The organism is Verrucomicrobiia bacterium, assembly GCA_019634625.1.
Lineage (GTDB): Bacteria > Verrucomicrobiota > Verrucomicrobiia > Limisphaerales > CAIMTB01 > CAIMTB01.
The window spans coordinates 57,672-114,199 of sequence record JAHCBA010000020.1; the positions used below are offsets into that span (position 1 = coordinate 57,672).

Sequence of the window (56,528 nt, forward strand, 5' to 3'; positions counted from 1 at the left end):
TGCCCCAGCAGATAGTGACTCTCACTCGTCGGCCGCGGCAGTGACACCGCCTGCCGCAATGGCCCCATCGCGTCTTCAGCCTGCCCCAGGTCCATCAGCGCCCGCCCCATCCGGTTCAGCAATTCGGCGTTCGCCGGACCCCGATTCAGCGCCTGCCGGCAAAGTTCAAGGGTCTCCTCCAGATTCCCCTGCTCATAGGCCATCCGCGCCAGTATCTCGTACGCATCCACCAGTCCCGGATTCAGTTCGAGACACCGGCGCAAGTGCTTCCCGGCTTCCTCGGTCCGACCCAGATTGTAACAGGCCGACCCAAGCACGGCGTGAGCCAGCGCATCCTCCGGATACGCAGCCGCCAGCGCCGTCGCCACCGCCACCGCTTCTCCTTTGAGGGCCGCCGCCTCCGCCAGGGGCTCTGGTATGGGTTCCTCCACCCGGCTCCCCAATCCGGGCAAAACCGGCCCCTTCGAGACCATCTCCCCAACGGCGCCATCGAGGCGCCCTGCCGGCTCCGGGGAGGATCTCCGGTTGACGAACCACGTGGTCACCCCCACCGCCACCAGGATCAACGCCGCAAGCCCGACCCATTGGGCCAATGCGCCTGCCCGTCCGGCTCCCCCGCCGCGTCGCATGAGCCCGTCCCGGAGCCCGTCCCGGACCTTCCCGGGATCTCGTTGGGCGCCACGGTTGCGATTTCGGTTGGAAGGCCGGCTCACGGGATCTCCAAGCGTAGAAACCGCGCTGGACAGCGGCAAGCCGGGAAGTCGGGCACGGCAGAGATTCCGGTGGATCGCGGAGTTGTGGGTGGGGAGACAGCGAATCGGAGGGACGAGCTCCGCGAGTCCTCAACCCAACGCTCCACACCATGGCGGCCTCGTGGAACTCGGCCCTCCGAAGAGCCGCTTGGCGGAGTTCGCTCCTCTCTCCACAACTCCGGAATGCACGGCACAAATTCGGACAAAACCGCGCTGCATCGGAGAATACGCAACCAAAGTGTCCTCGGAACGGCCCGAGTACCACTTGCTCGTTGACTTCGTCGGCTCGCCAATCGAAGCGTCCCCCAATCCCTAGAAGTGATTGAGAATCTCCGCACCGGTCGTGCGTGAGAAACGACAGTCTCATCGGGAATATTCAGTACTGCATTGAATTGACCGCAACGACACAACCCTGACCCAAACGATGATCCGATCCCCCAAACCCCCGACCAGCCTCCGCCGATGGGCGAGCCTGGCCCTGGTCCTGCCCTTGCTGGGCGCCACGGCCCACGCCCAATCGACCGGCATCTCCGCGGGCCTGAAGGCCTACTGGAACTTTGATCAAAACAACTTCCAGGATTCCGTGGGTGAGTTCCACGGGACCGAGAACGGCACCGAGACCATCGCCTTCGTGAACGGCAAGCCGGGCTTCGGACGCGCCATCAGCCTCGATGGCGAGGATCAGTTCGTGGAAATCACCGGGGGCGAACCCGACGATCTGGCCTTCGAGGGCGGAAGCATTTCGATCGCCGGCTGGTTCAAGGTGGATGCCTTCGACACCTCCTGGCAGGCGCTGGTCGCCAAGGGCGAGGGCAGCAACTGGCGCGTCGCCCGCCGCGGCGAAGAACAGGGCATTGCCTATGCCGGCGGCCTGACGGACACCCCGACGGGAAGCAGTGTCAACGACGGCGAATGGCACCATTTCGTGGCCATCAGCGATGCCGATGGCGCCGAATTCGGCACCGCCCTCTACATCAATGGCGTTCGCGATGCCATCATCGAAGGGGCCGCCGTGCTCGCCGCCAACGGCCTCCGCATGCGCATCGGCGATAATCCCGGCGCCCCAGGCCGCGAATGGGAAGGGCAGATCGATGACCTCGCCATCTGGGACCGCGTCCTCACCGAGACCGAGATCGCCCTCCTCTACAACAACGGCACCGGCACCCCGCTCAACGAATTGCTCGGACTCATGGAGGTCGATACCGACGGCGACGGCATGCCGGACTGGTGGGAGATTCTACACGGGCTCAATCCCAACGACCCAAGCGACGCCCATCTCGACTGCGACGGCGACGGGGCCACCAACCTCGAGGAGTATCTCGCCGGCACCGATCCCTGCGACACCACGCCCCCCACGCTCGCCTCGGTCACGGCCACCCCCAGCTTCAACAACGTGATCATCACCTTCTCCGAGGAGGTGGACCCGGTGACCGCCTCCGATCCGGCCAATTACTCGATCACCCCCGCCCTCGCGGTGACCGCTGTCTCCCATGACCGCCGTACCGTGACTCTCACCACCGCTCCGCAAACTCCGGGCGCCACAGCCTACACGCTGGCGGTCCAGAACGTCCTGGATCACTCCAAGAATGCGATCGCACCCAACACCACCGCGGTCTTCTATTCCTATCTCCTCGTCAATACCGGCGTCCTCAAATTCTCCTTCTGGGGCGGCATCCCCGGAACGCCCGTCGACAGCCTGCTCGCGGACGAACGCTACCCGGATTCCCCGGACTGGATCGGACCCGTATTCTCCTTCAACAGCCGTGACATCCTGCCCACCGACGTCAATGACAACTACGGCGCCACCATCGAAGGCTGGATCACCCCCGAGGAATCGGGCGATTACTACTTCTTCCTCCGCAGCGATGATGCCTCCCGGCTGGAAATCAGCACCGACGCCTCGCCGGCCAATCTCGTCTGGCAGGCCGAGGAGTACGGTTGCTGCTCGGCGTTCCTCGAACCCCTCGATTCCGCCAAGCCGGACGTGACGACTCCAGTCCCCCTCTCCCTCGTGGCGGGCCAGCGGTACTTTATCCGGGTCACCTACAAGGAGGGCGGCGGCGGTGACTTCGCCCAGGTGGCCTGGCGCCGCGAAGGCGATCCCACCCCCGCAGGGTCGCTCCTCCCGATCCCCGGCCGCTACCTCTCCTCCGCCGTGGACCTGCCGGCTCCGCCCGAAGGTGCCTTCCTCACCCAAACCCCGGGCCCGAACGCCACGGGCGTCTCCCCGTTCGCAGGCATCACCATCCGTCACCGCGACGGCGCCAGCGAATGGACCGCCCAGAATGTCAGCCTCAAGCTCAATGGCGTCGATGTCACCCCCACCTTCACCAAGGAGGGCAACGTCGCCGTCATCACCTACCAGCCGGCGGATTCCTTCGCCAGTCTCTCCAGCCACACCGTCACCCTCGGCTACCCGGATGCCGGCGGGAACCCCGCGACACTGGACTGGTCCTTCACAGTCTCCGAGTACAAGGGCCCCGTCCGGGACAAGGTCAGCGGATTCCCTGCCCTGCTGTTCGGCGCCGCCGACCTGACCGCGGACCAGGGAGGGCGCACGGGTCAACCGGGCGATCTCGCCCTCGACACCGGGGTCTCCACCGGGGTGGGCTTCATCGCCGACGCCTCCTTCCTGAATGCCGCCACGGCGGATGACACCCTGACCATCGCCTACTTCCAGAAGCTGCGATCCGTCCGGGCATCCTCGGGCTTCTGGGCCAATTCGCCCGGCAGCAACAACGGCACCCGCGGATTCCAGGCCCATACGCCCTGGAGTGACTCGACCATCTACTACGACACCGCCGGCTGCTGCGAGCCCGAGATCCAGCGGATCAGCCTCAACATCGCCAACTTCCCCGGCTACAGCGGAGACAACACCTGGTGGGAGGAATGGCGCCACTTCGTCTTCATCAAGGATCGCGACCAGAAACACATCTACATCGATGGCCAATGGTTCCACTCGGGCGCAGGCGACCCCCTGCCGACCGACTTCACCTCCCTCGTCCTCGGAGGCGGCCCCAGCCTCACGGAAAACCGCATGGACGGCTGGCTCGACGACTTCGTGATCTACAGCGGCGCCCTCACCGAAACCCAGGTCGCCTCCCTCGCCGGCGGCGCGGCTCCCAGCTCGATCGCCGGTCTGCTCGCCCACTGGGACTTCAATGAAGCCCCGGCCGCCAGCGTGCGAATCATGGCGGCCCGCGCCGGCAACCAGGTCACGGTGACCTCCGAACCCGCCGCCCTCCCCGCCGGCTGGGTCCTCCAGACCGCCCCGAACGTCAACGGCCCGTGGACGACCCAGGCCGGTGCCACCACGCCGTTCACCATCACGATCGGCAACGACAACGCGTTCCTGCGCGCCGCCCAACCCTGACCCGCAGCGTCAGGCCAACGCGCCTCCGGTTCCACCGCGAGGCGCCCTTTCCAAGGGGGACCGGATTCGTCCGGTCCCCTTCTTCTTTGCCCTGGTGCATCCCCAGGTTGTCGGTACCGAGGCAGCGAACCGGCGGGACGAGCTCTGCGAGTCCTCAACCCAACGCTCCACACCGGTGCGGCCTCGTGGAACTCGGCCCTCCGAAGCGCCGCTTGGCCGAGTTCGCACCTCTGCCCACAACGCCGGGATGCACGGCCATGGCCCCGGCCCTTCGGTAGAGGTTTGCTTCCCGGTCCGCCTTCGGAGAGGCTCCCGCCCATGAACCGGTCTCGTCCGACCTCGCGCCGCAGCTTTCTCAAATGGGGCGGTGGCGGCATCCTCGTCGCGCCCTTCGTCACCCGCAATCTCCTCGCCAATCCCCCTTCGGGCCGCGTCCGCCACGCCAGCTTCGGCGCCTCCGGCATGGCCTTCGCCGATGCCACCGCCCTCGCCGCCCATCCCCAGACGGAGATCGTCGCGGTGGCCGACGTGGATGCCGGCCGCATGGCCGGGTTCAAAAGCCGCTTCCCGGAAGCCCGCGTGTACGAGGACTTCCGGGTGCTCCTCGAAAAGGAGAAGGACCTCGACTCGGTCAATGTCTCCACCCCCGACCACATGCATGGCCCGATGGCCATGGCGGCCCTGAACCACGGGCTCCATGTGTACGGCCAGAAACCCCTCACCCACGACATCTACGAAACCCGCCGCCTCACCGAGGTCGCCCGGGAACGGAACCGGATCACCCAGATGGGCATCCAGATCCATTCCAACCGCGAATACCGCATGGCCGTCCACCTCGTGCGCGAGGGACGCATCGGCAAAATCCGCGAAGTCCATACCTGGAGCAGCAAGGAATGGGGCGACAACGGCCCCATGCCCCAGGCCGCCGACCCCGTCCCTACCGGCCTGAACTGGGACCTCTGGGTCGGTGTCTGCGCCGAACGCCCCTTCATCGGCAATGGCTGGTATCACCCGGGCAACTGGCGCAAACGCCTCGACTTCGGCACCGGCACCTTCGGAGACATGGGCTGCCACATCTTCGATCCGGTCTTCAAGGCGCTCGCCCTGACCGCCCCGCTCTCCGTCCGCTCCGAGGGCGCCGCCCCCAACGACCATTCCTGGGCCACCAATGCCATCGTGCATTACCGGTTCCCCGCCACCCCCTACACCACCCCGGGCAGCATCCCCATCACCTGGTACGACGGCCACCAGCGGCCTCCCGCCGCCATCCGCGCCCTCCTCGGGGATCACCCCTTCCCCGATCAGGGCTCCATCCTCCTCGGCACCGACGGCGTCATGGTCATCCCCCACATCGCCCTCCCAGCCCTGCTCCCGGAAGAAAAGTTCGCCGACTTCGAACCGCCCGCCATCGAGGGCGGTGACCACTGGAAGGAGTTCATCGACGCCATCCGTGGCGTGGGCCGCACCTCGACGCCCTTCGATTACTCGGGCCCCCTCACCGAGTCCATCCTGCTCGGCAGCGTCGCCAGCCGCTTCCCCAACGCCACCCTCGACTGGGATGGCCCAGGCCTCCGCTTCACCAACGTCCCCGAAGCCAATGCCTACGTCCGGCGCCCCTATCGCGCCGGCTGGGACATCGCCGGGCTGTAATCCGGAAAGATCAAGCCGGCGCCCCCGACCTTGTTGCAGGGCTGCGGCTCAGATCTGGAAGTCCACCGCCGGTAGCAGCCGCTCCCGCTTCGCCTTCACCGTCATCCTTCCGTCCTCGTAAATCACCAGCGAGTCCCTCGGCACGCTGTGGATCAGAAACACATTGCCCCCGATCGTGCTTCGCTCCCCAATCACCGTCTCCCCTCCCACGATCGTTGCCCCCGCATAAATCGTGACGTGATCCTCCACCGTCGGATGCCGCCGCGTTCCCTTCAAACTCTGTCCCCCGGCCAGCGACCGCGCCACCAGTCCCACCCCCTGGTACATCTTCACGTGCGACCCAATCACCGCCGTCTCCCCCACCACCGTCCCCGTGCAGTGGTCCACAAAGAAGTGTGACCCGATCGTCGCCCCGGGATGCAGATCCATCCCGCTCCGCGTATGCGCCCACTCCGTCATGATCCGCGGTATCAACGGGATGCCCTGCAGGTACAACTCATGCGCCAACCGCTGCACCGCAATGGCCTCGATGAAGGGATAGGCCACGATGACCTCCTCCTTGCTGAGCGCCGCCGGATCCCCCTGGTACGCCGCCTCCACATCCGTCTGAAGCAGCTCCCGCAGGCACGGCAGCTTGCCCAAAAACTCCAGCGTCATCGCCCCCGCCAATCGCGGCACCTCCGCCCGGGACACCCCGTCCGGCGTCGCATACCCAAGGCTCTTCCGGATCTCGTCCTCCAATCGGTCCCGCACCGCCGCCAACAGCAATGTCGTCTCCAGCTTCAACTCCGACGAAAGCAGCGGCCGGTCATCGAAGAATCCCGGAAACACCAGCCGCAGCAGATCGTGCGTGATGCTCGCCACCCCCGACTTCGAGGGGAGATTCGGCCCGTCCACATGGTTGATCCCCCCCACCGCCGCATACGATTCCAACAATCGATCCGCCAGTTGAGGCACCGTCGCGTCCACACCCCCATCCTCCCCCGCCCTCCCGCCCCTGAGAAGCGAGAACGCATCCGCCGCGGTGCATCCCCAAGTTGTCGATACCGAGCCAGCGAATCGGAGGGACGAGCTCCGCGAGTCCTCTTCCCAACGCACCACGTCGTTGCGGCCTCGTGGAACTCGGCCCTCCGAAGCGACGCTTCGCGAAGTTCGCACCTCTACCGACGACTCCGGGATGCACTGCATCCGGCGCGATCCCACCCTTTCGACTGGAGCCCCGCCGCGCCAACCCTATCCTCCCCCCATGTTTCCATCCGACCCCGGCGCCCTCGGCGTGAACCGCCGAACCTTCCTGCGTCGTACCGGCTTCTCCCTGGGCTCGGCCGCCCTCGCCTCACTTCTCGGCCGTTCCCTTCCCTCCGCCGCCTCGACCGCCGAAGCCGACCGCTGGCGCGGCATCCTCGCCGCCCCCCATCACCCCCCCAAGGTCAAACGGGTCATCTACCTCTACATGGCCGGCGGGCCCTCCCACCTCGAACTGTTCGACCACAAGCCCGTCCTCGCCCGCCACCACGGCGAACCCATGCCCGAAAGCTTCACCAAGGGCCAGCCCATCGCCCAGCTCCAGGGCCAGGCACTCAAATGCTTCGGACCCCAGCACGGATTCAAACGCTGCGGCACCTCCGGCCAGGAAATCGGCGAGATCCTTCCCCACCTCGGCCAGGTCGCCGACGACCTCTGCATCGTCCGGTCGATGCACACCAACGCCATCAATCACGACCCCGCCCACACCTTCATGAACACCGGCACGCTCATCAGCGGCCGGCCCTGCATGGGCTCCTGGATCACCTACGGCCTCGGCACCGAATCCGACGACCTCCCCGGCTTCGTCGTCCTCATGTCCACCGGCGCCTACGGTCAGGCCCAGCCCATCTCCGCCCGCCAGTGGCACGCCGGCTTCCTCCCCAGCCGCTTCCAGGGCGTCCCCTTCCGCTCCCAGGGCGATGCCGTCCTCTACGTCAATCGTCCCCCAGGCGTCTCCCCGCGCCGTCAGCGCGATGTCATCGACGCCGTCGCCCGGCTCAACCGCGTCCATCACACCGCCAGCGACGACCCCGAAGTCCTCACCCGGATCGCCCAGTACGAAATGGCCTTCCGCATGCAGACCTCCGTCCCCGAACTCATGGACGTCTCGAACGAACCCCGCCATGTCCTCGACCTCTACGGCGCCCAGCCCGGCGACGGTTCCTTCGCCTCCAACTGCCTCCTCGCCCGCCGCCTCGCCGAACGCGGCGTCCGCTTCATCCAGCTCTACCACCGCGATTGGGACCACCATGGCGGCATCAAACGCGACATCGCCGGCACCGCCCGCGAAGTGGACCAGGCCTGCGCCGCCCTCCTCCAGGACCTCAGACAACGCGGCCTCCTCGACGACACCCTCGTCATCTGGGGCGGCGAATTCGGCCGCACCCCCATGGCCCAGGGCGACGGACGCGATCACCACATGAAGGCCTTCTCCATCTGGCTCGCCGGCGGCGGGGTCCGCGGCGGCATCACCTACGGCGCCACCGACGAGTTCGGTTACAACCCCGTCGAGAATCCCGTCGATGTCCACGACCTCCACGCCACCATGCTCCACCTCCTCGGCATCGATCATCAACGCCTCACCTTCCGCTTCCAGGGTCGCGACATGCGCCTCACCGATGTCTTCGGCAAGGTCGTCCACGATGTCCTCGCCTGACCCTTCCGGCCCCCGTGAAACCCCTCGCTGACTGTCGCCTCTACGCCTTCGTTGACGCCGCTTATCTCCACGACCGCGATCCCGCCTGGCTCGCCGCCCAACTCGCCCAGGGCGGCGCCGATCTCATCCAGCTCCGCGCCAAATCCTGGTCCCCCGACCGCATCGAAGCCACCGCCGCCCGCCTCGTCCCCGTCTGTCGCGACCACGGTGTCCGCCTGGTGATCAACGACCACCCCGACATCGCCGCCCGCGTCGGCGCACCCCTCGTCCACCTCGGCCAGGAAGACTTCTTCGGGCCCCATCCCGACCACCCCGCCGCCTCCGCCCCGTCCATCCCCGACACACTCGGCCTCGGATTCAGCACCCACGCCCCCGACCAGGCCCGACGCGCCCTTGCCGCCGGCCCCGCCTACATTGCCATCGGCCCGGTCTTTCCCACTCCCACCAAACCCGGCCGTCCCGCCGTCACCCCGGACTACGTCCGCTGGGCCGCGACCCACCTCTCCTCCATCCCCTGGTTCGCCATCGGCGGCATCCATCCCGGCAACCTCCACACCGTCCTCGAAGCCGGCGCCACCCGCATCTGCGTCGTCTCCGCCATCCTCAACGCCCCCGACCCCGCCGCCGCCTGCCGCCAGTTCCGCACCCTCCTGCCCCCCTGACCCACGTCGCTCGGTGTCCACGCTTCAGCGTCTGGAGATTGGCCATTTCTCGGGAGAAACCCGGAGGGTTTCCAGAGATTAGCCGGGGGTCGAACCCGGCTTCGCGGGTTCGACCCCCGGGCAGAAGTCCCACCCCGCTCACGACCCCGCCAGGGGTCGCAGAACCCATCCCTCCGGGCCCAGCAGCCTGTGTTGCTTCGGCAAGCGTGTGTGGGCGGCGCATTTTTTTGGCGCGAGGGCGGGCGACGGAGGCGGTTTCGGCGGATCCGGGGGCGGGGACGCCGGATGGAACCCGGGGGAAGTCCGGCGGAGCCGGGGGTCGAGGCGGAGGCCGTCCTCAACTGCTGTCGGCAGGGAGGGTTCCCCGGTAGGTCCAGGGGAGCCATGCCTCGGGTCGGGCGGCGACTTCCTTAGAGTGTCGAGCCACGGCGAGGAGGTAGTCGAACGGATTCTCGTCGTTGAGCCGGCAGGTGTGGATCAAGCCCATGAACAGGTCACCTACCTCGGCACCCTTAGTCGTCTTGTACGACAAGGAGTTCTTCCGGTGAAGGATGGCCATCTTCAAGGCCCGTTCCAAAACGTTATTGTCGATGGGAGCGCCGGCAACGCGCAAGAACAGGGTCAGGGGTTGCCAGTGGTTGAGCAGGTATCCGATGGCGCCGCCCAGACCGGAGTTGGGCTCGACGAGCTTCTTATCGAGGCGTTCGTTCAGCCACCGATGGAGATCGTCGAGGATGGGCTGGCTGTGTTCCCGGTGGAACCGCAGGCGTTGGTCCGGATCGAGATTGCGTTCGCGGGCCAGGGCGTCGTGATGGAAGACGTCGCGCAGGCTTTCGAGGATCCGTTTGGTCTCTGAGGGGAAGCTGGGGGCCACATCGACCACCTGGCGGCGTCCGTGCGCAAGGCAGTTGGCCAGGGCGGTGACGATGTCGGAGGGGATGTTGCGGGCCAGCGCGTCGCACATCTGGATCGGGGCCGGGAGGCCGGGATCGCGGTGACGGAGAAGATCCTGGAGGTTTTCCCCGGCGTGTTGGCGCCCGGTGAAGAACAGGGCGATGGGAGGCCCGGCTCCGGCGGTGAGGATACCGGTGGTGAAGATCCCGGTTCGCGCTCGCTTGGCGGCGTCCTCCTCGGAGGGCGGGGTCGCTTCCCGGCGCAGAGCGGCGACGCGCATGGGGGTGTCGTCGTTGTGGATCACGTCGCGCTGGGCGGCTTCTCGGATCAGGCAGTCCTGGATGGGATGGGCGACCTTGGCCAGGTCGGAGGCCAGTTCCCACTGGACCGAGGCGGGAAGCGGAACGCCCAGGTTGGATTGGAACCCGGCCAACCGGTACATGGGCATGCCGGCGCCGTAACGCAGGAGGGCGGCAGCGACCCCTACCGATTCGTCGTACTTGCCCGGGCCCGCCTCCGGGGGGGCGGGAGCGGTGAAGACGACACCGCAGCCCGCGCAGCGCAGCCGTTCCAATTCGAAACAGGTCGCCGCAACGGGCGCTTGTCCGACCAGACGCAGGATGAGGGAAGGTGGCTGGGGATGGAGTTTGGCCTGGCGGCAGTCCGGACACAGATCGCCGGGGTGCAGATTGGGATGGGCCACCGGCACCTTTCGCGCGCCGCGATACCGGCGGGCCCCGTTGCGGCCATGGCCCTTGCGTTTGACCTTCGGCGGTGGGGTGAGCGGAGGTGGAGCGTTGGGCCCGCCCGCCGGTGGGTCCGAACACACCTTGGCGGTCTTTTCGGTGCGGTCTCCGAAGAGCGCCTTGCACAGGCGCCGCAAGCTCATGGTCTTTCGCTCGATCAGGGCCACCAGTTCGGACACTCCGATCACGATGCCTCGGAGGAGGCGATAATCGTCCTCGGTGACGACCTGGCCGGGGCGCAGACGTTCCAGCAGGGCATCGCGTTCCTCGACCGAGATGTCCAACACCTTGAAGGCTGGGGTCTCAGCCATGGTGGACAGTGAGTCGGGCGCGGAAGTCCGACCGCAAGGGGTACACCCAGAGTTCCTTGATCGAACGGTTGGGCCTGGTGCTGGTGGAACGGGGACCGCGACCGGTGGAGTATCCGAGGTGCAACCAGTTCGCCGCGCGGTAGCAGGAGCCGCGGAAGCGCCCCGGATCGATGAACGTCTCCAGCAGTTCGATCGAGTGGCGATAGAGATTGCACCAATCGGTCGAGATCGCCCGGGCGACTCTGGCCAGCACATGGCTGGCAAGGCCGGGCACGCGGACCCAGGGCAGCACCATGAATCGCGTGTTATAGGCGATGAGGTGAAGGCCGCGAAGGCGCTCCTCCCGGGTCCAGCCGATGAAGGTGTCGCGCGGGGCCAGATGGCGTGGGGCCGATGACCACGCCAGACAGGCCACCGGACGATCCCCCGCAAGGACCAGGTACTTGAGGTGCTCGCCGACGGGCCGGGTGTATCCGAGGTAATGGTGGTTGGCCAGGAGTTGGTCGAAGAGGCCTTCGCCCTCCTGGCGGCGCACCTGGCGCAGGGTCAGCGGGCCAAGTTCGCGCAGCGTTCCGACGATGGGTTCCTGGCCCAGTGGCAGCTCCCGCGCCGGACGCCGGTGCGCCACGACGTTGTTCGGAACCTTGACCTTCGGTGGGGGCAGTTCGATATGCCCGCCGCGGTGAAGGGCTAGCATCAGCCCCCGGCATACCATGTCGCACGGGATGCCGTTGGGTTGAACCCAGTTCCATGCTTCGCAGAGCCGGGCGGACAGCCGGCGACGGCTCAAACGTGGGTGGTCCGCGATGAGTTGCCGGATGAACGCCACATCCGCCGTGTCCACGGAGCGACTTCGATATCGAAGGACAGCCGTTGCCGACATGGCCTCCAGCATGGGGGACGGGATATGGAACGCAAGGAGATTTTTAACAAATCCGCTGGCCAGATCGCCATTGCGCCATTGGCGTTACCCCGACGTCCCCACCGCCCGCCACATGGGCGCCACCACGGCCCGCGAAGGATCGCCATTCCATAGCAACAGGTGCAGTTCGTGAGGGTCGACGCGCACCCCACCGGAGTTCTGGTCCGAGGGCCACCACTCAAACCGGCCCGTCGACAGACGCTTCTGGCAAATCCAAAAACCCTGTCCGTCGTACATGAGCAACTTCAGCGCCTTACAACTCCGGCTCCGAAACACGAACAATGCACCGGCCAAGGGATCGGCATCCAAGCGGGCCCGACAAACGGCCGCCAGTCCGTCGGTGCCTTTCCTGAAATCTACCGGCTCGACTGCCAGGAGGATCCGCATCTGCGGGGCGATCTGGATCACGGGACGCGCCTCCAGAAGGCCTCGGCCAGGGCGACCACCGCCGCGGAGTCATGGCCCAGGGCGATCGTCATCCGGGCGCCATGGGCACCCGATAGTTCGATCCGAAACGGGCCACCGTCGTGATGAACCGCCCCCCGGAGGTGAAGTTCCACAAAACCCGGCAGGCCTTCGGCCCTCGGTGTGATGGCTGGAGGCGAGGAGCATCGGCGACGCAGCTTGTGGAAATCCAGGCCAAGAGCATGCGAAACCCGGCTCACGCCCAGGCTCGAGGACAGAGCGGCCGCGGCGGTCCAGACCTCCTCGGGAAGGCGGGGCCGCCCTCGTTGACGATGTCGCCATGCGACCAGTTGGCGTTGCAGGTCGGCAAGGTCTGTGCGGGAAAACTCGGGTTCGTTCATTGGTTGCTCCACGTTGGATCTGTGGAGCAAAGCCTACGCCGCCCAATGCCCACCCATCACGCACGCTTGCCGAAGGAACACCATCCAGCTCCGCGCCAAATCCTGGTCCCCCGACCGCATCGAAGCCACCGCCGCCCGCCTCGTCCCCGTCTGTCGCGACCACGGTGTCCGCCTGGTGATCAACGACCACCCCGACATCGCCGCCCGCGTCGGCGCACCCCTCGTCCACCTCGGCCAGGAAGACTTCTTCGGGCCCCATCCCGACCACCCCGCCGCCTCCGCCCCGTCCATCCCCGACACACTCGGCCTCGGATTCAGCACCCACGCCCCCGACCAGGCCCGACGCGCCCTTGCCGCCGGCCCCGCCTACATTGCCATCGGCCCGGTCTTTCCCACTCCCACCAAACCCGGCCGTCCCGCCGTCACCCCCGACTACGTCCGCTGGGCCGCGACCCACCTCTCCTCCATCCCCTGGTTCGCCATCGGCGGCATCCATCCCGGCAACCTCCACACCGTCCTCGAAGCCGGCGCCACCCGCATCTGCGTCGTCTCCGCCATCCTCAACGCCCCCGACCCCGCCGCCGCCTGCCGCCAGTTCCGCACCCTCCTGCCCCCCTGACCCACCTCGCTCGGTGTCCACGCTTCAGCGTGTCCCCCCACCCTCCCCATTCCCCCTCCCCATCCTCGTACTCAGCCCGAAGGGCGGTACTCGTCCTCGTCCTCGAACCCGCAGACACACCCCTTCGAGCATCCCCTCAAGGCTGACCCGATGGCTTCGATCTTGAGCTTGTTCGGACCTCCCATTTCGCATGCGAACTGGGCAGGGCGATTTTGAGTACGAATACGAGTACCGGGCTTGCTGCAAGAAGCCCGGAGGGTTTTCAGAGATTAGCCGGGGGTCGAACCCGGCTCCGCGGGTTCGACCCCCGGGCAGAAGTCCCACCCCGCTCACGACCCCGCCAGGGGTCGCAGAACCCATCCCTCCGGGCCCAGCAGCCTCGACGGTCCCGCTTCACGCCGCTCGCCCACCCGAAGACGTGTCCAGCTCACCCCCCGAAGGGCCCATCCGGCAGACCAACGTTCCTGCAACCCGCCCAAGCCATCCCCCTCCTCGCGACTCGTACTCAGCCCGAGAGGCGGTACTCGTCCTCGAAACCCAGGAACCCAACCAAGACGCAGCAGAGCCGACGGAAACCACCCCCGTCGATCACGAGTACGAGTACGAGTACGACGGAATGCCTCAACCCGGACTCAATGCGGAACATCCCCACCCAACGCCTCGCCGCCCCCCAATCGTTGGGTGTCCACGCTTCAGCGTGTCCCCCCACCCAAATCCACCCTCCCCGTTCCCCATCCCACTGGCCCCATCCCGTTGATGCTTCCGCACGAACCCCGGGAACCGCTGGACATCAACGCTCCACCCATGCAGCCGCTCCGGAGAAAGCGGCACGCGCTGACCCCACCACAACCGCTGCAACCACGCCGGATCCTCGTACCCCCTCCGACCCTCACCCCCACCCTTTCCCCCGTCCCGTCCTTCATTCGATCGTTCCTCCATGAATCACCCCTTTTGCAGCCTATCTACCCAACCCAATCCATCGTTGACAACCACAAATCCTTTCTACCAACCTCTAGGCAGTCCAATCAACGCTCGCCGGACGGTCACGATGAGTCACCCGCGTTTCCGGCACAGCCGCCACGCGACGACCGTGAGGAACCGTGTATGCCGCGAACATCGTCAGGAGACCCACTACCGTCACAGTGGATGCTTCCCCTCTCCCATCCTCCTGAGGCCGGGTTCCCCACAGGCGACACCCGGGTCCCGAACCCACGTCTCCCAGCCGGTATCATGCGGAATTCCCTCTTGATCCCGTCTCGCGGTCAGGTGTTGGGTCACCGCCGAGCCAGTCGGTCGTGCGAACCGGCTTCCCGGCGGTGTGATTTCGATCCCGGATTCGAGAGGGTCATCCTCCGTTCCTCATCGACGCCCGCTCCCGCCGGTCGCACACCTCGACGCTCGCCGGACGGTCACGATGAGTCACCCGCGTCCTGGCACAGCCGCCACCCGACGCCCGTGAGGTACCGTGTATGCCGCGAACATCGTCAGGCGACCCACGACGGTCACAGTGGATGCTTCCCCGCTCCCAGCCTCCTGAGGCCCGGTTCCCCACCGGCGACACCCGGCTCCCTGGCCCACGTCTCCCAGCCGGTATCATGCGGAATTCCCTCTTGATCCCGTATCGCGGTCGGGTGTTGGGTCACCGCCGAGCCAGTCGGTCGTGCGAACCGGCTTCCCGGCGGTGCGATTCCGATCCCGGATTCGAGAGGGTCATCGTCCGTTCCCCATCGACGCCCGCCCCCGCCGGTCGCACACCTCGACGCTCGCCGGACGGTCACGATGAGTCACCCGCGTCCTGGCACAGCCGCCACGCGACGACCGTGAGGTACCGTGTATGCCGCGAACATCGTCAGGAGACCCTCTACGGTCACAATGGATGCTTCCCCTCTCCCATCCTCCTGACGCCCGGTTCCCCACCGGCGACACCCGGGTCCCGGGCCCACGTCTCCCAGCCGGTATCGTGCGTATTCCCTCTTGATCCCGACTCGCGGTCGGGTGTTGGGTCACCGCCGAGCCAGTCGGTCGTGCGAACCGGCTTCCCGGCGTTGCGATTTCGATCCCGGATTCGAGAGGGTCATCCTCCGTTCCTCATCGACGCCCGCCCCCCGCCGGTCGCACACCTCGACGTTCGGACAATCACGTACAACCTTCGGGTGTACTTCCCTGGGCTTCCCTATTCTATCTATGACAAATCCAGAACTCGAGGCCGCAGAGGCACGCTTGAGAAGCGAGGAGCGCCAAGACCGCCTTCTCGACAAAAGAGAAGACGATCAGACAAAGTTGGAGACGGCAGCATACACCGGCTACATCAGATCTTCAGACATGGTGGAGGTTTTGGCCCGCGAATGTCTGCGACTACGGATGGAGATCGCCGAGCTTCGCAAGATGGTGCGCGATCCGGTCGACTAAGCGCACAAGTCCGAACCAGTCGGTCGAGGGAACCGGTGCCCGCTGCGTGGCTTGGCCGTAGATTCGAGAGGGTTGAGTGTTGATTCGTGGTTGGCGTCGTCTCCCGGCACCGTTCCCTCACCTCGGCGCTCGCCGGACGGTCACGATGAGTCACCCGCGTTTCCGGCACAGCCGCCACCCGACGACCGTGAGGGACCGTGTATGCCGCGAACATCGTCAGGAGACCCACTACGCTCACAGTGGATGCTTCCCCTCTCCCAGCCTCCTGACGCCCGGTTTCCCACAGGCGACACCCGGGTCCCGGACCATCGTTTCCCAGCCGGTATCATGCGGAATTCCCTCTTGATCCCGACTCGCGGTCGGGTGTTGGGTCACCGCCGAGCCAGTCGGTCGTGCGAACCGGCTTCCCGGCGGTGCGATTCCGATCCCGGATTCGAGAGGGTCATCCTCCGTTCCCAATCGATGCCCGCCCCCGCCGGTCGCACACCTCGACGTTGGGCGGAATCAGATCAATGGCGAAAGTCTACACAAAAGAGATAGCCGAGTTCTGGCCAACCATTATGCAGGCTTGGCACGATCACGCGGACAAGTGTCCGGTCATCGAGTGCGACATAGTCAAGCGGCAGGTCAGGGCATACGCCTCATCCGAATACATCGACGGACTTTCAGAGCGGACACGAGTGGCGACGCGTCGGCAATTCAAACATGTAGCGGCCATCGGCGGCGTGATGGTCTTCATCCGCGACAGCACCAATCGCGTCATGCAATCGCATGTTTTCACGCCTGACGACCTACCCTAAAGGAACGCCCAACCAGTCGGCGCACCGAACCGCGGGATCGCACCTGGTGTCCAAGGTAGGCTCAGCGGCCCGCGGTCGGTGGCCTCGTCGCTCGCCGGACGATTGCCATGAGTCACCCGCCTCCTGGCACAGCCGCCACGCGACGACCGTGAGGCACCGTGTATGCCGCGAACATCGTCAGGATACCCACCACGGTCACAGTGGATCCTTCCCCTCTCCCAGCCTCCTGACGCCCGGTTCCCCACCGGCGACACCCGGGTCCCGGGCCCACGTCTCCCAGCCGGTATCATGAGGAATTCCCTCTTGATCCCGTCTCGCGGTCGGGTGTTGGGTCACCGCCGAGCCAGTCGGTCGTGCGAACCGGCTTCCCGGCGGTCCGATTTCGATCCCGGATTCGAGAGGGTCATCCTCCGTTCCTCATCGACGCCCGCCCCCGCCGGTCGCACACCTCGACGTTGGGCGATGGGACGCCGCACGCCGCGCGAGGGTGTGACCAGCGCAATGCTTGCCCACGCTATACAACCTGCCCCATAATGCCCCCATGAGCGTTCAGGAGCTTAAAGACCAGATTGCTGCTCTTCCGCTTGAGGCGCAGAACGAGTTGATGGCGTTCATGTTCCACATTCGACATCGGGAAGGCAGTCGATACGCATCAGAGGTGGCCAAGCGGATCGAGGACAAGGACTCTGCTCACTGGTTCACCCCGGATGAGTTTGAAGATCGCTTGGACGGCAAGGCCTGATGCCAGATGGACCCATTTTCCGTCTACATACACATCGAGCTGTTGCAGGCCGTACCGTCGCGAGGCGACCAGAGGCGTTTGATTATGCGGTTCATCCGATCGTTGGCGCAGACACCGGATACCCCAGGTGATTTCGTTGACAGGGATGAGACTCTGAGGGCCCGGCAGGTCAAGATCGTCGGACAATATGCCATCACTTACCGGCTGGACGCACCTGTCCGCGCGGTGATGGTAGTAGATATTCGGCGGGCCGATGGATGACAGATTGCCCAACCATTGCGCTCCACCGAACCGCCGCCCCGCACAGCCTCGGGCAACTCGGACACGCAGGAAGGGCGGCGGTCGGTGAGCTGATCGCTCGCCGGACGGTCACGATGAGTCACCCGCGTTCCCGGCACAGCCGCCACGCGACGACCGTTAGGAACCGTGTATGCCGCGAACATCGTCAGGAGGCCCACTACGCTCACAGTGGGTGCCTCCCCGCTCCCAGCAGCCGGGCGCCCGGTTCCCCACAGGCGACACCCGGGTCCCGGGCCGTCGTTTCCCAGCCGGTATCATGCGGAATTCCCTCTTGATCCCGACTCGCGGTCGGGTGTTGGGTCACCGCCGAGCCAGTCGGTCGTGCGAACCGGCTTCCCGGCGCTGCGATTTCGATCCCGGATTCGAGAGTGTCATCCTCCGTTCCCTATCGACGCCCGCCCCCGCCGGTCGCACACCTCGACGTTCCCCCAAAAACCAGTGGCGCGTCCGCTCGAGTCCAGGCATGCTCCGGTTTCATGAAGTTGGAAGAGATCGCTGCTGAGGCGTATAAGCTCCCAGAGGAGGAAAGAGCTTCGCTTGCATCACGGCTCCTGCATAGCTTGGAATCACCAGTGTACGAGGTCACGGACGAGGAAGTCGCGCATCGCATGCGGGAGGCGGACGAGGATCCGACCGTTCTTATCACCTTTGATGAGTTGGTGGCAGGACTGAAGCGCGGTGGAAGCCAGATTTCATAGGCGCGTTCAGTCAGACCTGAACGGGATTATCAAACGATACGATGCTGTGTCCACGCAGCTCGGTGACGATTTTTTCGCAGAATTTCAGGTTGGTCTGAAAAGGGTTTTGAAAGAGCCGAGGCACTTCCACTTCGATTCGAGCGGTCTGCGGCGATACAACCTTGAGCGCTTTCCCTATCATCTCCTCTACGATATTCGAAGTGATTACGTCAGAGTATGGGTGCTTCGGCATCATCGCCGACACCCAAGTTTTGGCGTGACGAGATTCCATCAGTAGAGGAATGGCGAACCAGTCGGTCGAGGGAACCGGTGCCCGGCGCGTGGTTTGGCCGCTGCTTCGAGAGGGTAGAGCTTGGATTCCAAGCATGACATCGGCTCCCGGCATCGGTCCCTCACCTCGACGCTCGCCGGACGGTCACGATGAGTCACCCGCGTTCCCGGCACAGCCGCCACGCGACGACCGTGAGCAACCGTGTATGCCGCGAACATCGTCAGGCGACCCACCAAGGTCACAGTGGATACTTCCCCGCTCCCAGCAGGCTGCCGCCCGGTTCCCCACCGGCGACACCCGGGTCCCGGGCCCACGTCTCCCAGCCGGTATCGTGTGGAATTCCCTCTTGATCCCGACTCGCGGTCGGGTGTTGGGTCACCGCCGAGCCAGTCGGTCGTGCGAACCGGCTTCCCGGCGCTGCGATTTCGATCCCGGATTCGAGAGGGTCATCCTCCGTTCCCCATCGACGCCCGCCCCCCGCCGGTCGCACACCTCGACGTTGGGCGATTGCAGGCAGGGCAACCGCCAGTTACCATCCCGTCATGATCAGAACGATCGAGGCGATAATCGATCCTAGCGGCGCCGTGCAAGTGCTTGAACATGTGACGCTTGTAGGCGCGCGCAGGGCGTTGGTGACCATCCTTGATGAAGAGCCTGGCACCGTGCCAATCGAAGGATCCCTATTGAGCGAGCCGGCGCTTGCTCGGGATTGGAGCCGACCGGAGGAGGATGCCGCATGGTCGCACCTGCAAGAGGTTCAGTAGTCCTCATCCCATTTCCTTTCTCGGATCTCTCGCAATCCAAGCTGCGGCCAGCGGTTGTCCTCGCGCCTGCAGATCATGATGACTGGATTTTGTGTCAGGTCACCAGTAACCCTTACGGAGATATTCGGGCGGTGGAGATAGGCAACCACGACTTCAAGACAGGAGGTCTGCGTAGAGACAGCTTCGCTCGACCAGGGAAGCTTTTTACGGCTCACAAGAGCCTGTTTCGAACAGAGCCAGGTCGCCTACACGAGGCGTCATTTGCACGAATTCGTGACGCCGTGCTCGCCATACTCAGATGAGCGCCCAACCATGCGCTCATCCGAACGCCGGGAAACGACCTGCTTGAGCGGACTGGCCGTCATGCCCGGCGTCGGATAACTTGTCGTTGGGCTGAAAGCAATTTATGACCGGATCGGTTAATCTCCGGTGTCCCGAGTGCGGAGCCCCTGTTCCCGAGGGCGGATCATGCAAGGACCATTTCCATGAGTTGCTTGCATTGGAGTGGCGCCTCCCGGACGGACCCAATCCAATGGCCCATTTCTACGCTGTCAGCAGCTACAATCTCCAGCATCCGACCGGCACAGGTTTGACGGAGGACGCGCTTGAGGGACTGCGTGCCGCAGTCGAAGAAGTTCTCGATGGAGCCATCACACTGGAGGAGGTGCGAAGGAGGGGCCGTCGAACAGCCAAAGCGGCAGGGCGTGTCACACGACGCGGCGGCGATGCGGTAGTCAATTGGGGCATTAGAGACTGGCCGATTACAGTGAAAGATGTTTGCGAAGCCGGGTTGGTGGACTATGCGGATCAAGTAGAGCGATGGGCACGATCCATTCAGGAGGTTCTTTCCGCCAGAAAGAGATGATCGGAACGCCCTACCATCGAGTCGAGTGAACATGCACCTGCCACTTCGATTTTTTGACGCTGACGAACAATATGGATATTGATTTCAAGAGCCGTGAGTGCACGGTCGGTGCATGTCACTCACTCGGGCCGCTGGACCCATCAGCATGCGTCTGCGTTGTACAGGTTCGCAATGCCGAGTGGACCAGCACTGATGCGGCATTGGCATATCCCTGCGACATGAAAGTGTCTCCGTCACTCGTGCTACTCGTCGGAGCGCACATACTTCTGGCCAGCTTCCCGGTGCAGGCGGCGGATCCCCTTGGCAACTGGTCACAGCGTGTGACCGGGCGCCACATTCAAGACGTGGCCTTTGGGAACGGCGTTTTTGTCACCGTTGGCTTTCGTGGAATACTCACTTCGCGCGACGGCGTGGGTTGGTCTTTTTCCCCTACTTGGCATGACCTCCTAGGAATCATATACGACAACGAGAATGAAAGATTCATTGGCGTCGGATCCTGGCCTGTTCACCTCGGAGCTTATGGTTCGGCGGGTATTTCCAAGGATGGCGAAGTATGGACAGTGGATCCAGTTTGGAGCGTCGGCCTTGAGGGACTAACGGGCGCCGCATACGGCAATGGAACCCTGGTGGCGGTGCAGCAGCGCAGACTGCTCATCTCAACTACTGATTTTCTGAATTGGACGCCAGCTTTTATCTCCCCCGTCTACAACGTCGCGTTTGGAAACAATCATTTCGTCGCGGTCGGAAGCAACGGCTTGATCCAGACATCAGCCGATGGTGTAGACTGGGCTGTGGTTGACTCCGGGGTGACGAACTCGCTGGCGGACATCGTGTACGCCAATGACAAATTCGTGGCAGTGGGCCACAGAGGGACGATTCTGCGATCGTCAGACGGCAGCACATGGGACCTGTGCGCCCCTCCCGCGACGAACATCTGGCGTTCCGTTGCATTTGGTGCGGGCGTGTTCGTGGCTGCGGGAAAGCCTGTCAGCAGCCTAATCAGCTCGACCGATGGAGAATCGTGGCAACTGCACGCAACAGACCTGCCCCTTCCGCCAATCGAGGACTCGAGGACCTTCCTGGCGCTAACCTACGGCAATGGAACATTCGCTGGCGTGATCAGCACGTACCACTCCCAACAGTATTACTCCACTGTTGATCTGTATCAGTCGGCCAGTGTAATCGTTAAACTCAATGGCAGCATCAGCTCTGACCTCAGCAGCATTCAGCTCACCGGCCAAGGGGGTCTGGACCGAGCCTACCTGCTGCAAGAAAGCACGAACCTGACGGATTGGACCGACCTGCTGGTGTTCACAAACTCCGCCCCCACAAATGTCATAATAAATTCGCCTTTTGCGACCGCATCTCAACGATTCTTCCGTTCCAGCACATTGGCCAGACACTCTCACGGCACTGAGTCACAGACAGCAAGGTCCAACAATAAAGGGCGCACCAAACCGCGGGATCGCACCTGGTGTCCAAGGTAGGCTCAGCGGCCCGCGGTCGGTGGCCTTGGCGTTGGGCATCAACCGTGACTCTATGATTGCGTCAATTCAGTCGGAGCGACTTGACTTGATTGCCATGAGTCCAGCATTCCTGCGCGCTTCACTGGCGCGTGACATCCACAAAGCAGAACAGGAGATTCGATTGGCTTTGCCTGCGGGATGGCCCGGAGAAAGCGACGGAATGTTGTCCCTCCGGCTCAAGCAACTGGAAGCCGATCAATCGCTTGAGCCGTGGCTGATCCGTGCAATGGCTCTTCGGCGGAGGGGTGTCATGGTTGGTCACATCGGCTTCCACACGGCTCCGGGCGCGGATTATCTCCGATCGTACTCTCCGGGCGCTGTCGAGTTTGGTTTCACGGTGTTCCCTCCTTTTCGTCGCCAGGGATACGCCCGCGAGGCTTCCCTTGCGCTCATGCGTTGGGCGGGCCAGAATCATGGCGTGAGGAAGTTTGTCCTTTCGATCCGGCCGGATAATGTGGCCTCACAGGCGCTGGCTGCGCAGCTTGGATTCGTTCGGATTGGATCCCATCTCGACGATGTGGATGGGCTTGAGGACGTGCTGGAATGCAAAGTTTCGGATGATGAAAGTGCCGAACAGGCGCTGCACGCAACAGCCGCCGCGCCGGGCAGTTGACCGGTTCATGAAGCTCGAACATCATCCCTGCAATTCACATCCCGCTCCGGCGGCTGTGCGTGAGCTTGGGCGTTCGGCGGCTGGATGGTACCCGCCTTGGCATTCGACACGACGGGCGACAACCGTGTAGAAACCCCTGCAAATGAAGATCGAGATCGAGAGGGAGGAGGATGGGAGATGGTTCGCCGAGATTCCGGATCTCCCAGGGGTCCTTGCCTATGGCGCGTTTGGAAGCCGGGCTTCGGAACCCTTGGATACCTGGTAGCAAGGTTGTTCAGTCGACGGATCCAGCAACTCAACCTGCCGCATGGATCCAACCGTGAAATCATCTTCAATAGTGAATTGATACAACTTTGCGATCAAGATGGCCGCATTCAATATACAATCTGGCACAGATCCATAGGAGACACCGGTGAAGTGGTGTTTTTTGGCATTTACTCCACATGCCGCATTCCATCAGGAGAAGCCTGTGTGAAGGTTACTTTTCCACTTCCCTGCGGAAGCGCGACCGTCATCTTTCGACCACAAAGTGACCCGCAAGGAGGTCTCCTGCTGGTTTCATCGGGCGAGAGTGATGGCGATCCTGGATTCTACTTTCTTGTGCAGGACAGACAGGGATGCGTCTGGAAACACTATTTGTCGGGCTTTCGTGAAGGCATTGTGGTCCGCGAGGCCCGCGATGGAAGCCTGACTGCCGAGCACACCTTGCGTTTATGGTCTCTGTGCGTCTACAGCATGAAATACAGCATGGAAGATATGACATCTGGCACTGCAGAATAGATGCAAGTATTCACCTACCACCTGGCGCGTGCTGATGTCAGAAGCACGTTGTTGGCACTCTACCGTCCACCCACAAGGGATCGCGTGCCGGGATTGATTCATGCGGAGTGTATGGCCGGGATGGAATTGGGCGCGCCTGTTGTCTCCCCCTCACGCGTGCAGCTGAACAATCTCACGATGTTTGCAGCTTGGGAGAGCGCTGGAGCCATCGATGGCTTCCTGGCCAACACGAAGCTTGGGCAGTGCCTCACCGCTGGATGGCACGTTCGCATGGCGTTCCTGCGGCGGTGGGGCACTGTCAAGGAATTCGACAGCCTTCCTGAGTGTGATGCTCCGTCTGACCAGGAAGCTCCGGTGGTGGCAGTAACGCTGGCGCGCATGAAGCTCCCCCAGATTCCCCGTTTCATACGCTGGGGAAGGCCGGTCGAGGAGCTTGTGCGGGATCATCCTAAAGCCACTCTTGCCCTGGCTTCGATGCGGCTTCCTCGCACCGTGTCCACATTTTCCATCTGGACTACTCAGAGGGATATGGCCGACATGGTTCACGGGCACAGTCAGGCAAGCCGTCCGGAACGTCATGCAGACGCCATGAAAGAGCGCAACCGAAAGGACTTCCATTTCGAATTTACGACTCTCCGGTTCAAGCCCCTTGAGGAAAGCGGAATTTGGAAGGGTCGTTCAAACTTCGTTCCAGTCTGAGCTGGGCCTCCTAAACCTTCGGATAATACGGCAGCGTCCACGGCGCCCGGTAGTCCACACCGACCAACCGGTCCGCTTCGGCGTCGTCCCGTACCCGCTCCGCCCCGGCATCCCAGTACACTTTGCGTCCGGCCCGCTGCGCCACATTGCCAAGGTGCGCCACGGTCGAGACATGATGCCCCACTTCGACGTCCTGGTCCGGAGCCTTCCGGGATTTCACGCAGTCGAGGAAGTTCCGCACATGCGCCGGCCGGGCGTCGCCACTGCCCGGGAACCGCTTCGGTTCGTCCGCCGCCTTGCGCCGCTCACTCAGCACCTCGAACCCGGCGTCCGTGAGGAAGAGCGTCCCTTCGGTCCCGGTGAAGGACATCCCCCACGGCCGCCCGTTGAGGCCGATGCCCACACCGTTCTTGTGTTCCCACACCAGCATGTAGTCGGGGAACTCGTAGATCGCCATCTGGGCATCCGGGGTTTCCCATGCCTCGTCGGCATTCAGGTTGCCCCCGCTGGACATCACCGAGGTCGGCGGCTGCGGTCCCATCGCCCACAACAGCACGTTGATCAGGTGCACCCCCCAGTCGGTCATCAGGCCGCCCGCGTAATCCCAGTACCAACGGAAGTTGAAATGGAACCGGTTCGGATTGAAGGCCCGCTTCGGCGCCGGCCCCAGCCACATGTCGTAATCCACCCCGTCCGGCACCGGTCCGTCCGGCCGCTTCGGACAGGCCGGCAGCCAGTCGTGATACGCCCAACCCCGGACCAGGCTGACCTTGCCCAGCTGCCCCGAGTGCACGCAGGCCACCGCCTCCGCGAAATGCCGGCCGCTCCGCCACTGCGTCCCCATCTGCACCACCCGCCGGTGCTCGCGCGCGGCCGTCACCATGGCGCGGCCCTCCCGAATGCTCGTGGCCAGCGGCTTTTCCACATACACGTCCTTGCCCGCCTGACAGGCCAGCACCGTGGGCAGAGCGTGCCAGTGATCCGGCGTCGCCACGATCACCGCATCCACGTCGGGACGTTCCAGCACCCGGCGGAAATCCCGTGTTGTCGCGGGACGCGTTCCCCGGCGCCGTTCCACCAGCGACACCGCCTCCGCGAGCATGCGGTCGTCCACGTCGCACACCACCGGGCACTCGACCTCGGCGTTGCCGAGGAAGGTGTCCAGATTGCCGCGCCCCATGCCGCCCGATCCGACCAGGGCAACCCGAACCTTCCCGCTCGCCGGCACCGCCTCGGCGCGGCTTCGCGCCACGTTCAAGCCCCCATACACCGTGGCCGCCCCCAGGGCGGTCGCACGCAGAAATCCCCGCCGGTTCACCGTCGTCGTTCGCCTGCCGGACTCGTGTGTCTTCATGGAATAACAAGGTTGTGGGTTCTGCCGCATGCCGAAGCGTGGAAACCCGACCGCCGGACCCTGGCCACCCCGGCATTCGGTGTCCCGGCTTCAGCCGGTACGGGCGGGTTCCGGGTTCAGATGGAATGGTCCACGCCGCCGTCGAGGGTCGTGCGGACAGCAAACCCCGGCGTCCCGCCGGATTCAAGGGTGGAACATCAGAGCCGGCCCTGCGCCGTGCATCCCGGAGTTGTGGGTGAGGAGGCAGCGAATCGGAGGGACGAGCTCCGCGAGTCCTCGATCCATCGCTCCACTTCCATTGCGGCCTCGTGGAACTCGGCCCTCCGAAGCAACGCATCGCGAAGTTCGCGCCTCGACCCACACCTCCAAGATGCACCGGGCCCTGCGCATCCCGAAGTGGCCCCGCGACCCCGACCCGGGTAGCCTGACGCTCAGCAAAGCGATGCCCCTGCTCCCCGTCGATTCCCTCGGTCCCGCCCGGTTCCCCGGGCCCCGGTCCCAACGCCTTGCGCCCCGCGGCCTGATCCCCGAGACGCTCGAATGGATCGATGGCCGGCCCCCGCACGATCCCCGTCTCTTCCTCCGTGCCGGGCCCGCCGAATCCCTCTACTTCAATCCGGCCGAAACCCGCGCCGGCATCGTGACCTGCGGCGGCCTCTGCCCCGGCCTCAACAACGTCATCCGCTCCCTCCACCTCGAACTCCACCACGGCTACGGCGTCCACTCCGTCCTCGGATTCCGCGACGGCTACCGTGGCCTCGATCCCGACCGCGGTCGCGAACCCCTTGAACTCACCATCGACTCCGTGGATGACATCCACCGCGACGGCGGCACGCTTCTCGGCACCTCGCGCGGGCCCGTGGATGTCCCTCGTGCCGTCGAGCACCTTGTCCGCCGGGGCGTCCATCTGCTCTTCACCATCGGTGGGGACGGCACCCAGCGCGGCGCCCGGGAACTCCACGTCGAAGCCAGGAAACGCGGGCATCCGCTGGCCGTGGTCGGCGTCCCGAAAACCATCGACAACGATGTCGCCTTCGTGGACCGCACCTTCGGCTTTGCGACCGCCGTCGCCGCCGCCCGCGAGATCCTCGACGGCGCCCACACCGAAGCGCACAGCGCCCCCAACGGCGTCAGCCTGGTCAAACTCATGGGCCGCCACGCCGGCTTCATCGCCGCCGCCGCCACGGTGGCCAGCCAGGACGTCAATTTCTGCCTCGTTCCCGAACAACCCTTCGTCCTCGAGGGCCCCGACGGCTTTCTCGCCGCCCTCCTTCGTCGCGTCCGCAACCGCCGCCACGCGGTGATCGCCGTCGCCGAAGGTGCCGGTCAGGAGCATCTGCCCGCCATCGAGACGGCTCGTGACGCCTCGGGCAATCCGCGGCTTGGCGACATCGGGGCCTTCCTGGCGGCGCAGATCCGTCGCGCCTTCCACGAGGCCGGCGAGGAACTGACCCTCCGCATGTTCGATCCCAGCTACTCGATCCGCAGCCGCCCCGCCAACAACGAGGATGCGGTCCTCTGCGACCGGTTCGCCCGACACGCTGTCCACGCCGCCATGGCCGGCCTCACCGGCCTGGTCATCGGATTCCTCCACGGACAGTTCATCCATGTGCCCATCGAACTGCTCGTCGCCACGCCAAAGCGGCTCAATACCCAGGGCGAACTCTGGCGCGCCGTCCTCGCCACCACGGGCCAGGAGGACTTCCCCCGCCCTCCCGCCACGCCGGCGGGTTGACCTGCCTGGCCGTTTCCATGCCATACGGAGGAATGGGATGTCGCCGCAGCTCTTCGGGCAAGACGAGGAGTGAGCTAGGCGCGTATCGGAACCGGGATACGTCACGAGCGAACAACGAAGCTCCTGCCCGTGAAGTTCAGGCCAGCGCGCCCGACCTTATTGCATGGCGACGGCTTAGTCACTGTCCACCAGGAAGGAATCCGCCCCCCATCCTCCCGTGCATCGCGGAGTTGTGGAGAGATTTGCGAACTCCGCGAAGCGGCGCTTCGGAGGGCCGGGTTCCACGAGGCCGCAACGGTGTGGAGCGTTGGATTGAGGACTCGCAGAGCTCGTCCCTCCGATTCGCTGCCTCCTCACCCGCAATTCCGGGATGCACCGCCCAACCTCCCCCACTCCCCACGGTGATCCACCCCGCTTCAAAGCCCATCGCCGCCCGGCTGGAAATGGGGTTGAACCATGCGGGCAGCATGGGCGAGACCGGGATCGGGGTGCTGCGCCAGATCATCCAGGCGCCACACCGCCTCCGGATCGATGGGAGCGGAATGCCGGGCCAGTTCGATGCCGCGGGCCATGCCCGACAAGGCGGCTGCCAGGAAGGCGTGCCGGTCGCAGCACTCCCGGGAAACCACTTCCCGGATCAACGCCAGCCAGTCCCCGGGCCGGGGAAGGCACCCCACGCCTTCGGCCGCCTGGCGGAGCAGGCCCGAGACGTCCCGGGTCTCGCGGGCGGTGGCGCTCAGCAGTTCGCGCACCCAGACCAGAGCGGCGTCCCCGACCGCCAGGGTGAGCTGTTCGATCGCGGCAGGCACGTCGCGGTGGTCGAGACCCAACGTCACCAGTTCCCTCCAGGCTTCGCGATCCCCCGCCCCGGCCGCTTCGGCGAGGGCCTGGATCCAGACGGGATCCAGAGGCTCCGGGACGTCTGCGCCAAGGCTCCCGACATCGATCGCAGCGGGCCCAGAAGATGCCGGATGGACGATACCCGCGGCCGGTGAACGCCCCGCCGGTGCCGGAGCCGTCGGGGTCGAGCAGGCATTGAAGATCACCAGGACGGCCAACATCGCCCCCCATGCGGTCGCCCGGACCGCCCGGACATTCCGGACGGATTCTTCGTCGTCATCAACGTTCACGCGCGCCTCGACGCAGTTGCCGGATCTCTTCGGTCCGAACCTGGAAGGAACCCAGGAGTGGCGATTCGACCCGGACGAATTCGGGCCCGAGTTCGAGCCTGCGGGCGCGCAGTTCCGATCCGTCGCGGGTTCGCACATGGAAGGTCGCCTCGTCGGGCTCGACCGTGCCCAGGAGCACCGCGGCCACCTCGCTGCCGATGGCAAACTGGCGGTACCCGAACAGGATCGAACTCATGGTCACCGTGTTGGTCGCAATCCCGCGCAGCGTCCCGTCGAGAAAATCCCCGTCGGCCAGCAACACCCCGCTCCGGTCATCGTCGATGCGCGCCTCGGTTTCCGGCGCCAGGGGCACGAACTCGATCCGCGCCAGGTTCAGGACGGACACCAGGGAACCCGCCCAGTCCCCCCCCAGCCGCAGCACCGATTCGTCGCCCGAGACCACCGGGGCAGCGAGGACGGAACCGCCCCGGAGCAGCAGTCGCGGGTAGCCCGTCGCCGGCAGGTAGGCCAGTCCGCGGGCACCCATGGAGACCGCATCGAAGCGCGCCTCCGCGGTGTCGTTGTCGAGGCCCGCGGTCACCGTCAGACCCGCCCGCACATTGCGGCCCAGGTTGATGTTGGCCCGCCCGACGGTCCGCCACTGGCGTCCGTCCGCGGACAGTTCGGCAACGACGGCACCGCCGACGCGGCTCAGGCGCAGCCAGGCCGGAAGGGGCATGGCGACGTTGGTCACCCGCATGGTCATGCCCCCGGCAATCTGCCGGTATTGGAAACACAAGCCCGACCCGACCCGCATCCCGATGAAGGCATAGGCCGACGCCTCCCCGAGATTGTCCCGCAAGGTCACCCCGGCCATGGCCTCGGGGTCGGTCCCATCGAAGGCGCTCAGTCGCCCCACGATCTGACCGGACACCTCGAGGGGCCGGTAGGCCAGGAAGACGTTGTCGGCATTGCCCCGCAGACCGAGCCCCCCGCCCGTGACCTGCCAGCCCGGGCGCACCTCGGTCACCCCGCCCTCGAGTCCCCCGCCAATCTGCGCCGTTTCCCACGGCTCGGCAGCCGGCCCTTCGGGTGCCGGATCGTTGCCGGAGCCTTCGCCATCCCCGGTCGCCACCGGTTCCGGCTCGGGTTCGTCCATCGCCAGTTCAACCAGCTCCGAAAGGGCGACCGGGACGGGTTCGCCGTCCTCCGCACGCACCCTCCAGCCATCCGGCGTCCAGTCCACCTCGCCGCGCAGGGTGGTGCCATCCGTCGTGCGCAGGATCCCCTCCAAGGCCGGTGCCACCCCCGGTGCGCCCAGAAGAGCGAGGGCGAGGGCCAGGCGGACAAGGCAACGGTTCATCGCTGATAGATGGGGACGTAGTTCCATGGCATGGCCAGCACCGAGGCATAGACCGCTGTCGCGTACACGGGCCCCAGGCCGTTCGATCCCATGTCGATCGACCCGTCCCAGTAGGCACGATTGCCGTCCCGCACCACCTGGCGGAGAAGCTGCGCCTTCATCCTCGGGTACCAGGCCTTCCACACTTCGCCGCCCAGCATGTACTGGGCGGGGGCCGCGTAATACGTCCCGTAGGTGAACCACTCGCGCTGGCCGAAGTTCTTCATCAGGTACTCCGACCCGCGCAGCACCAGCGGATCGTCGTACAGCCCGCAGACCTGCAGCGAATACACCGCCGCCGCCGTGCGGGCATAACCCGGGGCGCGGTTGCCCGGCTGGTAGGTGAACCCGCCCGAACCCGGGTCGAAGCAGCTCCTCACATACCGCACCGCCCGGTCAATGGTCTCTTGTGGCACATCAATCCCGGCGTTCTTTGCCGCCCGCAAGGCCACCACCTGAAGCACCGTCACCGAAACATCGGCATCCTGCGCGATCGGCCGGTAACGCCAGCCTCCCTCCGCATTCTGACAGCTCACGATCAGCCGGATGGCGCGATCGAGCTTCGGTTTGATGTCCGCCGCCTGCGTCTGACCGTACAGCTCCGCCAGGACCGTCGTGGCCACCCCGTGGTTGTACATGTACTGGCCCAGCGACCGGTCGCCGAACGTCCCGTCCGGTCGTGCCACATCCAGCAGATACTGCAGCCCGGCCCGCACCACCCTTCCGTGTTCACCTTCCCCCGGCAGATGCCCCGCCCCCAGAAAGGCCATCAACGTGTACGCCGTCATGGCCACCGGATGCCGCCGCTCGAAATCCGTGCTGCCCCACGAACCGTTCGGCAACTGCGCACCGGCCAGAAAGCGCATCGCCCCCTCGATCACCGCCTCGGTCGCCGCGTCCACCACCGGCACGGTCCCTTCGCCCGCCGCCGACGACGGTGGAGGTTCGGCCGTCTGCCCCGGCATCCCCCCGCCCAACAGCCCTGCCAGGACCAGCGTCCACGCCAGCGTCACCCCGGCCCGCCGACCCACCCAGCAGGCGTCCGGCCCATTCGGTACGGTTCGTTTCGATGACATCATCGGGGAGCCTCCTGCACCTGGTCGGAAAGGTTCCTGAGATACTGCTCGATCTGGGGTGCGTATTCCTGAGGGTAACGTTCCCCCTGGGACTGCAGCAGCGCCGCCCGCTCGCGGGGTGGCAAGCCGATGAACTGTCCGCTCCCTGCCGCCGATCCCCGTGGTCCTTCCGCCCCCCCTGCGCCGAAGAAATTGCCGGCGTCGCCCGTGCCCCGGCCCGCCTGCTGCCCCGGGGTCCGCCCACGTCCACGGCCCTGCCCCTGACCGGGTTGCTGTCCCTGGCCCCCCTGCCCCTCGCCCGGTCCGGCCTGTTGCCCCATGCCGGCCATGGCCAGATCCAAAGCCGCCGCCGCCGCCGCCAGAGCCGCCTGCGCCTCGGACGCCTCGGCGTCCGCGCCGCTCTGGTCGCCTCCCTCTGCCGCAGCCGAACCTTCCATCAACGAACGATCCGCCCGTTCGAGCTGGCTCCGGATCATGCGGGGGATCCGTCCCAGCCGTCCCGAGGTTGCCGGTTGAATCCGCCGCCCGGCCTGTTCCATCCCCTGCGCCATGGCCTCCAGGGCCTCGGCGGACATTGCCTGGTTCAGATCGCCCTGGGCTTCCCGGACCATCTGGGCCAGTTGGTCGAGCGCCGCCTGGTCGTCGCCCTGGCCCAGCATCTCCCGCAATTGAGCCATGCGGTCCTCGAGTTCGCGCCTGGCGCGGAGCAGATTCGCCAGCGCCTCGTCCTGCGGCGGGCGCGCCTCGCGGGGCCGGTCGGAACCCAATTCGCTCCCCGCCAGCAGCATCTGCACCCCGGCATCCCGCACGTAGGTGGCCGCCTGGGCCACGGTCGGGGGAAGGTCCACCTCCAGCTCACGCGTCTTGATCGCCACGGCGTTCTGGTCGGTGCCCACCGCCGCCGGATCGCGCCCGGGGACGTCGTGCGCCAACCGGGCCGTCTCGGCGTTCAAGGCCCGCTGGGCCTCGATCAGCGCAATGAGCCGCTCCAGCAACTGCTCGAGCTCGGCCAGTTCCGCCTCGGCGGCCTCCATGGCCTTCAACTGTTCGTCCAGCAGGGCCAGCGCCGACCCCAGCGCGTCGATGGCCGCCTGCTGTGCACCGGGATCGTTCTGACCCTCTCCCAGCGAACGTTGCGAGCGCCGCATCTGGGACATCGCCTCGCCAATGCGTTCCGCCGCCGGCGTGGAATCCAGCGCCGCCCGCTGCGCCGTGTCCCCGGCCCGATCCGCCAGGTCGCCCTGGCGCGGGGCCATCCCCCGCAGGGCCGCCGGATCCTCCCCTGCCCCGGCCGCCGCCGTCTGGATCTCCCGCTCGCGCTCGATCAGTTCCGCCACATCCTCCCTCACCTGGCGCAGGTTCGACATCGGATCGGCCAGGGCCTGGCGCTGCTTCTCCAACGTGTCGATGCGTTGCTGCAGCAGGCGCCGCGCCGATTCGAGCCGCGCCAGCGACAATTCCTGCTGGGTCCCGGCCACCAGCCGGCGCTGCCGCATTTCCGCGGTCCCCACCTCGATCGCTCCACGCGCCTCCTGCATCCGCCCAAGCGCGGCGGCAACCTGCTCCGAGGCCGGCGTGTCCAGAAGCCCGATGTCACGCCGCGCCACATCGGTGTCGTCCACCAGATCCCCCAATTGCCGCACCACCGGCTCAATCACCGGCGCCCGGTCCGGAAGCTGGCGGGTCGCCGATCGTGCCTCCGTCTGGCGTCGGATCAGACCGTCCACCTCCCGCACTGCGGCCTGCAACGCCTCCAATTCGTCGCCCACCGGCATCAGCCAGCGCGCCAGATCCCGCATTCCGCCCCGCGCCGCCCGCTGACGTCCCGCGGCGCTCAACAGACGTCCCCCCTCCAGATCCTCGGCCGCACCCGCGAGGCTGCGCACCAACCCGCCGGTTTCGGGCCGGTTGAGCGCCTCCAACGCCCGACCCGATGCCTCGTTGTCGGGTTCCGCAGCCCATGTCCTCAGCCGCTGCAACACCGCCGCCACCTCGTCCTTCAACGCGTGCTGCTCGCTCACCTGAAGCTGGAATGCGATCCGCTGATTCTCCGAAAGCCACTCGCGCCGCCGCCCCGCGGCCGCCTCGGCCAGGGATCGCGTCTCCCGCAAGGCCGCCTGCTGGCGGGCGGCCAGCTCCTTCAGCCGCGCCGCCACGCCGGCCAGCTCCTGCTGACGCTGATACTCAAGGAGAATCTGGCGCAGCTTGAGGCCGACGGTCTTCTGCGTGGTGAACGCCTCGATCAACTGCGACCGCGACGCCCCACCCTCCGCGCCATCCCGGGAGGCCTGCAACAGCAGGACCACCCGCGTCATGTCGTCCTGCGTCAACTGGCCCAGCACCCCGCGAATGGTCCCCAAGAGCTGCACATCCTCCCCACCCAGCCCGTTGCGCCGGAACTCCTCGATGATCGCCCCCAACTGTTCCGCAATCCGCGCCGTGCTGGTCTGCAACTGCTGCTGCCCAACCTCCGCCTGGGCCAGTCCGTCCGGGCCCCGCGCCCCCACCGCCCCCCGGGCCGGCATCCCCAGGTTCCATCCCGCCAGACCCATCCCTGCCAGCACGAGAACGTAAAGGATGCGCAGCTTCATAGAGGTTCGCCTAACGGGCGGGCGGCCGCCCCAAGATGATCCGCCCCAGCGATTCGTTCAACCGTTCCTGACCCTGCGCCACATCCCCCAGCCGGCTGATGGCGTCCCCGGCGCGTCCCAGCAGGTCCGCCCGCTTCTCCGCCTCGGTCACCACCCGCAGCAGGTAACGCTCGCTCCGCCCCACCCCCGGACCGTCCTCGATATTCCGATCCTCCGCCTCAATCCAGAACTCCACCAGTTCCCCTTCCACGGGCGGCGGCCTCCAGCTTCCCAGGACCCACGAGAACCGACGTCGCACCGCCGCCGGCGATTCGCCCCCCAGATCCAGCTCGGTCACCATCGGCGGCTGCTCCACCAGCCCCACCGACCGGTACAACAACCGCAACGCCCCCACCCCGTAGTCGTCCGTGGCTTCGAAGGACAACAGCACCTCGCCCTGCGGCGTGGCCAGCTCCTCCCGTCGCGCCGGCAGAATCATCCGCACCCTCGGGGCGCGGTCAGGCACGACCTGCACCGCGTGCACCGCCGAATCCCGCGACGGAATCCCACGCCGATCCCGCATTTCCACCGAGAAACTGCTCAAGGCCGCATCGCCTGCCTCGAACTCCGCCTCAAACCGCTCCGGTTGCCCCTCGTCGATCCGTGCCGCCAGGCTCGTCTCAATCCCCCCAAGGCGCAGCACCGCTTCCTCCAACGGCTGGCTCGCCACCCCGGAGACCCGCAGACGGCTTCCCCTCAGCAGGCTCAGTTCGCCGGGAGCCAGCACCCGCTCCGGCAACCCCGTGTACTCCGGCAACCGCTGCACCAGCATCAATTCCGTCACCACCGGACGCGGCAGCACTTCCACCCGGTACTCCACGCTCTCGGCGTCATTCACCCGGATCCGGTACTCGAACGAGGTCGGCACATTCGCCAGCACCCGGCTGAAACGCCCCCGATCCCCCGGGTCAGGCTCCATGGGCAGCGTCTGAACCCGGCCGGAACCGTGCCGGATCGACAGCACCCCGCCGGCCGGGATCACCCCTTCCGCCCGCGCCCAAAGAATCACGTCGTCACCGCGCCCCACCGTCCGTTCCCCCGACGTCTCCACCAACCGCGTCGCCCGCGGCACCGGGATCTCTTCCAGGAACGCCCGGCGCAGCAGCACCCCGCTCATCGGCCACGCCAGGGCCCATCCCACCAGCACCACCCCAAGCCCGGGCACGATCCGCCACGCGGCACGCCGCAGCCCGTCCCCCGGGACCAGCTCCGCCGGATCCAGCGCCCCGGCCACACGCCCCGCCTGGTCCACCAACCGCCGGATGAACGCCGCCGCCTCCGGGCTGTCGGCGTCGCCCCGCGACAACTGGATGGCACTGATCAACCGGCTGCGAAGATCCGGGCGGCGCCGCTCCACAAACAGGGCCATGGCCTCGCCTCGAGGCAGCCGCCACAAGGGCCGCAGCAGGCGCAGCCACATCACCCAAAGCGTCAACCCCACCACCCCCAAACCGCCCGCCATCCGCCCTCCCCGCGGCAGGTGCCACACCCAGTCCACCCCCATCGCCACGGACAGCGCCAGGCCAAAGGCCAACGCCACCCACCCGATCCCCTCCCACACCGCCAGTCGCACCAGCCTCGATCGCACCCCCCGTGCCGCTCCCAGCAACGCCCTCATCTCGCCCATGGAGGGACGAGCCGGCCCCCGCTCGGAAGCCGCGACGGATTGTGACTCGGATGTCGCCACGCACGCCCAAGATGGCCGGACCCTTCCCCCCGATACAACCCTCTTCCCAATCGACCGCGCGCGCCCGGTGCATCCGCAAGTTGTCGATGAGGAGGCAGCCAATCGGAGGGACGAGTTCCGCGAGTCCTCATCCCAACGCACCCCATCGTTGCGGCCTCGTGGAACTCGGCCCTCCGAGGCCATGCTTCGCGAAGTTCGCGCCTCGACCCACAACTCCGGGATCCACGGGCGCGCGCCTTCCAAGGTTGTCCTTGCCGACACCTCCCCACCCGCCCCACAAAACCCCATGCGTTGTCTCCTTCCGGCGCTCGGCCTGGGCCTGGGTTTGGGCCTGGGCCTCAGCTCCCTCTCCTCCGCCGCCCAACCCCGCCTCACCGTCCATGCGGGAGATCACGACCGGCAGGATTGCCCGGTCTCCTTCGACTGGCCCCACGGCGGGGGCGCCTGGGTCCTGCGAACCCCGGAGGGCCGACTGCTTCCCATCCAACGCAGCGGCAATCTCGCCTGGTATGTCGAACCCGGTCTCCCACGCGGCACGACCCGCCAGTACCCGCTCCTCCCCGTCCCCCCCTCCGATGCGGAAGCACCCGCACAAGGCGCCCGCGCCACCCATCGGAACCAGAATCTGACCCTCAGCCTCGGGGATCGCCCCGTCCTCACCTACCTGGCCGGGCCCGGCGAACTGCCGCGCGAGGCCATTCCGGAAGCCTTCCGGCGCGGCGGTTACCTCCATCCCGTCCACACCCCCTCCGGACGCATCGTCACCGACGATTACCCGCCCAATCACATCCATCACCACGGGTTCTGGTGGTCTTGGCCCCGTACCGTCTTCGAGGAGCGCCGACCCGACTTCTGGAACATGGGCGAGCAACGTGGCCGAACCGACTTCGAAGCCCTCGACGCCTTCGAGCATGGCCCGGTCTTCGCCTCCCTCCACGCCCGGCAGGTCTTTACCGACGTGCTCGTGGATCCACCCCGGATCGCCCTGCGGGAAACGTGGGAAATCCGCCTCTTCGCCCTCTCCCCGCGCGCCGGAGTCCACCTCTTCGACCTCAACTCCTCCCAGTCCGTCCCCGACGCCTCAGCCGTCCTCTTTCCCCGCTACTACTACGGCGGTTTCGCATTTCGCGGCCCGTGGGCCTGGAACGGACCCGCCGCCGCCCGCTACCTCGATGCCAACGGCGTCACCAACCGCGTCGCCGCGAACGAAACCCGGGCCCGGTGGTTCTGGCTGGGCGGAACCGTGGAGGACGCCCTGTCCGGCGTCGCCGTCCTCGGACATCCCACCAACTTCCGCGCCCCCCAACCCCTCCGCGTCCACCCCCGTGAACCGTTCGTCTGCTGGACCCCCTCGCAACTCGGCGATTGGTCGATCCAGCCGGATTCTCCCCTCCACTCCCGCTATCGCATCGTCACCCTCGACGGCGAACCGGATCCCGCCCGCATCGAGGCCCTCTGGCACGACTTCGCCACGCCTCCGCTCGCCGTCCTCGAAGGTTCCCTCGTCCCCGCAGACCCCTAGTTGGGAATCCCATTCGCCCCCCCAGGAAAAAACGGGGCCGGAACCCTTCGGTCCCGGCCCCGGAAATGCGCGGTCCTGGCCGCGATCAACCCGCCTTCGCCTGCCGGAATCGGCGGTAGAGCACCGAGGCCGCCAGCAACCCAACCCCGCCCATGCTGATCCACGTCCCAGGCTCCGGCACCGCCAGATAAGCCTGCGACCCGTCCGCCAGCAGCAGCGGATTCGCCAGGTTGGCGTACACCAACCCGTCCGTCGTGCTCAACTCAATCCCGAAGTTCACCGGCAGAAACAGCCCGCCCGGTAAATCGATCACCCGCAGTGCCCAGTCGGCATCCCCCTCGAATCCCCGTACCCAAAAGTCATCGAACGAGGAACCTCCCGTCGGCGGATCGAACAACAGCGGTCCCGCCTGCGAGTTCGGGAAGTCGATGTCGAACACCAACCCCACCGCCACCGTTGAGGGTAACACCACCGACGGCGCCGCATCCGTGAACGTGACCCGGCCATCGTTCGCCGCCGTAATCGGCAGTGTCTGCGAGTACAGCAGCGACCCCGGCGTCGCAAATCCGAAGCTCCCCGGCGTCGGTGCCCCGTCCATCGAGTACAGGTTGAGGGTCAGCGTCTCCCCCCCGGCGAAGTTGAAGCCGGCGTACGCAATCTCCGCAGACGAGAATGTACCCCCACTCGTCAGCGCGATGTCATCCGCTATCTCATCCCACGGAAACCCCGCGGTCGCGGTCACCGCCAACGTGGCGGCCACCGTTCCAAGCGTCATACAACTGATGCGGTTCATTGGTTTGGGTCGTTGATCGTTTCAGATGTCCACCAGTCCTAACTTTGGCTACGCCAAAGATCTACATATGTTGATTGATCGCCACCTCCTCGCTCCTCGGCGATCTACGCCAGTGAAGGATGGGAACCGCGTTAGTGTCAACTGCGAAAAACGATTCCCCCAAAAAACTGCCCTAGATGACTCGATCCTGTTGCCCTAAGCAGCCCAACTCCCGTACGAAACGGCGCTAGCCCCCGGCCCGATGCACGACCTGATCCTCGCCCCGTCCCTCCTGCGCCAGCTCGACCGCCTCCGCGTCGCGGCCAGCCACCGTGCCCGCCACCCCGGGCGCGGCGAACGACCCAGCCGCGCCCGCGGCCACGCCGTCGAATTCGCCGACCACCGGGACTACTCCCCCGGCGACGACTTTCGGCACCTCGACTGGAACCTCTACGGCCGCCTCGACCGCCTCTACGTAAAACGTCATGAGGACGAACGCGAAAACCGGCTCCACATCTTCCTCGATGCCAGCGCCTCCATGAACTTCGGCTCGCCCTCCAAGTTCGATCTCGCCCGCCGCCTGGCCGCCGGCGTCACCCACGTCGCCCTCGCCTCCCACGATCGTGTCGCCATTCACCCTTTCCCCAGGCCCGGTCCCGACGTGCCCGATCAGGCCTCCCACCATGCGGTGCTCGGCGCGCCTCCCGGGTTGCGCTCCACCTCCCTTTTCTTTCGTCACCTCTCCCGTCTCGTTCCCGGAGGCCGTGCCGACTGGAACCTCGCCATCCAACAGATGGCCGCTCCCCTGAGGCGCGGCGGCATCGCCATGATCCTCAGCGACTGTCTCGATCCCCACGGATGCCTTCCCGCCCTCGACGCCCTCGCCAACCGCGGCCTGCACGTCAACCTCGTCCAGATCCTCGCCCCCGAGGAACTCGAACCGGCCACCTTCGGGGACCTCCGATTGCTGGATGCCGAGACCCGGGAACATCGGGAAATCACGTTTCCACGCCAGCGCCTGGCGGCCTACCGCAACACGGTCGAACGTTACTGCCAGGACCTTCAATCCGCCTGCCACCGTCGTGGCGGACGTTACCTCCGCGTCCGGTCCGACGCCGCGCCGGAGGATGTCCTCCTCCGCGCCATGCGCCGCCAACGCATCCTCGAATAGTCCCAGGCATGTCCTTCCTCGCCCCGCTCGCCCTCTGGTTCGCCCTCTCCATCCCTGCCCTCGTCCTCCTCCATCTCCTCAAACGTCGGCATCGCACCCACCCCGTCCCCAGCACCGTCCTTTGGGACCGCCACCTCGCCGACACCCGCGCCCAATCCCCCTGGCAGCGGCTGCGTGCCCAATGGCTCCTCCTGCTCCAGATCCTCCTGCTCGCCCTCGCCGTGCTCGCCCTCGCGCGTCCCCTCAGCTCTTCCACCGCCACCCCAAGCCCCCTGCGCGTGCTCATCCTCGACGCCTCCGCCTCCATGCAGAGCACCGATGTCCTGCCCTCCCGCTTCGAAGCCGCCCGCGCCGAGGCCCATCGCTGGGTGCAGGGTCTCGGCCCCCACCAAACCCTCGCCATCCTCCAGGCGGGCCCGGGCGTCCTGGTCCGCCAGGCGCCCACTTCCGACCGCACCGCCCTCCGGCGTGCCCTCGACGCCTGCCAGGTCACCGATGGCCCGGCCCGGATCGGAGACGCGCTGCGGCTTGCCGAGAGCCTGATCCGCAACGTCGAAGGCGCCGAAATCCACCTGTTCAGCGATGGAGCCCTCGCCGGCCTCGATGCCTCCCCCGCCCCGGCCCTGCCCGCGGTCTTCCATCCCGTCGGCGTCCGTCGCCGCAACGTCGCCTTCACCTCCCTCGAGGTCCGCCCGCATCCCGAAAACCCCGCCCAACGCACCCTGCTCGCCAGCCTGGTCAACCTCACCCCCGATCCGGTCGAAACGTCCGTCACCCTCGCCGCCGGCACCGAAAATGTCGCCGTCCGGACCGTCTCCCTGGATGCAGGAGCCTCAGCCTCCGTCGTCTTCAACGTCACTCCGTGGCCCGTCGAGGTCTTCACCGTCCGTCATGATGCCCCCGATGACCTCGCCGTGGATAACCACGCCTCCGTCGTCAGCCCCCCACCCGTCCCAGCGCGCATCCTCCTCGCCACCCGCGGGAACGCGTTCCTCCAACGGGCCATTCTTGCCAGCGGCCCAGTCGCCCTCACCGTGGTCCAGGACTTCCCCGACACCCCCGACAGCCCCGACAGCCCCGCGGACTGGGATATCGTCATCCTCGACGGCCTGACCCCCTCCCCGTGGCCCTCGGCCAACCTGCTGGCCATCGCCGCCTCCCCACCGGACTGGTTCGACCAGACCGAACCCGTGTCGAACCCGGCCATCGTCGATTGGCAGGCGGGCCATCCCGTCCTGCGCTTCGTCGGCCTCGACGCCGTGGCCATTGCCAAGGCCAGCACCGCCACCCTCCCACCCTGGGGCAACGCCCTGATCGATACGCCTCAGGGCCCCGTGGCCTTCGCCGGACAGCACCGATCCCAGCGCATTCTCTGGCTGGGGTTCGACCTCCTCGACACCACCTGGCCCCTGCGCGTCTCCTTCCCGGTCTTCATCGCCAACGCCATCCAATGGCTCCATCCCCACGCCGCCCGGTCTGCCGCCCTCAATATCCGGGCGGGTGAACCCATCCGGCTGCAACCGCCCCAGTCCGCCGCCCGCCTCGAAATCCAACCTCCCGGGGAGGACTGGCAGGAAGTCCCCTACTCACCCGGTGCGCCCCAGGTGGCCTACGCCCGCACCGATCGCCAGGGCTTGTATCGCTTCCGCTGGCCCGGTGGGGAAACCACGGTCGCCGTGCAGGCCATCGATCCCGTTGAAAGCGATACCACCCCCCGGCCCATCCCATGGCAGACCTCCGCCCATCCCCCTGTCGCCGCCTCAGCCCTTCCCTCCGCCCCGCAGGAACGCTGGCGAGGGTTCGCCGCCGCCGCCCTGGCCATCCTCCTGCTCGAAGCCTGGTTCCAGCACCGTAGAACCTGAACCCCCCGCGTTTGGGAATTCCGCCGTCCACCCGCCTCCACCATCCTTCCTCCACCATGAACGCTCCGCGTCCCTCCCACCCCCTGCCACCCCTCGCCGGGCTCGCCTCCTTCGAAGACGCCATGACCACCGGCCTGTCGGTCGAGGAGTGCGTGAGACGCCTGAAGCGATTCCACTACGCCTTCAAACGCCTCCATCACGCATTCATCGCCCGCTTGACCGCCGAACCCGTGTACGAACTGAAGATGGCCTTCAGCCTGCACGCCCACTACTGCGCCGAACACGCCACCGCCCTCCGCCAGCGCGTCGGGGAAATGCGGGAACCCCCTCTCGGCCTCGATGTCGTCCCCGATGCCTCCCTCGAATCCTTCTTCAACGAAATCCTCATGGCCCCCTCCACCGGGGAACTCCTCCTCGGCCTCTACCTCAAGGCCATTCCCGCCCTCGACGACGCCATCGCCGCCCACCTCCGCGACACCCACCCCCTCGCCGATCATCCCTCGATCCGCATCCTTCGCTTCGCCCGCCTCGAACTCGAAGCCATGCGCCTCTACGGCCGGCAGGTCCTCGCCACCCTGATTCCCCCGCCATCCTCCCCCCAGGACGCCCCCTGGCTCGATCTCCTCGACGCCCTCCTCGCCGCCGCCGGCGGCCTCGATGGCACCGCCGCACCCGTCCCCTGCCCCCTCGCCCCGCACTACTCCCTCCGCCCCTTCCGCTACGACGGCACCCCGCGCCGCGACGAACGCTTCGCCGACCCCTACAACATGGGCGTCAATGCCGAGGTCTTCCTCTACGACCCCGACCTCCCCCCGGAAGCGAAGACGCTGATGATGTTCTACAAGCGGCTTCGCGAAATCGATGTCCCCGAAATGATGGCCAGCATCATCGCCGAAACCCCCGGAAAACCTTGGGCCTACTACCGCGACATGACCCGCCAGCTCTGGGACGAGGCGCGTCACGCCATGATGGGCGAAGTCGGCTTCGTCAGCCTCAACATCGACTGGCCCTCCAAGGTCATGGTCAATTTCACCTGGTCCCTCGGCCTCAATACCCAGCTCCGTCCCCTCGAACGCCACGCCGTCCTCTATTTCATCGAACAAGGTCTCATGCCCAGGAACGGCAAACGCTTCGAATGGGAGGTCGCCCAGGCCGCCGGTCATCCCCTCGCCACTCTCTTCCAGGACTACGACTGGGCCGACGAAGTCCTCCATGCCCGCGTCGGCCGCGACTGGTACGTCAGCGAGATGGGTGACCCGCGCAAGGCCGTCGAGTTCGGTGACGCCTGCTGGTCCCGCGTCCTCATGGACTGGAACCGCTGGAAGGACGAAGGCCTGACCGCCCACCGCAACTGGTGGCCCGACCTCTACCAGGCCGCCTGCGACCGTTCCGGCACCGTCCCCGACCCCAGGGCCCTCGCCTACAACACCTCCTACCAGACGGTCCGCGCCGACCTCAAACCCCTCACCGGCTCCGCCTGACCCACCCGCCCCGCGCAAATCTCCTTCTAAGGATTTGCCGGCCCGCCCGTTGTTCCCTGTGGAGCCCACCGGCCCACGCATGGAGTCACTGCCCGACAGCCCGGATTGGATCGACGTCGCCCTCGCCCGCTACGGACCCGCCCTGGCCCGCTACGCGGCCAGCATCGTCGGCGATCCCGATACCGCCCGCGATGTCGTTCAGGACACCTTCGTCCGCCTTTGCCGCGCTGACCCGGGCCAGCTCGATGGCCACCTCGCCGAATGGCTCTTCACCGTCTGCCGCAACCGCGCCCTCGATATGCAACGCCACCACAGCCGCCTCACCGCACTCCCCGGGCCGGATGAAATCGAAGCGCTCCACCCGGACCCGTCGCCGGATGCCGCCGCCGAACACCACGACACCGCCCGCCTCGCCCTCGAACTTCTCCGCTCCCTCCCGCCCCGCCAACAGGAGGTCGTACGCCTGAAATTCCAGGCCGGCCTCAGCTACGCCGAAATCGCCGGAATCACCCGCCTCAGCGTCGCCAACGTCGGCTTCATCCTCCACTCCGCCCTCAAGACCCTCCGCCGCCGCATGCTCCAAGCCCTCTAACCCACTCCCTTCACCATGCATCTCGACGATCCCCGCCTCACCGCCTACGCCCTCGGCGAACTGGACCCCGCCGAACGCGAACACCTCGAAGCCCTCCTCGCCACCTCGCCGGAAGCCCGCCAGGAACTCGAGGACATCCGAGCCGCCGCCAACCACTGGACCGAGGCGCTCGCCAGCGAACCCGCCCCGGCCATCGAGGCCACCTTCCCCGACCGGCTCGCTCAGGTCCCCCGGGACCCCGCCCCTTCCTCCATCCCCGGCACCGATACCCCCATCCTCATCCCCGTCCCCATCGCCCGCTGGCGCGATTCTTCCTGGGTGATCGGAACCCTCGCCGCCGCCGCCGCACTCGTGGCCGTGGCCGGCATCTGGGCCGCCTGGAACCTTCGCAACCTGTCCCCCAGCGCCCCCAACCTGACGCTCGCCAAACACTCCGCACCCGACCCGGAACCAATCGCCCTGCCCCCCGATTCCCAGGCTCCCCCCTCTCCCGCCTTCGCCGTTGATCCCACCCCCCAGCCCTCGGATCCCCCCACGCCTCCCCCGCAATCCCGGGGAGTCACCCTCGTCAGCCCAAGCCCCACCCCCACCGCCGCCCCACCCCGGTCCGCCGCCAGTCCCCTTTCCCCGGAACTCATGCGCCGCTACGGGCTCTTCCCCGGCACGACACCCCGGCCGGCGATCGAGCCGTCCGCCTCACCCCCGCCAGCCACCCCTTCGAGCCCACATCCCACCCCGGACACCCTTTTCCATATCGCCCCAGGGAACCGCTACGGGCTCGCCCCCCAAACCGCCGAACCCAGGGCCGAAAGCCGCACTCTGACCTTGGGCCGTTCCCTGTCCGCTTCCCCAGCCTCGCCCGTGCCCGCAACCCAACCGCTCCCGGCACTGACCCAGCTCGGACGGGAGCCTTCCTTCGGCGCCGATCTGACCCCCTCTCGTGAACAGGAGTCGGTCTCCCGCGACTGGCCCTTCCGCCCGGAACCGTCCCGGGCCGTCCCCTCCGACAACCCCGGTTACCTCGATGTCGGCACCAACCCCTTCCTCCCGGCCCGCAACGAACCGCTCTCCACCTTCGCCCTCGACGTGGACACCGGCTCCTACGCCAATGTCCGCCGCTTCCTCAACGCCGGCCGTCTCCCTCCGCCCGGCGCCGTCCGTGCCGAGGAACTCATCAACTACTTCCAATACCGCCTCCCCGAACCCCGCGGCGACGACACCTTCGGCATCGAGGTCGAAGTCGCCTCCTGCCCCTGGGCCCCCCGTCACCGCCTGGTCCGCATCGCCCTCCACGCGCGTCCCCTCTCCGGCCCCAGGCCCCCCGCCAACCTCGTCTTCCTCGTCGATGTCTCCGGTTCCATGGCGCCCCCGGAACGTCTCCCCCTCCTCAAACAGGGCCTCCACGCCCTCGCCCGACGCCTCGCCCCCACCGACCGCATCGCCATCGTCACTTATGCCAGCACCGCCGGCGTCCGCCTCGAAAGCACCCCGGGCGAACACAAGGAAACCATCCTCGCCGCCATCGATTCCCTCCAGGCCGGCGGCTCCACCTACGGCGAAGGCGGCATCCGCGAAGCCTACCGCGTCGCCCGCCAGCACTTCATCCCCAATGGCATCAACCGCATCCTCCTCTGCACCGATGGCGACTTCAACGTCGGCCTCCGCAACGCCGACGACCTCGTCCGCCTCGTCGAGGAGGAGGCCCGTTCCGGCATCTTCCTCACCACCCTCGGCGTCGGCACCGACAACTACAAGGACGCCCTCATGCGCCGCCTCGCCAACCGCGCCAACGGCACCTACCACTACCTCGATTCCTTCGAGGAAACCCGCCGCGTCCTGGTGGACCAGATGGACGCCACCCTCGTCACCGTCGCCCGCGACGCCAAGGCCCAGGTCGAGTTCAATCCCGGCCGCGTCGCCGCCTGGCGCCTCATCGGCTACGAGAAACGACTCCTCCCCCACGAGGCCTTCCTCGACGACTCCCGGGATGCCGGCGAGGTCGGCGCCGGCCACTCGGTCACCGTCCTCTATGAACTGGTCCCCGCCGGACTCGACATCCCCGCCGCCGTCGGTCCCCTCAAGTACCAGGAACCCGTGACCGCCCCCGCCCCCGTCCCATCCCGGCTCGTCCCCAGCCAGGAACTCCTCACCCTCAAACTCCGCTACCAGCGCCCCGAAGGCTCCCCCAGCCGCCAGCAGGAACACTCCGTCACCGATGCCGACCGGTCCTTCGACCAGGCCTCCATCGACTTCCGCTTCGCCGCCGCCGTCGCCGCCTTCGCCAACAGCCTCCGCCAGCCCTCTCCAGGCCGCGATCCCCACCTGGACCAGATCCTCCACTGGGCCCGCGGCGCCCTCGGCGCCGATCCCGACGGAGCCCGCGCCGAATTCCTCACCCTCGTCAACAAGGCCCGCCAGCTCGTCCCCCAAAATCACTAACCCGGCTTGGCGGATTCGAGGGATGCCTGGAGCGTAAGTCTCGCAAGATCGACGGATCGGGCCCAACGGTCGGCATGACAGACCTGTTTGCGGGGGCACGTCCTTCGCCGCGATGCGCGGGGGGGGCGGGTAGGAAATTCATGGCGTGGAATTCAGAATGCGACGCCTCCCCACCTTACTCTCCCACCAGACGGTAGAACCGGAACGCCTCTCCGATTGCCCCCGGGTCGCCGACCTCGACGCGGCCTGAACCGTCCCGGTCCCCTTCGCCCAACACCTGCCACGTCCGGAGGTCCGACGACACCTGCACCCGCCAACGCTCCCCCACAGCCTCCCGATACGTGATCCTCACCTCGCCATCCGCCCGATGGTGCAGGTTCGTCACCGCCAGGCTCGGCCGCATGGCTCCGGGTACGACACGCACGTCATCCAACTCGAATTGCCCGGGGCCGATCAGCGGTTCCGGCACCGTCCACTCGAACCTCAGCATCACGGCGGTCCCCGCGAAATCCCCCAGATCCAAGGTCCCGACCTGCCAGCCGGTGTCGTTGACCACGGTGTTCGGCAATGCAACCAGAATGTTCTGGGAGAGCAACAGGTTGGCCTCCGGCACGCCCAACACCGCCACCCGAAAGACCCGCGGATAGCTCGAAGTGCCGAACGACTGCAAATCCCACGCGGCCCGGTAGCGGAAGCTCAACACCGCCCCCGCCGCCGGCACCGCGATCGGTTGCGAAAGACGCAACACTCCGGCAACACCCGCATCCCAGCCGTGCATCAGGCTGCGAGTCCCTTCCGCCGGCTGTGTCCGGAAGAAGCTCGACCAGACCGTCCTCCCCGCCGGACCCACCGTCGCCGCCCGTACCGGATCGCTCAACTCATCCAGGATCCAGCCCTCGAGCCCGCCCTCCTCGAACCCGCCGTTCGCCACCAGTGCCACACGCAGTGCCACCGGCTCGCTCGTCGCTTCACCCAACGCATTGCGGACCACCACGGTGTACAGGCCCGCGTCGCCCTCCCGGACGCCTGCCAGCTCAAGTCGGGCGTGGACCGCCCCGGGAAGGACCACACCATCCCGTCGCCACTGATACTCCAGCGGCCCGCTGCCCGCCGCCTCCACGGAGAACTGAACACTCGCCCCGACACCCACCTGGACCGGCTGAGGAGGCACCAGGATGACTGGAAACCGCGCTTCAAGACAGCGCCCGGCATGGTCTGCATCGAAGATCGCCCGCACTTCCTCCGCCGGAAGGGGCCTGGAATGGATCGCCACCTCGTCCAGCACCCCCTGGTATCCGGTCAGGGCCCCGGGCCAGCCTCCCAGGTGGATCGGTTCGACCCGCGCCGGCAGCGCAAACCCGACCGAACCCACCGCCGCCACCGTTCCGTTTCGATACAGTGTCGCGATACCCGACGGTGCGTCGAAGGCAAGGGCCACATGGTGAAATCCCTCGCCCCACTCGAACCCAGGCGATCGAATCGAGGACACCTGCCCGGCACTCGAACGGAAAACCGCCTCGATCGCCATGCCGCCCTGGAAACGGACCAGTCGCTTCAGGACGGCCGGCGTATCGTTGGTCCCCCAGCCCAACAGGATCCGCGTGCCCGGATCCCCCTCGACCCGCAGCCAGGCATCCACCGTGAAGCCGGCGCCCATGGCTCCCAACGACAGTCGGGCATGCGGCGGAATCCGAAGGAAGCCCCCGTCCGATCCCAATCGGAACCCCTGCCCGCTCCGGCCAGGCGCATAGGTGACGTCACCGAATGGCTCCGCGTCCATCCCGCCGACCCGATCGAACGGTTGCCCTTCCCCAGACCACAAAGCTGCCAGCGCCCCGTCCAATGCCCGGCATTCAGGCGTCTCGATCCGCAAGGCCACGATGGCCGGACTGGACCTCAATTCTCCATCCGAGACCGTGTACGAAAAGGAGTCCGTGCCCTCGAATCCAGGCGTCGCCACATACACCACCTCGGGCGGCACCCCCCTCAGCGTGCCGTGCGCTGGCGCCTCCTCGATCCGATACGTCAGGGGCGTCCCCTCCACATCCGACCCCGCCAGCACGATCAACCGCTCACCTCCGGCGGGAACGAACGCCTCCCGGCCATAGGCCACCGGCGCGTCGTTGACCGGTGTCACCACCACCGTCACCGTCGCCACCGCCGATGTCCGGTGGGCGTCCCGGGCGACATAGGTGAAGCTGTCCACCCCGTGGAAATCCAGCCCGGGCGAATACAGGCGCCCGGCGCCGGTGCCGCTCAGCACGCCATGCCTGGGCTCACTGAGCACCTGAAACTCGATGGGATCCCCTTCCGGATCGACCGCCCTCAGTTCAATGGGAACCGGCACGTCCTCCTCGGTCGTGATCACCAGATTGCTGGCCACCGGGGCGCGGTTCGTGATGACGCCCAATCCTACCGCGACCACCCGCGCCGACGCCGGATCAAAGGCGAACAGCTTGCCGACGGACGTGGCCACCGCCTGCACGGTGGACGCGAACGGAAGCCGGTAAGCCACGCTGCGTCCTTCCGTGTCCCACACCTGATTCGACCCAAAGGCGTACCCTCCGTCCGCCGTGGCGGCATACACCTCACCCCCGATCGCCCCCAGGTACGCCAGCTCCGCGTCGAACATGCCGCCCACCCAGAAGATCCTCGAACCGTATTCGCTCATCACCAGATTGCGCGAACCGAACCCGATGTTGATGCTGGTCGCAACGGGCTCGAAGGCATCGCCCTCGATCCGAAACTTCCGGATCGTCGCTCCGGAGGAGTTGTTGTCGCCGTGATAGTAGAACTTCAAGTCGGGTGAGTACTCGCCGTCACCCTCGCGAACCATGATGTCTCCCAGCACGTGCCCCCCGGCCGTGTCCACCAGCCGCATCCTGACCCACTGGTCGTGCCCTTCCACCACCAGCCTCCCCGCCGGCCCCGCGTTCACCCGGTAAACATCCGGCCCCAACGGAAGCGATGCCAGTTCCGCCCACGTCTCCAGGTCGAAGACCCGCACCCCGTCCCGCTGCCAGTCGGCGACATACAACCGATTCTCAGCGTACCCGATCGACAGGTCCGTCGGATTCGCCCCCGCCGGCACCACCCGTTCGATGCGCTCGCTGACGGTGTCGATGACCACCAGGTACGCATCGTCCTCGCCGGCGGTGCCGGGATGCAGCCCGTACACCCGGGGCCGCTCGCGATCCGCCACCAACTGCGTCAGGCGGAGGGCCACCACCTCCAGTGTCACGGGAACCACCACCGTCGAACCTCCCCCGGTAATCCGGACCTCCGCGGTCATCGTGCCCGGTCGTATTCCCGACGGGTCCACCCGCAACGTCACAACCTCCGTGCCCGTCCCCGCTTCCCGCGAAGCCTCCATCCACGGGACACTCACGCTCAGGCGCCATTCCATCGTCGCGTCCGGCATGTCAATGACCACCGTCGCCTGCGGGATCGGGGCGCCCGTCAGTGCCCGGATCGAGATTGCCTGCGGCCCCGCCCGAAAGGGTGCCGTGTCGAACGACCAGACCGCTCCCCGACGCTCCCCCGCGAACGCAACCTGGTCCACCCGCCAGGAATAGGTCCTGCCTCGATCGAGCGGCGCCACGAGTGTCATCGCGGGAACGTTCGTGCTGCCCAGATACTCCTCCGAGTCCGGCGTGGCCGACGCCACAGCCGCCGCCTCCATCCCCAGATACACCCGGTAACTCAGAGCCGGAGGACTCATGGACCAGGCGAGCCGGGTCAGGGGGACATTCACCGTGGCCCCGTCCGCCGGCAGCGGTATCAAGCCTCCGTCCGGAATCGGGGCGATATCCCGGGTCGGCACGACGACGAGGCGTTCCGTGGCGGGATTGTAAAGGAACAGCTTGTCCTGGGCGCCCGAGACAGCCAGGACGGAGGTCTCGAACGGCAGTTGAAACACCGCCTCCCCGTTGGCCACGTTGTAGGCACGCCGGGAACTGAAAGCCAGCTCACCCCTCAGACTGGCACCGTGGATCTCCTCGCCCAACTGCCGGATCTCGCTCAAGTCGGAGTCGTACACGTAGCCCTTCCAGAAAAGCCGGGATCCATCCGGACTCATGACCAGGTTTCTGGAACCCGACGGACGTTCCACACTGGTGCCCACCGCCCGCGGGATGTCATCGGCGATCTCGTACTTGTGAATCCGGGCATTCGAAATGTCATGGTCGGCATGGTAGTAGTGACGCCCGTCCGGGCTGGACTCCCCGTCCCCCGCCCGAATCGGCCACGGCAGGTCGGTCACCCGTGCACCGGTGGTCGTGTCCCACAGGTAGCCCTGGACCCACTGGTCGTACCCCTCCACGATCAACCGCCCCGGACGACCGGCATTGATCCGGTAGGCATCGGGGTCCATCGGCAGGGTGCGCGCCACGTCCGGGGACCCCAGCTCGATGAAGTGCGCCTGCGGCCCCCCCCAGTCCGTCACGTACAATCGGTCCTCGCCGTAGTGGAGCGTCATGTCGGTCGGGTTCCGGCCCACCGGAATGAGGTGCTCGATCCGTTCGGTCTCCGCATGGAGGATCACGATCGAGTGGCGCGGATCCCCGGCCGACGGGGCCTGAAGTCCGTACAGGTATGGCCGCGACAGATCCGCCACCAGCCGGCTCAATCGCAGCGGTTGCACATCCACCACCACGTCCGCCTTCAACACCGCCTCGCCCGCCCGGATCCGGATCCCATTCGTGTGGACGCCCGCGGGCAGCGACCCGGTGTCCAAAGCCAGGCGCAGCACGCCGGATCCGCGGCCTTCCTGCGGCTCCACTCCCAACCACGACTCATCCGCCTCGACATTCCATGAAAGGTCCGCCGGCGCCCGGATCGTCGTCATGACCGCACGGGGCGAATGCCCGACGATGGCCCCAACCCGGATTCCCGCAGGATCCACCGCAATCGGAGCCACGTCGAAGCTCCAGACCGCTCCCTTTCCAACGGACACAGGGGTCCCTGCATCGACCCGCCAATGATGCCGCTGCCCCACGCTCGGGGCGTTGGTCAGCAGCACCTCGTTCCGCAGGGTGCGGGTCAAATGCAGCGGCGATCCCGGGCCGGCGACCGCCACCTCCGCGGCATCCATTCCCAGATACACATCGTACCAGGCCGCCACCGGGGCATGCGTCCAGGTTAGGCGCACCAGGTTGGAGGCAACCCAGGCGCCGTCGGACGGCGTCGGAACCAGCGTGCCATCCGCGACGGTCGCGATCGGCGCCACAGGAACCAGCCGGAGCATGGCGTGCTCCGGATCAAAGATGAACAGCGTCCGCTGGTCGCCGGTAAACGCCGACACCGTCGAGTGCGCCGGCAGGTTCGCCAGCACGGCGCCCGATCGACCGTCGAAGACGCGCGATGTCCCCACCGCGAGTTCGCCGTGCAGGCTGATGGCGTAAATGTTCTCGGCGAAGGTCTGCGTGGGTTGCTCCAGGTCGTCGGTTCGGAAAACCCGGTCTTTGATGAACACCCGATCCTCGTTGAGCGTGAGCAGTACCGGGGTGTCGAGCGGGTCCCGTCCCAGGTTCTGCGGGGACGCCGCCATCCATCGGGCTCCTGATTCAGCGAGCTCCAACCGGGCCAGTTGCGAGACCGCAATCCCCGCACTCCAGCCGTACTGTCCCCATGCGTAGGCCGTCCTCCCGTCCCGACCCACGGCCAGCCCGCCCACCCCAAAGTCCCCCACGGAAAACGCGTAGGACCCCACGCCCCGCGCAAACTCGAAAAGGTGCGCCATCGGCGCCCACTGACCGTCCGTGTAGATCAATTCCCCCGGCGCTCGCACATACAACCGGTACCGGACTTCCGCCGAACCCTGCCAGTTCCCCGGGGCGACAAAGGCGCGCGTGGCATCAATGGCCATCGAATCGAGGTTCACCCGCACGATCTGGTCCGACCCGAAATGAATGACATACAGGGCGCCCTCGATCGGCGAGGCGGCCATCGCGTGGGGATTCGCGGCCAGGACCGTTTCCCGCTCGAGGATTCCGTTCGTCGCGTTGAAGGCGATCAGGGAGGCATTCCCACCCGCCCCGTCGTTCAATCCATACACCACGGGCCGAAGCGGGTCGGCCAGCAATTGCCGGATCTGCCTTCCCCCGGTCGAAACAGTCTGGCCCAGCGCGGATGCCGGCGGAAAGCCCAGGACCGCGGACGTCACAACCCAGGACAGCACCCCACCCCAGCCAGCGAGCCTCCTCCCATTCCGGCGGACAATGGCAGACGCGAACCCGAACGCGGACGTCACCCTCGCCACCACCGCGAGAATCCGACCGTGCCACGGAGGGACGGAAGCACGATCATCACATGAAATCATTCAAGGTCTCACTCCCACACTGTCTGGGCCGGGTCAATGGGATTGTGAGGGAGCCCGCGCCTCGGGCGCATCCCTAAGTTGTCGGTACTGAGCCAGCGAATCGGAGGGACGAGCTCCGCGAGTCTTCAATCCATTGCACCCCACCCTGCGGCCTCGTGGAACTCGGCCCTCCGATCTCATCACCCGCTTCTCCCTTCGGAGGGACGAGCTCCGCGAGTCCTCAATCCATTGCACCACACCCTTTCCCCCTCCCAGGGACTCGTACTCAGCCCGAAGGCCGGTACTCGTCCTCGTCCTCGAACCCGCAGGCACACCGTTTCGAGCGCCGCCTTTGGGCCGGCCCTTCACCTCGGGAGGTCCTCATCCCGCACCTCGGCGGGACCCTCCCCGGCTTCCGAAGGCAATACCGGCGGTTCCCCCTCTCCCCGCTCCGGAGACATCGGCTCGAGGCGCTTCAGCATCCCCTCGCTCTCCCCCAGTTCCCCCCGCTCCACCAGCGCGGTCACCTGTTCCACGATGACCGCCCGAAGCGGGGCCGGTGTGACCTTGAACCCCAGCCAGCGCGCCACCCCGACCGGCACCTCGTCCCGCGCCGCGCCATGGTGCGCCTCCACCAGCGCCAGGATCGCCGCGCGAACCTCCGCAGGGGGCACCCGTTCCGCCCGACGCACCCCGGGCACAACGACGGCCTCCCGGTTGCGAATCCTCACCGGCGCCCCGGCCACCGCCGCAAACGGTCCCTCCCATTCAAGGACCTTCGACGCCTCCGCCGAGCGCAATGCCGCCGAGACCGCCTCCTGAACCGTGACCCCGGCCTTGGGCAATCCCCACAGATCCCGCACCCGCGCCACCACCTCCTCCTCGTGGATCGGCCCCTCCTCCCGGATGATCCGCAGGACCACCCGCGTCAGGTCCCCCACCGGGATCTCGTTCGGCCTTCGCTTGCTTACGGCGAAGTTGGCCTCGCGGTAGGGTACCGTGACCTCGTCCGCCACCCGCGCTTCCCCAGCCGCCTCACGTTCGACCGCCCCGTTGGCAGGCACCGCGGAGGCACCGCCCGCCGGTGGGTCCTTTTCGCCCTCTTGGTCCGTTGCCCCCTCGTCATGGACCGCCCGCCGGATCGCATCCCGCACCCTGCGCAGCGCCTCAACGCCCCCCTGGGACCAGTCGGCCGCCCAGATCCGGTGCAGATGCCAGCCGTGGCTCTCCAGCACCGCCTGCCGCAACCGGTCCCGGTCCCGCGCCGACCGGGCGTCCCGGTACGAAACGCCATCGCACTCGATGCCGAGCAGGTAGTCATCCGGCCGGTCGGGATGGCGCACGGCCAGATCGATGAAACACCCCGCCACCCCCACCCGCGGATCCACCGCATGCCCCAGCGACTCAACCGCCTGCCGCACCGCCCGCTCGAAGGCCGCCCCCTCGTCCCCTTGATCGCGGGATGCCGCCTCGATCCGGCCGGACCTCGCGTACTCGAGGAAGGTCCGCAGTGCCGCCACTCCCCGTCCGGAGGCGCGTTCCAGGTCGATGTCCTCGGGCAGGATCGATGCAAACACCTCGCAGCGCCGCCGCGCCCTTGAAATCAGCACGTTCAACCGCCGCTCCCCGCCCTCCGCCCCCAGCGGCCCGAACCGCATCGCAAGCCGCCCGTCCGCGCCGCGCCCATAACCCACCGAAATGAACATGACGTCCCGCTCGTCGCCCTGGACGTTCTCGAGATTCTTCACGAAAAACGGCTCGGCGGAGTCGCGGACGAAGAACGCCTCGAGGTCAGGGTTCTCGCGCCGAACGCGTTCGAGTTCATCGACGATCGCCTGCTGCTGACGCACGGAGAACGCGGCCACCCCCAGGCTCAGCTCAGGTGACCGCAGGGCGTGCTCGATCACCGCCCGCACCACTTCCCGCGCCTCAATCCGGTTCGACCCCGTCCCCCCGGTGTCAAACACCCCATCCGCCACCGGCCGGAACCCGAGGCCCAGACCCGCCGATCGCGCCCGCGGGCTGGGCACGATGTAGAGCCGGTTGTCATAAAACTCCCGGTTCGACACGGCGATGAGCGAGTGATGACGGCTCCGGTAATGCCATCGCAGCAGGCTCTGCGGGAGACCGCGCGCGCAGCACAGCCCCAGAATGCTCTCAACGTCCTTCGCCTCCACCGTGCCATCGCCGGTTTCGTCGTCGTCGGACCCCGTCTCCTCCGAGGTCAGCCGCGAAAAGAACCGCGTCGGCGGCAACTGCCGGCTGTCCCCCACCACGACCATCTGGCGGCAGCGCGCCATGGCACCCAGCGCGTCCACCGGCTGCACCTGGCTCGCCTCGTCCACCACCAGCAGATCGAACTCCACCGCGCCCGGATCCAGAAACTGCGCCACCGACAGCGGACTCATCATGAACACCGGCTTGATCGCCTGGGCCACCGAACCGGCGTCCCGCAGCAGACGCCGCACCGTGCGATGTCCGCGCTTCCGTTCCATCTCCCCCCTCAGAATGCCCACCGGCCCCACCGCCCCCCCCGAACCGGGCATGCCTTCGAAATGCGCCTTCAACACCCGGTATCGGGCCAGGTCGAGTCGGTCCCGGTCCAACTCCCGGAACCGCGCGATCTGCCGCGCATGCACTGTCCCGTCGAACCGGCCCAGGGCCGGATCCGCCGCCATCCACTCCCGCAATCGCGCCCCCAGATCGATCCGGTCGAACCCCTCCACAGCCTCCGCCGTCGGCACCGTTCCCGTCTCGAGAAGCTCCACCAGCGGACCGCAACCCCACTCGCGCGCCAGACGGGCCCGCCCGAAGTACGACGTCCAGGCCGGCAGGACATCGAGCCGGGACCCCCAAAGTCCGAGCCGCGCCTCCAGCTCGGCCACCGGAGTCTCCTCGATGGATGCCGTCCCGAAGGCCGTCCGGGTCTCCACCCGCAATCGCTCGAACACTGCCGCCACCTCGGCACGCGCCTCCGCCAGCCGGGCCTCCAGGTCCTCGCTCAATCCAGACAGCCGTTCCGGCTCACGCACGCCCGCGAACACCTGCCGGAACTCGCGTCCCATCCCCGCCGCCCGCTGGGCCCGCACCCATTCGAGCACCCCGGCCAGTTGATCCCAATCGCTCCGTTCCCTCCGCCAATGGACCCCGAAGGCCGCCTGCCCGAGCGCCCCGGCGTCCCCGATCGCCCGCAGGGCCCGCTGCCCCGCGACCAGCGCATCCACCATCGCCACCCGTTCCTCAAAGCCCTTGGGCGGTGCCCCGATCGAAACGCCACGCAGCCGCGCCAGGGCACGCCGGAAGTCTCCGTTCAGAAAACGCAGCCAGGACCGCCCGTGCGCCGCCAGGGGACCCCGCACATCCGAGAAATCCTGGGACCACGCCTCCTCGACCACCCGCCCTTCGAGTTCGCGCCGTGCGTTCCTCCAGGCGGTTCCCGCCGCCAGCAGCTCGTTCAACCCATCAAGCCCGGCGTCCCACAAGCCTTCGCACAGTGCCGCCTTGTCCACCTCGGGGGCCCCCGCCACCAGGCGGCCCATTCGGACATGCCGCTCCGCTCCCGCCAGATCCGTCGCCGCCGGCTGCTCCAGCGCCGCCGCCAGCGCGTCCATCGCCGTCCGCAACGCCTCCACCCGCTGCCGGGCCGACTTCAATCCCCGTTCGACCGGGTCGCGATCGATCTCGAGGAACCCGTCGCAACCCACCCCCCGCCATGGATGCTCCGACGGAAGGCCAATGTCCTCGATCCGCTCCGCCAGTTCCCCGATCAACTGGCGCCGTTCCCGCCGCTCCTCGGGCGTCCAGGTCTCCGACCCCGGGAACGCCGCGTCGCCGGCATCGCGTCCCCGGTCCCCCAGAAGCACCAGCGTCCCGATCGCTTCAAAGGCACTCATGCCCGCCGGGACGCGACGTTCATGGAGCGCCCGGGCATGGGCATTGAGGAGCGTCCGCTGACGTTCCAGTTTCTCGATCGGTCCCTTCTCATCGCGCGCCTTCGGGGCGCCCAGCTTCCAGGTCCGGCCCAGTTCCTCGATGACCACCCGCTTGTTCGACTTGTTGCTGTGAAGTTCGAGACAGAGATCCCCCAATCCCTCGCGCTCGAGGCGCCGCTTGACCACCTCCAGGGCGGCCAGCTTCTCTGCCACGAACAGCACCCGCTTCCCGTCCAGCACCGCCGTGGCGATGATGTTCGCGATGCACTGGCTCTTGCCCGTTCCTGGCGGCCCCTGGATCACCAGGCTCCGCCCCCGTCGCACCGTCTCGATCGCCAGGCTCTGCGAGTGATCCGCGTCCACGACGTGATCCAGCCGGTCCGATGGGATCAGCTCGTCGAGATGCACATCCTCCGGGAATGGCGGTTCGCCCGACGGAAACCCGTCCCGCAGCAAGGCTCTCACCAGCGGATGCCCCGCCGGACCCTTCCCCGCCGGCCAGGCGGCCGGATCGAGGTCCCGGTACATGAGGAACTTCGCGAACGAAAAGAACCCCAGGGTCATGGCATGACCATGCACCTCCCAGCCCGGCATCCCCTTCACCGCCTCCGTCACCGCCTCGAAGTACCGCATCCAATCCACCGACTCCTCCTCCGGAAACGGCGGCAGATCGATGCCAAAGTCCCCCTTCAGCCGGGCCCGCAGCGACAGATTCTCCTCCGGATCCTCCTCCAGCCACCGCAGGTGGAACCGGTCCGACGCCGAACGCCGCCGGATCGCCACCGGCACCAGCACCAGCGGCGCGTGACGCGGCACCTCCGGCCGGTCCGCCTCGAACCAGCGCAAATGCCCCAGCGCGAGGTACAGAATGTTCACCCCCTGCTCCTCGATCATCGTCTGGGCATCCCGGTACAGCCCCAGAAGCCGCGATTGCAGCCGCTCCGGCGACAACTGCGTCTGCAACCGCGCATCCGTGTGCCGCTTCGCCGGCGCACCCTCCGCGGGCCCCTCCTCCTCGGGTTGCGGCAGACCCGCCTCCTCAGACTCCGACCGATCCGACCGATCCGACCGATCCGCCCCAACCGCCCCATCCCCCCGCTCCACCGCCTTCCGCCCCTCGGTGCCCGGCAGAAAACTCATCGGCTTCCGTTCCGTCACCAGGATCCGGAACACCTGCTCGCTCCGTTCGTCGTCGAACTCGATGACCCGCGCCGACCGGTTCCCCACCGGAATGGCCAGCAGACGGTTCCGTGTGGACAGATCCAGCAACTCGCGTCGGCTGCGTTCCAGGAGTTGTTCCGTGCTCAATGTCATGGCTGATCTCGGACCTGCCGGACGCGCGCCCCTCCGGCGGCGCCGACTTCCTGCCCACCCGGACGGCCCCCATGCGGGCGCCACCCCGACTCCGAGCACCCCTCCACGGGACACCTCCCCGACCGGGCCGCGGAACGCTGCCATGCCAACCCCCACCCGACGACATCTTTTCCCCCGCCCCTCCATTAATCAACGCAAACTCCGTGCATATGCACGATTGTTCGGTCCATTCCACCGCCCGACCTCATCTCCACCCCAGCCCCCGGT

The 56,528-nt window shown here is 66.8% G+C and carries 38 protein-coding genes (1 of these 38 only partly in view); 23 read left to right on the forward strand and 15 right to left on the reverse strand.

The genetic code is table 11. The features are described 5' to 3' along the window. A protein-coding gene (locus KF833_13290) for a tetratricopeptide repeat protein (GenBank protein MBX3746274.1) crosses the window boundary here: on the reverse strand, positions 1 to 713 show its start. The gene continues 811 nt to the left of window position 1, outside the view; only the first 713 of its 1,524 coding nucleotides appear in the window; it begins with the start codon at positions 711 to 713; its stop codon lies beyond the left edge, outside the window. A gap of 463 nt (positions 714 to 1,176) precedes the next feature. Here KF833_13290 and KF833_13295 point away from each other — a divergent pair, with 463 nt between their 5' ends. Beyond that, entirely contained in the window at positions 1,177 to 4,125 is a 2,949-nt protein-coding gene (locus tag KF833_13295) for a hypothetical protein (GenBank protein ID MBX3746275.1), read from the forward strand. Between the two features lie 318 nt (positions 4,126 to 4,443). After that, positions 4,444 to 5,775 carry a Gfo/Idh/MocA family oxidoreductase gene (locus KF833_13300; protein ID MBX3746276.1) on the forward strand — a complete coding sequence of 444 codons (1,332 nt, stop codon included), beginning with the start codon at positions 4,444 to 4,446 and terminating at the stop codon, positions 5,773 to 5,775. A gap of 48 nt (positions 5,776 to 5,823) precedes the next feature. Here the strand turns inward: KF833_13300 and KF833_13305 are convergent, their stop codons facing one another. Next, positions 5,824 to 6,744, reverse strand: coding sequence for a serine acetyltransferase (locus tag KF833_13305; GenBank protein MBX3746277.1), 921 nt, complete (start codon positions 6,742 to 6,744; stop codon positions 5,824 to 5,826). 277 nt (positions 6,745 to 7,021) lie between these two features. On the opposite strand from KF833_13305, the gene KF833_13310 reads away from it, so the two are divergent. Both KF833_13310 and thiE (KF833_13315) read left to right on the forward strand, forming a co-directional pair. Then, on the forward strand, positions 7,022 to 8,458 hold the full coding sequence (locus KF833_13310) for a DUF1501 domain-containing protein (protein MBX3746278.1): 1,437 nt from the start codon (positions 7,022 to 7,024) through the stop codon (positions 8,456 to 8,458). 14 nt (positions 8,459 to 8,472) lie between these two features. Then, positions 8,473 to 9,120, forward strand: coding sequence for a thiamine phosphate synthase (gene thiE, locus KF833_13315; GenBank protein ID MBX3746279.1), 648 nt, complete (start codon positions 8,473 to 8,475; stop codon positions 9,118 to 9,120). Positions 9,121 to 9,457: 337 nt separating this feature from the next. On the opposite strand, the gene KF833_13320 is transcribed toward thiE (KF833_13315), so the two are convergent. The 4 genes from KF833_13320 to KF833_13335 form a co-directional block, all read right to left on the reverse strand. Further along, complete coding sequence (locus tag KF833_13320) at positions 9,458 to 11,071, reverse strand: IS66 family transposase (protein ID MBX3746280.1); 1,614 nt, start codon at positions 11,069 to 11,071, stop codon at positions 9,458 to 9,460. Continuing rightward, positions 11,064 to 11,954 carry a DUF4338 domain-containing protein gene (locus KF833_13325; protein MBX3746281.1) on the reverse strand — a complete coding sequence of 297 codons (891 nt, stop codon included), beginning with the start codon at positions 11,952 to 11,954 and terminating at the stop codon, positions 11,064 to 11,066. The genes KF833_13320 and KF833_13325 overlap by 8 nt, the downstream gene beginning before the upstream one ends. A gap of 84 nt (positions 11,955 to 12,038) precedes the next feature. After that, entirely contained in the window at positions 12,039 to 12,401 is a 363-nt protein-coding gene (gene tnpB, locus KF833_13330; protein MBX3746282.1) for an IS66 family insertion sequence element accessory protein TnpB, read from the reverse strand. Further along, entirely contained in the window at positions 12,398 to 12,799 is a 402-nt protein-coding gene (locus KF833_13335; GenBank protein MBX3746283.1) for a hypothetical protein, read from the reverse strand. The genes tnpB and KF833_13335 overlap by 4 nt, the downstream gene beginning before the upstream one ends. A 13-nt stretch (positions 12,800 to 12,812) precedes the next feature. Between KF833_13335 and thiE (KF833_13340) the strand changes: the two genes are divergently transcribed. From thiE (KF833_13340) to KF833_13395, 12 genes are all read left to right on the forward strand, one after another. Then, positions 12,813 to 13,418 carry a thiamine phosphate synthase gene (thiE, locus tag KF833_13340; protein ID MBX3746284.1) on the forward strand — a complete coding sequence of 202 codons (606 nt, stop codon included), beginning with the start codon at positions 12,813 to 12,815 and terminating at the stop codon, positions 13,416 to 13,418. A 2,921-nt stretch (positions 13,419 to 16,339) separates the two neighbouring features. Further along, positions 16,340 to 16,627, forward strand: coding sequence for a hypothetical protein (locus tag KF833_13345; protein MBX3746285.1), 288 nt, complete (start codon positions 16,340 to 16,342; stop codon positions 16,625 to 16,627). 541 nt (positions 16,628 to 17,168) lie between these two features. Continuing rightward, a complete protein-coding gene (locus tag KF833_13350; protein ID MBX3746286.1) occupies positions 17,169 to 17,369 on the forward strand; it encodes a hypothetical protein in 201 nt (66 codons plus the stop codon). Positions 17,370 to 18,145: 776 nt separating this feature from the next. Further along, a complete protein-coding gene (locus KF833_13355) occupies positions 18,146 to 18,367 on the forward strand; it encodes an addiction module protein (protein ID MBX3746287.1) in 222 nt (73 codons plus the stop codon). Then, the gene (locus KF833_13360) at positions 18,348 to 18,644 is read left to right on the forward strand and encodes a type II toxin-antitoxin system RelE/ParE family toxin (GenBank protein ID MBX3746288.1); all 297 of its coding nucleotides are present in this window, start codon (positions 18,348 to 18,350) and stop codon (positions 18,642 to 18,644) included. The genes KF833_13355 and KF833_13360 overlap by 20 nt, the downstream gene beginning before the upstream one ends. 536 nt (positions 18,645 to 19,180) lie before the next feature. Next, entirely contained in the window at positions 19,181 to 19,402 is a 222-nt protein-coding gene (locus KF833_13365) for a hypothetical protein (protein ID MBX3746289.1), read from the forward strand. Continuing rightward, positions 19,375 to 19,704 (forward strand): type II toxin-antitoxin system PemK/MazF family toxin, encoded by a 330-nt coding sequence (locus KF833_13370; GenBank protein MBX3746290.1) that lies wholly within the window; start codon positions 19,375 to 19,377, stop codon positions 19,702 to 19,704. Before KF833_13365 ends, KF833_13370 begins: the two co-directional genes overlap by 28 nt. A 230-nt stretch (positions 19,705 to 19,934) precedes the next feature. Beyond that, positions 19,935 to 20,267 carry a hypothetical protein gene (locus KF833_13375; GenBank protein ID MBX3746291.1) on the forward strand — a complete coding sequence of 111 codons (333 nt, stop codon included), beginning with the start codon at positions 19,935 to 19,937 and terminating at the stop codon, positions 20,265 to 20,267. Positions 20,268 to 20,320: 53 nt separating this feature from the next. Beyond that, positions 20,321 to 21,754 carry a hypothetical protein gene (locus tag KF833_13380; protein ID MBX3746292.1) on the forward strand — a complete coding sequence of 478 codons (1,434 nt, stop codon included), beginning with the start codon at positions 20,321 to 20,323 and terminating at the stop codon, positions 21,752 to 21,754. Positions 21,755 to 21,806: 52 nt separating this feature from the next. Then, on the forward strand, positions 21,807 to 22,406 hold the full coding sequence (locus KF833_13385) for a GNAT family N-acetyltransferase (protein ID MBX3746293.1): 600 nt from the start codon (positions 21,807 to 21,809) through the stop codon (positions 22,404 to 22,406). A gap of 96 nt (positions 22,407 to 22,502) precedes the next feature. Continuing rightward, positions 22,503 to 23,186: a hypothetical protein gene (locus KF833_13390; GenBank protein MBX3746294.1), complete on the forward strand. Its 684-nt coding sequence runs from the start codon at positions 22,503 to 22,505 to the stop codon at positions 23,184 to 23,186. Next, a complete protein-coding gene (locus KF833_13395; GenBank protein MBX3746295.1) occupies positions 23,187 to 23,885 on the forward strand; it encodes a hypothetical protein in 699 nt (232 codons plus the stop codon). Between the two features lie 10 nt (positions 23,886 to 23,895). Here KF833_13395 and KF833_13400 read toward each other — a convergent pair whose 3' ends face one another. Further along, the gene (locus tag KF833_13400; GenBank protein ID MBX3746296.1) at positions 23,896 to 25,239 is read right to left on the reverse strand and encodes a Gfo/Idh/MocA family oxidoreductase; all 1,344 of its coding nucleotides are present in this window, start codon (positions 25,237 to 25,239) and stop codon (positions 23,896 to 23,898) included. Positions 25,240 to 25,681: 442 nt separating this feature from the next. Here KF833_13400 and KF833_13405 point away from each other — a divergent pair, with 442 nt between their 5' ends. Further along, complete coding sequence (locus KF833_13405; protein MBX3746297.1) at positions 25,682 to 26,974, forward strand: ATP-dependent 6-phosphofructokinase; 1,293 nt, start codon at positions 25,682 to 25,684, stop codon at positions 26,972 to 26,974. Between the two features lie 416 nt (positions 26,975 to 27,390). Here KF833_13405 and KF833_13410 read toward each other — a convergent pair whose 3' ends face one another. The 5 genes from KF833_13410 to KF833_13430 are packed head-to-tail and all read right to left on the reverse strand — an operon-like array spanning position 27,391 to position 34,818. Next, the gene (locus tag KF833_13410) at positions 27,391 to 28,035 is read right to left on the reverse strand and encodes a hypothetical protein (protein ID MBX3746298.1); all 645 of its coding nucleotides are present in this window, start codon (positions 28,033 to 28,035) and stop codon (positions 27,391 to 27,393) included. Between the two features lie 58 nt (positions 28,036 to 28,093). Then, positions 28,094 to 29,446 (reverse strand): hypothetical protein, encoded by a 1,353-nt coding sequence (locus KF833_13415; protein ID MBX3746299.1) that lies wholly within the window; start codon positions 29,444 to 29,446, stop codon positions 28,094 to 28,096. After that, positions 29,443 to 30,564, reverse strand: coding sequence for a terpene cyclase/mutase family protein (locus KF833_13420; protein ID MBX3746300.1), 1,122 nt, complete (start codon positions 30,562 to 30,564; stop codon positions 29,443 to 29,445). Before KF833_13420 ends, KF833_13415 begins: the two co-directional genes overlap by 4 nt. Beyond that, a complete protein-coding gene (locus tag KF833_13425) occupies positions 30,561 to 33,152 on the reverse strand; it encodes a hypothetical protein (GenBank protein MBX3746301.1) in 2,592 nt (863 codons plus the stop codon). The genes KF833_13420 and KF833_13425 overlap by 4 nt, the downstream gene beginning before the upstream one ends. 10 nt (positions 33,153 to 33,162) lie before the next feature. Beyond that, positions 33,163 to 34,818: a hypothetical protein gene (locus KF833_13430; GenBank protein MBX3746302.1), complete on the reverse strand. Its 1,656-nt coding sequence runs from the start codon at positions 34,816 to 34,818 to the stop codon at positions 33,163 to 33,165. Between the two features lie 346 nt (positions 34,819 to 35,164). Here KF833_13430 and KF833_13435 point away from each other — a divergent pair, with 346 nt between their 5' ends. Beyond that, positions 35,165 to 36,400: a PmoA family protein gene (locus KF833_13435; protein ID MBX3746303.1), complete on the forward strand. Its 1,236-nt coding sequence runs from the start codon at positions 35,165 to 35,167 to the stop codon at positions 36,398 to 36,400. An 85-nt stretch (positions 36,401 to 36,485) separates the two neighbouring features. Here the strand turns inward: KF833_13435 and KF833_13440 are convergent, their stop codons facing one another. After that, positions 36,486 to 37,175, reverse strand: a complete 690-nt coding sequence (locus KF833_13440; GenBank protein ID MBX3746304.1) for a PEP-CTERM sorting domain-containing protein — start codon at positions 37,173 to 37,175, stop codon at positions 36,486 to 36,488. 259 nt (positions 37,176 to 37,434) lie between these two features. On the opposite strand from KF833_13440, the gene KF833_13445 reads away from it, so the two are divergent. From KF833_13445 to KF833_13465, 5 genes are all read left to right on the forward strand, one after another. Next, positions 37,435 to 38,343 (forward strand): DUF58 domain-containing protein, encoded by a 909-nt coding sequence (locus tag KF833_13445; GenBank protein ID MBX3746305.1) that lies wholly within the window; start codon positions 37,435 to 37,437, stop codon positions 38,341 to 38,343. Positions 38,344 to 38,351: 8 nt separating this feature from the next. Continuing rightward, complete coding sequence (locus tag KF833_13450) at positions 38,352 to 40,205, forward strand: BatA and WFA domain-containing protein (protein MBX3746306.1); 1,854 nt, start codon at positions 38,352 to 38,354, stop codon at positions 40,203 to 40,205. Between the two features lie 56 nt (positions 40,206 to 40,261). Further along, on the forward strand, positions 40,262 to 41,686 hold the full coding sequence (locus KF833_13455; GenBank protein MBX3746307.1) for a hypothetical protein: 1,425 nt from the start codon (positions 40,262 to 40,264) through the stop codon (positions 41,684 to 41,686). A gap of 79 nt (positions 41,687 to 41,765) precedes the next feature. After that, a complete protein-coding gene (locus KF833_13460; GenBank protein ID MBX3746308.1) occupies positions 41,766 to 42,278 on the forward strand; it encodes a sigma-70 family RNA polymerase sigma factor in 513 nt (170 codons plus the stop codon). 15 nt (positions 42,279 to 42,293) lie between these two features. Next, positions 42,294 to 44,717, forward strand: a complete 2,424-nt coding sequence (locus tag KF833_13465) for a von Willebrand factor type A domain-containing protein (GenBank protein ID MBX3746309.1) — start codon at positions 42,294 to 42,296, stop codon at positions 44,715 to 44,717. 175 nt (positions 44,718 to 44,892) lie between these two features. Here KF833_13465 and KF833_13470 read toward each other — a convergent pair whose 3' ends face one another. Next, positions 44,893 to 50,880 carry an immunoglobulin domain-containing protein gene (locus KF833_13470; protein MBX3746310.1) on the reverse strand — a complete coding sequence of 1,996 codons (5,988 nt, stop codon included), beginning with the start codon at positions 50,878 to 50,880 and terminating at the stop codon, positions 44,893 to 44,895. 500 nt (positions 50,881 to 51,380) lie between these two features. After that, positions 51,381 to 56,261 carry a DUF3320 domain-containing protein gene (locus KF833_13475; GenBank protein ID MBX3746311.1) on the reverse strand — a complete coding sequence of 1,627 codons (4,881 nt, stop codon included), beginning with the start codon at positions 56,259 to 56,261 and terminating at the stop codon, positions 51,381 to 51,383. Positions 56,262 to 56,528: the final 267 nt, after the last annotated feature.

Bases quoted from the DNA above. Each gene is read 5' to 3' on its own strand.
- KF833_13420 (MBX3746300.1), bottom strand. From the start codon at position 30,564: ATGATGTCATCGAAACGAACCGTACCGAATGGGCCGGACGCCTGCTGG.
- KF833_13450 (MBX3746306.1), top strand. From the start codon at position 38,352: ATGTCCTTCCTCGCCCCGCTCGCCCTCTGGTTCGCCCTCTCCATCCCT.
- KF833_13320 (MBX3746280.1), bottom strand. From the start codon at position 11,071: ATGGCTGAGACCCCAGCCTTCAAGGTGTTGGACATCTCGGTCGAGGAA.
- KF833_13350 (MBX3746286.1), top strand. From the start codon at position 17,169: ATGAGCGTTCAGGAGCTTAAAGACCAGATTGCTGCTCTTCCGCTTGAG.
- KF833_13300 (MBX3746276.1), top strand. From the start codon at position 4,444: ATGAACCGGTCTCGTCCGACCTCGCGCCGCAGCTTTCTCAAATGGGGC.
- KF833_13415 (MBX3746299.1), bottom strand. From the start codon at position 29,446: ATGAACCGTTGCCTTGTCCGCCTGGCCCTCGCCCTCGCTCTTCTGGGC.
- KF833_13465 (MBX3746309.1), top strand. From the start codon at position 42,294: ATGCATCTCGACGATCCCCGCCTCACCGCCTACGCCCTCGGCGAACTG.
- KF833_13375 (MBX3746291.1), top strand. From the start codon at position 19,935: ATGGCCCATTTCTACGCTGTCAGCAGCTACAATCTCCAGCATCCGACC.
- KF833_13325 (MBX3746281.1), bottom strand. From the start codon at position 11,954: ATGTCGGCAACGGCTGTCCTTCGATATCGAAGTCGCTCCGTGGACACG.
- KF833_13385 (MBX3746293.1), top strand. From the start codon at position 21,807: ATGATTGCGTCAATTCAGTCGGAGCGACTTGACTTGATTGCCATGAGT.
- KF833_13335 (MBX3746283.1), bottom strand. From the start codon at position 12,799: ATGAACGAACCCGAGTTTTCCCGCACAGACCTTGCCGACCTGCAACGC.
- KF833_13355 (MBX3746287.1), top strand. From the start codon at position 18,146: ATGAAGTTGGAAGAGATCGCTGCTGAGGCGTATAAGCTCCCAGAGGAG.
- KF833_13410 (MBX3746298.1), bottom strand. From the start codon at position 28,035: ATGTTGGCCGTCCTGGTGATCTTCAATGCCTGCTCGACCCCGACGGCT.
- KF833_13400 (MBX3746296.1), bottom strand. From the start codon at position 25,239: ATGAAGACACACGAGTCCGGCAGGCGAACGACGACGGTGAACCGGCGG.
- KF833_13370 (MBX3746290.1), top strand. From the start codon at position 19,375: ATGGTCGCACCTGCAAGAGGTTCAGTAGTCCTCATCCCATTTCCTTTC.
- KF833_13310 (MBX3746278.1), top strand. From the start codon at position 7,022: ATGTTTCCATCCGACCCCGGCGCCCTCGGCGTGAACCGCCGAACCTTC.
- KF833_13475 (MBX3746311.1), bottom strand. From the start codon at position 56,261: ATGACATTGAGCACGGAACAACTCCTGGAACGCAGCCGACGCGAGTTG.
- KF833_13445 (MBX3746305.1), top strand. From the start codon at position 37,435: ATGCACGACCTGATCCTCGCCCCGTCCCTCCTGCGCCAGCTCGACCGC.
- KF833_13345 (MBX3746285.1), top strand. From the start codon at position 16,340: ATGGCGAAAGTCTACACAAAAGAGATAGCCGAGTTCTGGCCAACCATT.
- KF833_13430 (MBX3746302.1), bottom strand. From the start codon at position 34,818: ATGGGCGAGATGAGGGCGTTGCTGGGAGCGGCACGGGGGGTGCGATCG.
- KF833_13455 (MBX3746307.1), top strand. From the start codon at position 40,262: ATGAACGCTCCGCGTCCCTCCCACCCCCTGCCACCCCTCGCCGGGCTC.
- KF833_13440 (MBX3746304.1), bottom strand. From the start codon at position 37,175: ATGACGCTTGGAACGGTGGCCGCCACGTTGGCGGTGACCGCGACCGCG.
- KF833_13365 (MBX3746289.1), top strand. From the start codon at position 19,181: ATGATCAGAACGATCGAGGCGATAATCGATCCTAGCGGCGCCGTGCAA.
- KF833_13295 (MBX3746275.1), top strand. From the start codon at position 1,177: ATGATCCGATCCCCCAAACCCCCGACCAGCCTCCGCCGATGGGCGAGC.
- KF833_13425 (MBX3746301.1), bottom strand. From the start codon at position 33,152: ATGAAGCTGCGCATCCTTTACGTTCTCGTGCTGGCAGGGATGGGTCTG.
- KF833_13395 (MBX3746295.1), top strand. From the start codon at position 23,187: ATGCAAGTATTCACCTACCACCTGGCGCGTGCTGATGTCAGAAGCACG.
- KF833_13460 (MBX3746308.1), top strand. From the start codon at position 41,766: ATGGAGTCACTGCCCGACAGCCCGGATTGGATCGACGTCGCCCTCGCC.
- KF833_13435 (MBX3746303.1), top strand. From the start codon at position 35,165: ATGCGTTGTCTCCTTCCGGCGCTCGGCCTGGGCCTGGGTTTGGGCCTG.
- KF833_13405 (MBX3746297.1), top strand. From the start codon at position 25,682: ATGCCCCTGCTCCCCGTCGATTCCCTCGGTCCCGCCCGGTTCCCCGGG.